The sequence below is a fragment of the Mesorhizobium sp. WSM4815 genome, assembly GCF_055811575.1.
This window is the reverse complement of record NZ_JBVVQS010000067.1, coordinates 1-48,343: the sequence shown is the minus strand read 5'-3', so window position 1 is coordinate 48,343 and position 48,343 is coordinate 1. Positions and strand designations below refer to the sequence as shown.

At 62.9% G+C, this 48,343-nt stretch carries 49 protein-coding genes and 1 tRNA gene; 16 read left to right on the top strand and 34 right to left on the bottom strand.

The features are described 5' to 3' along the window. Positions 1-55: 55 nt before the first annotated feature. Positions 56-1,387 carry a PQQ-dependent sugar dehydrogenase gene (locus AC0L2B_RS01695; RefSeq protein WP_473743914.1) on the bottom strand — a complete coding sequence of 444 codons (1,332 nt, stop codon included), beginning with the start codon at positions 1,385-1,387 and terminating at the stop codon, positions 56-58. Between the two features lie 205 nt (positions 1,388-1,592). Between AC0L2B_RS01695 and AC0L2B_RS01690 the strand changes: the two genes are divergently transcribed. Next, positions 1,593-2,594 carry a transporter gene (locus AC0L2B_RS01690; protein WP_473509983.1) on the top strand — a complete coding sequence of 334 codons (1,002 nt, stop codon included), beginning with the start codon at positions 1,593-1,595 and terminating at the stop codon, positions 2,592-2,594. A 9-nt stretch (positions 2,595-2,603) separates the two neighbouring features. Here the strand turns inward: AC0L2B_RS01690 and AC0L2B_RS01685 are convergent, their stop codons facing one another. From AC0L2B_RS01685 to cysS, 9 genes are all read right to left on the bottom strand, one after another. Continuing rightward, a complete protein-coding gene (locus tag AC0L2B_RS01685) occupies positions 2,604-3,290 on the bottom strand; it encodes a glutathione S-transferase family protein (protein WP_473743912.1) in 687 nt (228 codons plus the stop codon). A gap of 14 nt (positions 3,291-3,304) precedes the next feature. Further along, entirely contained in the window at positions 3,305-4,225 is a 921-nt protein-coding gene (gene rarD / locus AC0L2B_RS01680; RefSeq protein WP_473743911.1) for an EamA family transporter RarD, read from the bottom strand. An 82-nt stretch (positions 4,226-4,307) separates the two neighbouring features. Next, positions 4,308-5,924 (bottom strand): citramalate synthase, encoded by a 1,617-nt coding sequence (cimA, locus tag AC0L2B_RS01675; RefSeq protein ID WP_473743910.1) that lies wholly within the window; start codon positions 5,922-5,924, stop codon positions 4,308-4,310. Between the two features lie 2 nt (positions 5,925-5,926). Further along, positions 5,927-6,883 (bottom strand): prolyl aminopeptidase, encoded by a 957-nt coding sequence (pip, locus tag AC0L2B_RS01670; RefSeq protein WP_287341816.1) that lies wholly within the window; start codon positions 6,881-6,883, stop codon positions 5,927-5,929. Continuing rightward, on the bottom strand, positions 6,880-7,356 hold the full coding sequence (locus AC0L2B_RS01665; protein WP_023800738.1) for a GFA family protein: 477 nt from the start codon (positions 7,354-7,356) through the stop codon (positions 6,880-6,882). Before AC0L2B_RS01665 ends, pip begins: the two co-directional genes overlap by 4 nt. Next, the gene (locus AC0L2B_RS01660) at positions 7,353-7,844 is read right to left on the bottom strand and encodes a GFA family protein (RefSeq protein ID WP_473743908.1); all 492 of its coding nucleotides are present in this window, start codon (positions 7,842-7,844) and stop codon (positions 7,353-7,355) included. Before AC0L2B_RS01660 ends, AC0L2B_RS01665 begins: the two co-directional genes overlap by 4 nt. Before the next feature lie 4 nt (positions 7,845-7,848). Further along, positions 7,849-8,235 (bottom strand): VOC family protein, encoded by a 387-nt coding sequence (locus AC0L2B_RS01655; protein WP_023800740.1) that lies wholly within the window; start codon positions 8,233-8,235, stop codon positions 7,849-7,851. Beyond that, the gene (locus AC0L2B_RS01650; RefSeq protein ID WP_473743907.1) at positions 8,232-8,639 is read right to left on the bottom strand and encodes an endonuclease domain-containing protein; all 408 of its coding nucleotides are present in this window, start codon (positions 8,637-8,639) and stop codon (positions 8,232-8,234) included. Before AC0L2B_RS01650 ends, AC0L2B_RS01655 begins: the two co-directional genes overlap by 4 nt. Positions 8,640-8,910: 271 nt before the next feature. Then, positions 8,911-10,380: a cysteine--tRNA ligase gene (gene cysS / locus AC0L2B_RS01645; protein WP_473743905.1), complete on the bottom strand. Its 1,470-nt coding sequence runs from the start codon at positions 10,378-10,380 to the stop codon at positions 8,911-8,913. A 389-nt stretch (positions 10,381-10,769) separates the two neighbouring features. Here cysS and AC0L2B_RS01640 point away from each other — a divergent pair, with 389 nt between their 5' ends. After that, positions 10,770-10,925 (top strand): hypothetical protein, encoded by a 156-nt coding sequence (locus AC0L2B_RS01640; protein ID WP_023800743.1) that lies wholly within the window; start codon positions 10,770-10,772, stop codon positions 10,923-10,925. A gap of 80 nt (positions 10,926-11,005) precedes the next feature. On the opposite strand, the gene AC0L2B_RS01635 is transcribed toward AC0L2B_RS01640, so the two are convergent. Beyond that, a complete protein-coding gene (locus tag AC0L2B_RS01635) occupies positions 11,006-11,764 on the bottom strand; it encodes an SOS response-associated peptidase (protein ID WP_473743903.1) in 759 nt (252 codons plus the stop codon). A 125-nt stretch (positions 11,765-11,889) separates the two neighbouring features. Between AC0L2B_RS01635 and AC0L2B_RS01630 the strand changes: the two genes are divergently transcribed. From AC0L2B_RS01630 to AC0L2B_RS01615, 4 genes are all read left to right on the top strand, one after another. Beyond that, positions 11,890-12,309 (top strand): NUDIX hydrolase, encoded by a 420-nt coding sequence (locus AC0L2B_RS01630; RefSeq protein ID WP_473743902.1) that lies wholly within the window; start codon positions 11,890-11,892, stop codon positions 12,307-12,309. Positions 12,310-12,357: 48 nt separating this feature from the next. Continuing rightward, a complete protein-coding gene (locus tag AC0L2B_RS01625; protein ID WP_473743901.1) occupies positions 12,358-12,735 on the top strand; it encodes a TIGR02301 family protein in 378 nt (125 codons plus the stop codon). Positions 12,736-13,065: 330 nt separating this feature from the next. Then, positions 13,066-13,323 carry a hypothetical protein gene (locus AC0L2B_RS01620; protein WP_023800747.1) on the top strand — a complete coding sequence of 86 codons (258 nt, stop codon included), beginning with the start codon at positions 13,066-13,068 and terminating at the stop codon, positions 13,321-13,323. Between the two features lie 100 nt (positions 13,324-13,423). Further along, positions 13,424-14,227 (top strand): hypothetical protein, encoded by an 804-nt coding sequence (locus AC0L2B_RS01615; RefSeq protein ID WP_287229971.1) that lies wholly within the window; start codon positions 13,424-13,426, stop codon positions 14,225-14,227. 123 nt (positions 14,228-14,350) lie between these two features. Here the strand turns inward: AC0L2B_RS01615 and AC0L2B_RS01610 are convergent, their stop codons facing one another. After that, entirely contained in the window at positions 14,351-15,682 is a 1,332-nt protein-coding gene (locus AC0L2B_RS01610; protein WP_473743900.1) for a dihydroorotase, read from the bottom strand. Between the two features lie 82 nt (positions 15,683-15,764). Between AC0L2B_RS01610 and ygfZ the strand changes: the two genes are divergently transcribed. Continuing rightward, positions 15,765-16,643 (top strand): CAF17-like 4Fe-4S cluster assembly/insertion protein YgfZ, encoded by an 879-nt coding sequence (ygfZ, locus tag AC0L2B_RS01605; protein WP_473743899.1) that lies wholly within the window; start codon positions 15,765-15,767, stop codon positions 16,641-16,643. Then, a complete protein-coding gene (locus AC0L2B_RS01600; protein ID WP_128170814.1) occupies positions 16,643-17,275 on the top strand; it encodes an HD domain-containing protein in 633 nt (210 codons plus the stop codon). The genes ygfZ and AC0L2B_RS01600 overlap by 1 nt, the downstream gene beginning before the upstream one ends. A gap of 103 nt (positions 17,276-17,378) precedes the next feature. Here AC0L2B_RS01600 and AC0L2B_RS01595 read toward each other — a convergent pair whose 3' ends face one another. From AC0L2B_RS01595 to AC0L2B_RS01525, 15 genes are all read right to left on the bottom strand, one after another. Further along, positions 17,379-18,842 carry a RimK family protein gene (locus AC0L2B_RS01595; protein WP_473743898.1) on the bottom strand — a complete coding sequence of 488 codons (1,464 nt, stop codon included), beginning with the start codon at positions 18,840-18,842 and terminating at the stop codon, positions 17,379-17,381. A gap of 5 nt (positions 18,843-18,847) precedes the next feature. Further along, entirely contained in the window at positions 18,848-19,945 is a 1,098-nt protein-coding gene (locus tag AC0L2B_RS01590) for a peptidase C39 family protein (RefSeq protein WP_473743896.1), read from the bottom strand. A 258-nt stretch (positions 19,946-20,203) separates the two neighbouring features. Next, a complete protein-coding gene (locus AC0L2B_RS01585) occupies positions 20,204-20,995 on the bottom strand; it encodes an anti-sigma factor family protein (protein WP_473743895.1) in 792 nt (263 codons plus the stop codon). Then, positions 20,992-21,510, bottom strand: coding sequence for a sigma-70 family RNA polymerase sigma factor (locus AC0L2B_RS01580; protein ID WP_473743893.1), 519 nt, complete (start codon positions 21,508-21,510; stop codon positions 20,992-20,994). Before AC0L2B_RS01580 ends, AC0L2B_RS01585 begins: the two co-directional genes overlap by 4 nt. A 296-nt stretch (positions 21,511-21,806) precedes the next feature. Next, the gene (locus AC0L2B_RS01575) at positions 21,807-22,049 is read right to left on the bottom strand and encodes a type II toxin-antitoxin system VapB family antitoxin (RefSeq protein WP_473743892.1); all 243 of its coding nucleotides are present in this window, start codon (positions 22,047-22,049) and stop codon (positions 21,807-21,809) included. A 65-nt stretch (positions 22,050-22,114) separates the two neighbouring features. Beyond that, positions 22,115-24,853 (bottom strand): DUF2339 domain-containing protein, encoded by a 2,739-nt coding sequence (locus AC0L2B_RS01570; protein ID WP_473743891.1) that lies wholly within the window; start codon positions 24,851-24,853, stop codon positions 22,115-22,117. 63 nt (positions 24,854-24,916) lie between these two features. Further along, the gene (locus AC0L2B_RS01565) at positions 24,917-25,435 is read right to left on the bottom strand and encodes a PaaI family thioesterase (protein ID WP_473743889.1); all 519 of its coding nucleotides are present in this window, start codon (positions 25,433-25,435) and stop codon (positions 24,917-24,919) included. Next, the gene (gene recO, locus AC0L2B_RS01560; protein ID WP_473743887.1) at positions 25,432-26,193 is read right to left on the bottom strand and encodes a DNA repair protein RecO; all 762 of its coding nucleotides are present in this window, start codon (positions 26,191-26,193) and stop codon (positions 25,432-25,434) included. The genes AC0L2B_RS01565 and recO overlap by 4 nt, the downstream gene beginning before the upstream one ends. Positions 26,194-26,234: 41 nt before the next feature. Beyond that, positions 26,235-27,158 carry an aminoglycoside phosphotransferase family protein gene (locus tag AC0L2B_RS01555; protein WP_473743886.1) on the bottom strand — a complete coding sequence of 308 codons (924 nt, stop codon included), beginning with the start codon at positions 27,156-27,158 and terminating at the stop codon, positions 26,235-26,237. Positions 27,159-27,200: 42 nt separating this feature from the next. Then, a complete protein-coding gene (era, locus tag AC0L2B_RS01550; RefSeq protein ID WP_473743884.1) occupies positions 27,201-28,136 on the bottom strand; it encodes a GTPase Era in 936 nt (311 codons plus the stop codon). Continuing rightward, positions 28,133-28,858, bottom strand: coding sequence for a ribonuclease III (gene rnc / locus AC0L2B_RS01545; RefSeq protein WP_128170822.1), 726 nt, complete (start codon positions 28,856-28,858; stop codon positions 28,133-28,135). The genes era and rnc overlap by 4 nt, the downstream gene beginning before the upstream one ends. A 3-nt stretch (positions 28,859-28,861) precedes the next feature. After that, positions 28,862-29,611, bottom strand: a complete 750-nt coding sequence (lepB, locus tag AC0L2B_RS01540; protein ID WP_287064369.1) for a signal peptidase I — start codon at positions 29,609-29,611, stop codon at positions 28,862-28,864. A gap of 89 nt (positions 29,612-29,700) precedes the next feature. Beyond that, positions 29,701-30,102: a holo-ACP synthase gene (gene acpS, locus AC0L2B_RS01535; protein ID WP_023800765.1), complete on the bottom strand. Its 402-nt coding sequence runs from the start codon at positions 30,100-30,102 to the stop codon at positions 29,701-29,703. Between the two features lie 364 nt (positions 30,103-30,466). Then, entirely contained in the window at positions 30,467-31,036 is a 570-nt protein-coding gene (locus AC0L2B_RS01530) for a putative glycolipid-binding domain-containing protein (protein ID WP_473743881.1), read from the bottom strand. 3 nt (positions 31,037-31,039) lie between these two features. Further along, positions 31,040-31,585, bottom strand: a complete 546-nt coding sequence (locus AC0L2B_RS01525) for a DUF417 family protein (RefSeq protein WP_473743879.1) — start codon at positions 31,583-31,585, stop codon at positions 31,040-31,042. Between the two features lie 83 nt (positions 31,586-31,668). Between AC0L2B_RS01525 and AC0L2B_RS01520 the strand changes: the two genes are divergently transcribed. After that, complete coding sequence (locus AC0L2B_RS01520) at positions 31,669-32,172, top strand: MarR family winged helix-turn-helix transcriptional regulator (protein ID WP_023800768.1); 504 nt, start codon at positions 31,669-31,671, stop codon at positions 32,170-32,172. A 23-nt stretch (positions 32,173-32,195) separates the two neighbouring features. On the opposite strand, the gene pyrE is transcribed toward AC0L2B_RS01520, so the two are convergent. The 3 genes from pyrE to rpoZ all read right to left on the bottom strand — a co-directional run bounded on the left by pyrE (position 32,196) and on the right by rpoZ (position 35,660). Then, positions 32,196-32,774 carry an orotate phosphoribosyltransferase gene (gene pyrE, locus AC0L2B_RS01515; RefSeq protein WP_473743877.1) on the bottom strand — a complete coding sequence of 193 codons (579 nt, stop codon included), beginning with the start codon at positions 32,772-32,774 and terminating at the stop codon, positions 32,196-32,198. 144 nt (positions 32,775-32,918) lie between these two features. Beyond that, on the bottom strand, positions 32,919-35,147 hold the full coding sequence (locus AC0L2B_RS01510; RefSeq protein WP_473743876.1) for a RelA/SpoT family protein: 2,229 nt from the start codon (positions 35,145-35,147) through the stop codon (positions 32,919-32,921). A gap of 111 nt (positions 35,148-35,258) precedes the next feature. Then, on the bottom strand, positions 35,259-35,660 hold the full coding sequence (gene rpoZ, locus AC0L2B_RS01505; protein ID WP_023800772.1) for a DNA-directed RNA polymerase subunit omega: 402 nt from the start codon (positions 35,658-35,660) through the stop codon (positions 35,259-35,261). Positions 35,661-35,980: 320 nt separating this feature from the next. Between rpoZ and AC0L2B_RS01500 the strand changes: the two genes are divergently transcribed. After that, positions 35,981-36,562, top strand: a complete 582-nt coding sequence (locus AC0L2B_RS01500) for a LabA-like NYN domain-containing protein (protein WP_023800773.1) — start codon at positions 35,981-35,983, stop codon at positions 36,560-36,562. Beyond that, positions 36,559-37,236, top strand: a complete 678-nt coding sequence (locus AC0L2B_RS01495; RefSeq protein ID WP_473743873.1) for a uracil-DNA glycosylase — start codon at positions 36,559-36,561, stop codon at positions 37,234-37,236. Before AC0L2B_RS01500 ends, AC0L2B_RS01495 begins: the two co-directional genes overlap by 4 nt. On the opposite strand, the gene AC0L2B_RS01490 is transcribed toward AC0L2B_RS01495, so the two are convergent. The 3 genes from AC0L2B_RS01490 to dapA all read right to left on the bottom strand — a co-directional run bounded on the left by AC0L2B_RS01490 (position 37,205) and on the right by dapA (position 39,674). After that, a complete protein-coding gene (locus tag AC0L2B_RS01490; RefSeq protein WP_473743871.1) occupies positions 37,205-37,948 on the bottom strand; it encodes a glycoside hydrolase family 25 protein in 744 nt (247 codons plus the stop codon). The genes AC0L2B_RS01495 and AC0L2B_RS01490 overlap by 32 nt on opposite strands. A 118-nt stretch (positions 37,949-38,066) precedes the next feature. Beyond that, a complete protein-coding gene (smpB, locus tag AC0L2B_RS01485; RefSeq protein ID WP_128172698.1) occupies positions 38,067-38,546 on the bottom strand; it encodes an SsrA-binding protein SmpB in 480 nt (159 codons plus the stop codon). Positions 38,547-38,792: 246 nt separating this feature from the next. After that, a complete protein-coding gene (dapA, locus tag AC0L2B_RS01480; RefSeq protein ID WP_473743869.1) occupies positions 38,793-39,674 on the bottom strand; it encodes a 4-hydroxy-tetrahydrodipicolinate synthase in 882 nt (293 codons plus the stop codon). A gap of 333 nt (positions 39,675-40,007) precedes the next feature. Here dapA and AC0L2B_RS01475 point away from each other — a divergent pair, with 333 nt between their 5' ends. The 4 genes from AC0L2B_RS01475 to AC0L2B_RS01460 all read left to right on the top strand — a co-directional run bounded on the left by AC0L2B_RS01475 (position 40,008) and on the right by AC0L2B_RS01460 (position 44,975). Further along, entirely contained in the window at positions 40,008-42,062 is a 2,055-nt protein-coding gene (locus AC0L2B_RS01475) for a lytic transglycosylase domain-containing protein (RefSeq protein ID WP_473743867.1), read from the top strand. Between the two features lie 231 nt (positions 42,063-42,293). Beyond that, on the top strand, positions 42,294-43,202 hold the full coding sequence (locus AC0L2B_RS01470) for an alpha/beta fold hydrolase (RefSeq protein WP_473743865.1): 909 nt from the start codon (positions 42,294-42,296) through the stop codon (positions 43,200-43,202). A gap of 52 nt (positions 43,203-43,254) precedes the next feature. Continuing rightward, positions 43,255-43,345 (top strand) — tRNA-Ser (locus AC0L2B_RS01465). A 415-nt stretch (positions 43,346-43,760) separates the two neighbouring features. Then, positions 43,761-44,975, top strand: a complete 1,215-nt coding sequence (locus AC0L2B_RS01460) for a porin (protein WP_473611447.1) — start codon at positions 43,761-43,763, stop codon at positions 44,973-44,975. A 331-nt stretch (positions 44,976-45,306) separates the two neighbouring features. Here AC0L2B_RS01460 and AC0L2B_RS01455 read toward each other — a convergent pair whose 3' ends face one another. Next, a complete protein-coding gene (locus tag AC0L2B_RS01455; RefSeq protein ID WP_473743863.1) occupies positions 45,307-46,986 on the bottom strand; it encodes a tetratricopeptide repeat-containing sulfotransferase family protein in 1,680 nt (559 codons plus the stop codon). A gap of 156 nt (positions 46,987-47,142) precedes the next feature. Between AC0L2B_RS01455 and AC0L2B_RS01450 the strand changes: the two genes are divergently transcribed. Then, positions 47,143-48,255 (top strand): pyridoxal phosphate-dependent aminotransferase, encoded by a 1,113-nt coding sequence (locus tag AC0L2B_RS01450; protein WP_473743861.1) that lies wholly within the window; start codon positions 47,143-47,145, stop codon positions 48,253-48,255. The last annotated feature ends 88 nt before the right edge of the window (positions 48,256-48,343 follow it).

The following is a 48,343-nucleotide window of genomic DNA, read 5'->3' as shown; positions in this document are numbered from 1 at the left end:
TACTGCCCTACTGCCCTACTGCCCTACTGCCCTACTGCCCTACTGCCCTACTGCCCTACTGCCCTACTGCCCTACTGACCCGCCAAATGACATTGCCGACATCGTCGGCGACGAGCAGTGCGCCGCTCTGATCGATAGCAACGCCGACCGGACGGCCCATCGCCCTGCCGTCACGCCCGACGAAGCCAGCGAGCACATCTTTCGGGGGACCGCTCGGTTTACCACCGCGGAACGGCACGAAGATCACCTTGTAACCGCTGAGCACACTTCTGTTCCACGAGCCGTGCTGACCAACGAACGCGCCGTTGCCGTAGGCTGGGCCGAGCGACGCCCCTTTGGAGAAGGTCAGTCCCAGCGAGGCGGTATGGGAACCCAGCGCGTAGTCGGGCTTGACCGCCCTAGCCACGAGACCGGGGCGCTGCGGCTTGACGCGTTCGTCGACGTTCTGTCCGAAATAGCTGTAGGGCCAGCCGTAAAAAGCGCCGTCACGAACCGAGGTCATATAGTCCGGCACAAGATCGTCGCCGATCTCGTCACGCTCGTTCACGGCGACCCAAAGCTTGCCGGTTTCAGGGTTCCAGGAGAGCCCGTTCGGGTTGCGCAGCCCTGACGCGAAGACCCGGGTACGGCGGGTCGACCGGTCCACTTCAAGGACGGCGGCGCGGTTCTTCTCCGCGGCCATGCCGTTTTCTCCAACGTTACTGTTGGAGCCGACGGTGACATAGAGCTTGCGTCCATCCGGACTTGCGATCACATCCTTGGTCCAATGATGGTTGAGATCTCCGGCCGGTAAGTCGACGATCTTTTCCGGCGGCGATGTGGCTCGGGTCTGGCCATTGGAGTAGGGGAAAGCGACAAGCGCGTCGGTGTTTGCTACATAGAGAATGCCTTTGGACAGCGTCATACCAAAGGGAGAATTGAGGCCTTCTGCGAACGTCCTGCGCACATCCGCAATGCCGTCGCCATTGGTGTCGCGCAGGAGCGTGATGCGGTTGGCGCTTTTGGTCGCGGCCCCGGCGCGCTTCATAGCCAGGTCCATAAAGACCTTTCTAAGGCTGAAGCCTTCGTCATGCTTGGCAGGGGCATTGGTTTCGGCAACCAGCACGTCCCCGTTCGGAAGCACGTGCAGCCAGCGCGGATGGTCGAGGCCGGTGGCGTAGGGGTTCACCGTCAGCCCGTTCGCCGGGGTCGGCATATCACCTTTCTGCCAGCCTTTCGCCTCGGCGATGTTGACGGTCGGGATCAGCGTCGGTCTTGGTTTCGGTAAGGTTGGGTTGGGGCCATAGCCGGTTATTGCCCCCGTTTTCTGCGCCGAAAAGCCAGCGCAGCCCGCAATGACGGCTCCCAATACCGCTATGAGTAGGCTTCGTGGGAAGCCGGCATGCATCGAACGTCCTCCGCATGGATTGCGTCGTGCCCTTTACGCAAACGCGAGACAACGACGTATTATTCCAAACTGGCTCCAAACAACGGCGTTGGTACGCCGCCTCGGATGACCGTCAAAACAGTCACACGAAAACGGTTCGCCCGTGCTAATAATCACAGTCTAGGTCGCCACTACGCGGCGTATTCGAGAGACTGGCGACGCGATCATGAACATCCCTCTCAATCCAGACGGCAGCGATCTGTCGCCTTACCTGCCGGACGAGCACGGGCTGTTCTTCGTCTATCACTTCACCGCCGAAGGCACGAGAACCAAAGACGCGACCACCACACACTGGACATGGCGCAGCTACCAGGTTTCCGACATGCGCGCCCGCCACGAGATCGCCACCGAGCCGGCTTTGCCGCCGCCGGTGCGCGATGCCTTCCTGTCGGCCGGCCATGGCTGCCATATCGACCTCGAGGGCGACTGGCTGTACGGCGATTTGCCGGACCTGCGCCACGACTATTCGGCGGAGGCGCGCGGGCTTGGCCATTTCCGCTTCGCCTTCAACGACACGATGCTGATCGGCGGCCGCAAACAACCGCTGCAATCGGTCGACAAGATCCGCAAGGCGATCGACAACGGATCGCGAAAGTTCCGCTCTCCGGCCGAACTGATCGAGGCTGTCATGGGCCAGTCGCTCGACGGCATGACGACGGAACTCGCTGGCCTTGGCGACACGCTCGATGGCATCGAGGACCGCATCGTCTGCGATGCATGGCACAATGAGCGGCAGGCGCTGGTCGATGCGCGCCGGCAACTGGTGGTGATCCATCGGCAGATGGCGACGCTGACCAGCCTGTTCCGCCATCTCGACCATTCGCATCGCAATGACCTGCCTGACGCGATCAACGACATGGCGGCACGGCTTTCGCACCGCGCCCATACGTTGCATCATGACGGCGAGCAATTGCAGGCCCGCGCCCGGCTCTTGCAGGACGAGCTGATGGCCAAGCTGACGACGCAGTCGAACCAGTTGCTTTACATGCTGTCGGTGATGACCGCGGTGCTGTTGCCAATGACGATCATCTCAGGCCTGTTCGGCATGAATGTCGGCGGGCTGCCGCTGGTCGATACGCCGGTGGGCTTTTGGGTGGCGTCGGCGATATCGCTCGCCGTCGCGGTGGTCGTCTATCTGTTCGTCAGGCGGCTGGGGCGCGGGATGTAGCGGCAACCGTTACAAAGTCGCGCGAAAATCCTCGATGACTGTGCCGGCAGCGCGCGCCTCCGCTTCGTGGTTCGGCTCGCGCCACTCCTCAGCAAGGGCTGCCGCGTACCATTCGCGCATCGCCGGCAGAGCCAGCAATCGCGCCGGATAGGCGGCAGCTGCGCCCTCGAAGGACAGTCCGTAGGACTGAGCCCTAAACGCCACCGGGGCAAAGAAGGCGTCAACGGCAGTGAAGCGATCGCCAGCCAGGAACGGTCCGCCGAAGCGGCGAAGCCCGTCGTCCCAGAGATCGCCGAGGCGAAAAAGGTCGTGCTTCAGCGCATCCGACATCGGCACCGGCGCGACGCGGACACCGCAGTTCATCGGACAGGAGCCGCGCAAGGCGGTGAAGCTCGAATGCATTTCGGCCGCTGCCGACCGCGCCCAGGCTCGCGCCTTCGCGTCGGCAGGCCAGACGCCAGCGTGGCGCTCGGCCAGAAATTCGGTGATGGCGAGCGAATCCCAAACTGCCCAGCCGTCGTCGATCAGGCACGGTACAAGGCCGCTGGGCGAGAACGGCCGGTAGAGGCTCCAACTCGATCCGGTCGGAAACGGTGTCAGCCGCTCCTCGAAGGCGACGTCCAATGTCCGCATCAGCACCCATGGCCGCAGCGACCACGAGGAATAGTTCTTGTTTGCTATGTGCAGAACGTACATCGAAAATCCCCGCTCTAACGCATTGCCGGCCGGATCTCGCGACCGCGGAACATCGACCAGGAATAGATCGCCAGCGCCGCCCAGATCAGGCCGAAGGCAATGGCCTGGGTGCTGCCGAAAGGTTCGCCGAAAATCAGCACGGCGATCAGGAACACAATGGTCGGCGCGATATACTGCATGATGCCGATGGTGGAGAGACGCAGCAGCTTGGCCCCGAAGCCAAACAGCAGCAGCGGTATGGCGGTGACCGGGCCGCAGCCGATCAGCAGTGCGGTATCGTTCAGGGAACTGGAGACGAAATGGTCCTGCCCGGTGACGATGAGGAAGATGATGTAGCCGAGGGCCGGCACCGACAGCAAAAGCACTTCAAGCAAGAAACCCTGGCTGGGACCGATCGGCAGCGTCTTGCGGAAGAAGGCGTAGGCGGCGAAGGAAAACGCCAGCACCAGCGACACCCAGGGCAGCTTGCCGGCGTCGATCGTCAGCACCGCGACCGCGATGGCCGCCAGCACCACCGCCGCGATTTGCAGCCGGTCGAGCCGTTCGCTGAGCAGCAGCGCGCCGACGACGACGCTGACAAGCGGGTTGATGTAGTAGCCAAGCGCGGTCTCGATGGTACGGTCGACCGCGATGGCCCAGACATAGATGCCCCAATTGACCGAAATCAGCGCCGCCGTCAGCGCCGCCATGGAAATGATGCGCGGCGAACGCAACGCCGCTTTGAAATCCGCCGTGCGGCCGGCCCAGATCAATACGGCCGCCGCAATCGGCACCGACCAGACGATGCGGTGCGCGATGACTTCGGCCAGTGGCAGATGTGCGACCGCCTTCATATAGAAGGGCAGCAACCCCCACAGGAGATAGGCGCCCAACGCCAGCAGGAATCCACGCCGGGCCTTTGAGTCTGCTTCGAGCTGAATTGCTTGCGTGGCCATGGCCCAACGCTATGCGCCAGCCGCCGGGCCAAGACCATCGCAAAGTTCTGATGGATCAATGGACTTTCGCTGATGGTTCAATCTACTCCGCCGCGACCAGCCCGGCCATCTCGCGGTTCTTCATCAGCTTGTAGACGATCGAATCCATCAGCGCCTGGAATGAAGCGTCGATGATGTTTTCTGAGACGCCGACCGTCCACCAGCGGGCGCCGGTCGCATCGTGCGATTCGATCAGCACGCGCGTGATCGCCTCGGTGCCGCCATTGAGGATACGCACCTTGAAGTCGGCAAGCTCGAGGTCGGCGATCTCGTTCTGGAATTTTCCGAGATCCTTGCGCAGCGCGATGTCGAGTGCGTTGACCGGACCGTGCCCTTCCGCCACCGACATCTTCTCCTCGCCATCGACCAGCACCTTGACGATCGCCTCTGAGACCGTCTTCAGCTGGCCATTGGCGTCGAAGCGGCGCTCGACCATGCAGCGGAACGAGGTGACGCTGAAGAATTCCGGCAGGCCGTGCAGCATCTTGCGCGCCAGCAGCTCGAAGCTGGCATCGGCGCCTTCATAGGCATAGCCCTCGGCCTCGCGCTCCTTGACCACTGATATCAGCGCGTCGAGCTGGTGGTCGTCCTTCGGCATTTCTATGCCGCGCCGTTTCAACTCGGCTAGGAAATTGGCCTTGCCGCCCTGGTCCGAGACCATGACCCGGCGGCGGTTGCCGACCGCTTCCGGCGGCACATGCTCGTAGGTGGCCGGCTCCTTGGCCAGCGCCGAGGCATGGATGCCGGCCTTGGTGGCGAAGGCGGAAGCGCCGACATAGGGCGCCTGCGCTTCCGGCGCGCGGTTCAGCAATTCGTCGAAGGCGCGGGACAGGCGCGATATGCCGGCCAACGCTTCGGCCGAGATGCCTGTCTCGAAGCGGCTGGAAAAGGCCGGCTTCAGCGCCAGCGTCGGCACGATCGAGACCAGATTGGCGTTGCCGCAGCGCTCGCCGATGCCGTTCAGCGTGCCCTGGACCTGGCGCACGCCGGCCTCGACGGCGGCCAGCGAATTTGCCACCGCCTGGCCGGTGTCGTCATGGGCGTGGATGCCGAGATGGTCGCCCGGTATGCCTGCCTCGATGATCTTCTCGACGATGACGCGCACTTCCGACGGCTGCGTGCCGCCATTGGTGTCGCACAGCACCACCCAGCGCGCGCCGGCGTCGTAAGCGGTCCTGGCGCAAGCCAGCGCATAATCGGGATTGGCCTTGAAGCCGTCGAAGAAATGCTCGCAGTCGACCAGTGCTTCCTTCCCGGCAGCAACCGCCGCCTCGACCGACGCCTTGATCGCCTCGAGGTTTTCCTCGTTGGTGCAGCCCAGCGCGACGCGGACATGGTAGTCCCAGCTCTTGGCGACAAAGCAGATGGCGTCCGACTTCGACTGGACCAGTGCCGCAAGGCCTGGATCGTTCGAAGCCGACACCCCTGCCCGCTTGGTCATGCCGAAGGCGACGAATTTGGCGGTTGCCGTGCGGTGCTTGGCAAAGAAGGCGGTGTCGGTCGGGTTGGCACCGGGATAGCCGCCTTCGATATAGTCGACGCCGAACGCGTCAAGCAGCCCGGCGATGGCGATCTTGTCCTCGACCGAAAAGTCGATGCCCGGCGTCTGCTGGCCATCGCGCAGTGTGGTGTCGAAGAGATAGAGGCGCTCGCGGCCCATGATCATTTCCCCGCAAACTTATCCGTCGCCCGGATCAGCCGGTCGAGGATGCCCGGCTCCGAATAGGCATGGCCGGCGCCCTCGACCAGATGGAAGTCCGCCTTCGGCCACGCCTTGTGCAGCGCCCAGGCATAGCGCGCCGGGCACGGCATGTCGTAGCGGCCATGGACGATGGTGCCGGGGATGTCCTTCAACTTGAAGGCATCACGCAGCAGCTGCCCTTCCTCAAGCCAGCCAGCATGGACGAAATAATGGTTCTCGATGCGGGCGAAGGCGACGGCGTAATCGTCTTCGCCAAACCGGCTGCTGGTTTCCGGATCGGGCAACAGCGTGATCGTCTCGCCTTCCCACAGGCTCCAGGCGCGGGCGGCCTCGACCTGTGCCTTGCGGTCGCTGCCGACCAGCCGCTTGCGATAGGCGGCCATCATGTCGCCGCGCTCGGCCTCAGGGATCGGCGCCAGGAAGCGCTCCCATTTGTCGGGAAACATTTCCGAGACGCCGAACTGGTAATACCATTCGAGCTCCGCGCGCGTCAGTGTGTAGATGCCGCGCACGACCAGTTCGCTGACCCGCTCGGGGTGCGTCTCGGCATAGGCCAGCGCCAGGGTCGAGCCCCACGAGCCGCCGAACACCAGCCATTTGTCGAAGCTGCACATGTCGCGCAGGCGCTCGATGTCGGCGACCAGATGCCAGGTGGTGTTGGCTTCGAGCGAGGCGTTGGGCGTCGACTTCCCGCAGCCGCGCTGGTCGAACAGGATGACATCGTAAAGCTTCGGATCGAACAGCCGTCGGTGCTTTGGCGAAATGGTGCCGCCCGGTCCGCCATGCAGGAACACGGCCGGCTTGGCGCCCCTGGTGCCGGAACGCTCCCAATAGACCTGATGGCCATCGCCGACATCGAGCATGCCTGAGTCGAAGGCCTCGATCTCCGGATAGAGGCTGCGCAGGTCATTGCTCATAATTTCAGGCCCTGCTGCGGCCAATTGGCCGTCTCGTGATCCGGATGCTGGAAGGAGATGATCGATTCCTGCCGGGTGTAGTAGTCAGGATCGTCATGGACCGGCGCGTCGAAGATCTTCTCCACCCAAGGCAGCCGGGCGGCATAGTTGATCTGGATCTGCGGTGCGAGGTCGGAGCGATCGTCAAATGCGCCGATGGCGATCTCGAGCCCGCCAGGCTGCCTGTAGGTCAACGGCGTGCCGCAGCGGCTGCAAAAGCCGCGATCGATGTTGACCGACGACTGGAAATAACTCGGCTCCTCGCGCACCCATTCGACACCGTCCTTCGGCACCGTCACCAGCGCGCCGAAGAAAGAACCGAACTGTTTCTGGCACATGCGGCAATGGCAGATGGAAGGGCGTCCAAGCGCCCCACGAATGCGGAAACGCACGGCGCCGCACTGGCAGCCGCCGGTTCGAACGGTTTCGGTCATGATCTTTCCTCCGGCGGCCATTGATCGGTGTCGTGGTCGGGGTGCTGGTAAGAAACGAGATCGGCGAGATAGGAGGACGACGAAACATCGGCCATCGTCTCCTCGCCAGGCAGTTCGTGGATGTGATCGATATAGGGGAGTTTTGCTTCGGTGCCCCACTGGACGGTCGGCGCGATCTCCTCCGCATGGTCGAAGGCCGCGATGGCGAGTGCGATGCCGTCGGGCGCCTCGAAGGTCAGCGGCGTGCCGCAATCGGCGCAAAAACCGCGCCAGGCGGCGTTGGAGGAACGAAAGCGTTTGGGCGCGCCGCGCGTCCAGTCGAGTTTTGCGCCACGCACCGACACCAGCGGCAGGTAGAAATTGCCGCTTGCTTTCTGGCACATGCGACAATGACAGACGGAGGCGTCGCCCAGCGCGCCTTCGACACGGAAACGCACGGCGCCGCACTGGCAGCCGCCTGTGTAGACCGGTCTGTTATCCAGGCTCATCACTTCACTCCGGGGCATGGCAGACGGCTTCGACATTGTTGCCGTCGGGGTCGAAGACAAAGGCGCCATAGTAGTTCGCGTGATAGTGCGGACGAAGGCCCGGCCCACCATTATCCTTGCCGCCGGCGGCGATGGCGGCGGCGTGGAAGGCATCGACTTCAGCGCGGCTGCGCGCGGTGAAGGCGACATGCTGGCGGTCCTTCGGCTTGTCCTTGCCTTGATGCAGCCAGAACACCGGCCGGTCGCGGCCATAGCCGCCGACCATGGCGCCACCGGTGTATTCCTGCGGCACCATGTAGAGCAGCGAGGCACCGAGCGGCGCCATCGCCCTGTCGTAGAAAGCTTTCGACACGTCGAAATCGGAAACGGTGATGCCAAGATGGTCGATCATGGAACTACCTCCCTCGCTGCTTCGCCGGCCGGCATTTCGGCAGCGGCCAGGCCGGCTTCGATGACGATGTGCTGGCAGACGTTGTCGATGTCGCGAATGACGTTGTCGTTCCAGAAACGCAGGATGGTCCAGCCGCTGGCCTTCAAGTAGGCGCTTCGTGCCACGTCACGCTCGACGTTTTCGGGATCCGCGTGCTGGCTGCCGTCAACCTCGACGATCAAGTTGTGTGTCGGACAGGCAAAATCAACAATGTACGGTCCGATCGGCACCTGCCGGCGAAAGCCAAGCCCCATCAATCGATGTGCGCGAAGCTCGTTCCAAAGTTTCAACTCGGCGTCGGTCATCACATGACGCATGGATTTTGCATTCTTGCGCTGGCGCGATGGAACGAGGTCGTGACCCATTAGGCACCCTCGTCTTCGTGATTGGCGAAAGCATCGATGAGGGCCGATCTCCCCCCTTGCGGGGGAGATGCCCGGCAGGGCAGAGGGGGGTGCTGTCCCTCCAGCCTATCAACCGATCGCAGCCACGCCCTCGGGCTGGTTTCCGGTTGCGAATGGGAGACATCGAATGTTGGCGATCCTTCCCACCCCCCTCTGTCCTGCCGGACATCTCCCCCGCAAGGGGGGAGATCGGCCGTCACCGGCGCTTTCGCCAACCGTCCGCCAACCCCTCTCATCGCTTTACCTCCCACGTCGTCACGCGCTCGCCGGTGACCGGATCCTTGCCGTCCTTCAGTTGCACGCCCTGCGCCAAAAGCTCGTCGCGAATGCGGTCGGCCTGGGCCCAGTTCTTGGCGGCGATCAGTTCCAGGCGCCTGGCGATGGCCCTGGCGATGGCATCTTCATCAACCTTGGCCGGCGCAACGTCGAAGCCGAGGAACGACAGTGCCGCCTTCAGCGAAGCGGCAGCATGGTTGCCCGCGGCGGCGTTGCCGCCACCGGCAGCATTGGAATCCACAGCCTCGCCGGCCAGTTGCGTCAGCACCTGGAACGCGGAATAGGTTGCGAGATCGTCCGACAAGGCTTCCACCACTTCGACCGGCAATTGATTGGCCGCCGCCGGTGCCAGATCCGCCGCCCGCTTCCATTTGCGCAGTGTATTTTCCGCCTCTTCCAGCTTGCGCACGGAAAAATCGATCGGCTCGCGATAATGCGTCATCAGCATCGCCAGCCTGAGCACCTCGCCCGGCCATTTGCGGCCGCCAAAGGTCTCCGTCTCCAGCAACTCGTTGATCGAGTAGAAGTTGCCCAGGCTCTTGGACATCTTCTGCCCCTCGACCTGCAGGAAGCCGTTGTGCATCCACACCTTGGCCATTACCTCGGTGCCATGGGCACAGCGCGACTGTGCAATTTCGTTCTCGTGGTGCGGGAAGATCAGGTCGAGCCCGCCGCCATGAATGTCGAAGACCTCGCCGAGATAGGCGGCCGACATCGCCGAGCACTCGATGTGCCAGCCCGGGCGGCCCCTGCCCCACGGGCTGTCCCAGCCCGGCTCTTCCGGCGAGGACAGCTTCCACAGCACGAAATCGCCAGGGTTCTTCTTATGCGGATCGACGGCGACGCGAGCGCCGGCCTGCTGCTCGTCGAGATTGCGTTTCGACAATTGGCCGTAGTCCGGCATCGAAGCCGTGTCGAACAGAACTTCGCCTGCCGCAACATAGGCATGGCCGCGTTCGATCAAGCGTTGAATCAAGGAGATCATGTCGACTTTGCCATCTGCGCGCGGCTCGACGAATTCAGTGGCGCGCGGCTCGACCGTAGGTTGCAGGCAGCCGAGCGTCGCCACATCCTTGTGGAACTGGTCGGCGGTCTTTTCGGTGACCCGCCGGATCGCCTCGTTCAGCGACAGCTTTCCCGAGGCAATCTCGGTGCCGAAATCGCGCAGTGCGCGGTCGTTGATCTTGTCGTCGACATCCGTGATGTTGCGCACATAGGTGACGTGCGCTTGCCCGTAGAGATGGCGCAGCAGACGAAACAGCACGTCGAAGACGATCACCGGCCGCGCGTTGCCGATATGGGCAAAGTCGTAGACCGTCGGGCCGCAGACATACATGCGCACATTGCGCGGATCGATCGGGAAGAAATCCTCCTTGGTCCGCGTCAGCGTGTTGTAGAGGCGCAGGCCCTTCGATGCGTCAGACATTCGTGCCTTCCCGGTGCGTTACTTTTTGGTTGGGGCCACTTGCGCCGAGACGCAAATCAGCCACCAGCCTGCTGGCCGGGGCGTTTGTCCACTCTAGAAGGAAGATAGGCGAAAACGTCCGGACCAGCGCGAAGCTAGCCAATAATGCAGATGCCACAAATGGCGAAAGACGTTCTCATGAGCGGCTTTATCGCCTCAGCCAGTGTTGCCGTCAAGTCGCAACTTTCGGCAAAAGAGCCGCTGGATCACAGGTAATGACGCGGCGAAACATTTTATTAAACATCTCGGCACAGTCATGAAACATTCACCGGCTAGATCAGCAGATGTCACGATTTGGTCGGATTCGACCAGCAAACGCGGACACGAAGACGTTACCAGGGAAGAGAAAGATGCCTCGAGCCAAGCAGGACTCCAGCAGCGCCAAGCAACCGGCGCTCGCCAGCCAATACCGGGCGATCGGCCCGGCGGCGATCGTCGCCGCCCTTCTCCACACAGCGAAGAAGAAGAAGCCGGTGCAGAAGATCACCTCGCCGCGCGCTGCCTGATGTGACGTGCGGCCGGCGGGGTTCGCCAGGAAATGGCAGCGCCGGCAATGAAGGCGCTGAAGCGCCCCAGAAAATAGCAGCTACTGCTGAAACAAGTTCATCTGACTGTCGTCGGCGCCCGGCTTCCGGCGCCTGGCCTTCTCGAACTCCGGCCACCTTTCCTGAATCTCCGGCCCGGTGTTGGCGACCTTGTTGACGAGGTCGGAAACCGGGACGGCCTCGAAGAAATCGAGTTGTGCCGGTTTGAGCAGGTCGGCCACGTCGCGCGGCTCGAGCGTGCGGCAATCCAGCCAGCGGGCGAAATCCTGCGGATCTATCACCACCGGCATCCGGTCGTGGATATGGGCAATGTCGGCATTGGCGTTGACGGTCAGGATGGCGCCGGTGTCCATCTCCGAGCCGCCCGGCTCGGCATAGGTCTCGATCAGTCCGGCGAAGGCGACAAGCCCGCCATGCTTCGGCCGCACCCAATAGGGCTGTCCCCGCTTGCCGCCTGATTGACGCCATTCGTAGAAGCCGGAAGCCGGCACCAAAGCGCGGCGATGGCGCATGGCGGCGCGAAACGAGGCCTTTTGCGCTGCTCCCTCCGCGCGCGCGTTGAACAGCAACGGAAACTCACGCGTGTCCTTCACCCACGCCGGGATCAGCCCCCAGCGCACCAGCATCGGCTGCCGGTCTGGAAGTTTCGAGCCTGACGCCCGCGGCACGCCTGCAATCGCCATCAGCACCGGCTGCGTCGGTGCGATGTTGTAGCGGGGCGGGAAATCCTCCAGTTCTGGCAGACCGAGAAAAGCGGCGGCCCGGTCCGGCGTGGCGGTCAAGGCGAAGCGTCCGCACATAAGCTAAAAACTCGTTGGATTGGTCGGATGTGAAGGTGGCGATGGAACCGGCGTTGCGCAACCGCTAATGCTTGCTCTCGCCGACCGGTCCACAACCGGCTGCGGCAAATGGCGATCGGAGATCCATGGACGAGATGCGCAAAATACTCCCGGCTGTATCGGTCGCCATTGTCCGCGGCGACACGGTGCTGCTGGTCAAGCGGGCGCGGCAGCCTTCGCAAGGATTCTACGCGTTTCCAGGCGGCAAGGTCGAGGCCGGCGAAACGCTGGAACAAGCCGCGCAGCGCGAATTGCTGGAGGAAACCGGGTTGCATGCGCACAACTACCGCCGCCTTCGGGAAATCCACATCGACGGCGGCAGCGACGGGCACCCGGTCGACTATCTGCTGACGGTATTCGGCGCCACCTATGCCGGCGGCGAGCCCGTGGCCAGCGACGACGCCGAGACCGCCGCCTTCTATACACTCAGCGAAATGACGGCGCTGCCGATTGCCGCTTCGGTGTTTGCCGTTGCCGACGAATTGCTCAGGAAAACAGGCGCGTAACCTTCAAAATCGCCTTGCAGGCGACAAATTGTTTGGCCACATAGACTTATGATCCGCGCATCGGTTTTCCTTGCAGCTTGCCTCGCCGCCAGTACGGCAATCGGGGCGCGGCCGGCCATGGCCGCCGAGTCATCGTTCGAGCCGGGGCTGATGCGGCTGGCCGAGGTGCTTGGGTCGCTGCATTTCCTGCGTAATCTGTGCGGGGAGAAGGGCGACCAATGGCGGGTCGAGATGGAGAAGCTGATTGCTTCGGAAAACCCGAACCCGGAGCGGCGCGCCCGCTTCATCGCCAGCTTCAACCGCGGCTACCGCTCCTTTGGCGGCACCTATACACAGTGTACCGCCTCGGCGACCGAAGCCATCAGCCGCTACATGAAGGAAGGCGAGACGCTGTCGCGCGACATCGCCTCGCGCTACGGCAACTGAGCCTGGCTCCCCCTGCTTGTGTCCCGGCCCGCTTGTGTCTGGTGGCGTCTTGGTGCAATTGTTGTGTTGCACTTCTGCAACGGTGTTAACGAAACGTTACGGCACGGATGTGGAATTAACTCAAACTGAAGGTTTTCATCCCGCTCGCCGGCCTAATCGGCTAAGTTTTGAATCGGATCGAACGCAGGTTTGCAAAACGTGACGAACCCTTGTCGAAACGACCCCAGAAATGTCGTATTTACAAGTACTTACTTAACCTGCGAGTAAAAGGGACAGCCCAAGCCTGATCCGCATCCGCCGGATCGCCGCTTGAAAAGGGTGGACATCGCAATGGAACATGGCGTCAACGACATCGACGCGCTGGTCAGGGAAGAAAAGCGCCTGACTGCAGTGGAAAGCCACAGCGAGGCCTGGGCGGAAGGGCTTTCGGCCGGAATCGAGACGGAAATCATCGCCGAGGCGGCCCTCGAAACCGCGTTCGGCGAGATGCTGCGCGCCAATGGCGAGACCTCAGCCCTTGCCTTGCTCGACCGCATGCGTGAAAAGGTGATAGCTGGGGCCTTCGAGCCGGGACGGCTGCGGCACTGATTGGCATCAGGCTTTTCGATGACGGCGTGCCGCTTGGGCGTCATGCCCCGGGCACCTGGGCGGGCCTGGGCAGCTGGACGGAATCATGGAGAGGCAGGCGGTGAATTTTTCGACGTCAGGCCAGCCGCGTGGCTTGGCCCTCAGCATCCGGCTTGCCGCTTTTTGCGCCGCGTTTCCGCTGGCGCTTTGCCTCGCAATCAGCCCCGCCTATGCTTTGAGTGAAATCAAGCGCGAGGACCTGCCCTCGCCAGTCACGCCGCCCGCCGACGACGACATGTCGCCGCCCGGAACCGCGGTGCCGACGCCCGGCCCGCTCGGCGCGACGCCGCCTGCGGCGAGCCAACCGACGCCACCCGACGAACGGGAACAGGTCGAACCGGGCGGGCCAACAGACGATGGTGGCATAGCCAATCCGCAAGTCGACCCGGATGAACCCTTGCCCGAGGTCGTCTACGATCTCGGCAAGCTGCCGGAGCCGGTCAGGCGCATGCACGATTTGATTATCGGGGCCTGCAAGAGCGGCGACATCGAAAAACTCCGGCCGCTGATCGGCCAGGGCGATGCGATGACCCAATTGTCGCTGGCCGAGATCGAAGGCGATCCGATCACCTTCCTGAAAGGGCTTTCGGGCGACGCGGAAGGCCAGGAAATCCTCGCCATCCTGGAAGAGGTGCTCAGTGCCGGCTATGTCCATGTCGATGTCGGCACGCCGCAGGAGCTCTATGTCTGGCCATATTTCTTCGCGCTGCCGCTGGACAAGCTCGACGCCAGGCAGCGGGTCGAGCTGTTCAAGATCGTCACCGCCGGCGACTATGACAGCATGAAGCAGTTCGGTGCCTACATCTTCTACCGCGTCGGCATCACCCCGGATGGACAGTGGACGTTTTTCGTCGCCGGAGACTGAGCGGCATAGCCTCTCCTACCCTCAAGCCCGCCCGGAGCATCGGAGTGGATACCGGTTTTGGGAAAATCCGATGCTCAAACAGAAGATAAGCGGCGGGACGATGCGATTTGAAAGTCCGCCGCTCTATACCGCCAGCGCCTCGGAAAACTCCACCGCACTGCCCTGTCCGGGTGTGACGATCTCGCCTTCCCACATTACGCGCCGGCCGCGCACGATCGTGCCGACCGGCCAGCCAGTCACCCGCCTTCCGTCATAGGGTGTCCAGCCGGCCTTCGAGCCTGCCTGCGCATTGGTGATGGTCTCGCGGCGCTTCAGATCGACGATCGTGAAATCGGCGTCGTAGCCGGCGGCGATGCGGCCTTTCCTGGCCATGCCGAAGATACGCTGCGGGCCGTGGCTGGACAGGTCGACGAAACGCTGCAACGTCAGCCGGCCAGCATTGACGTGATCGAGCATGATCGGCACCAGCGTCTGCACGCCGGTCATGCCCGACGGCGAGGCCGGGTAGGGTTTCGCCTTCTCGGCCAGCGTGTGCGGGGCATGGTCGGAACCCAGCACATCGACAATGCCTTGCGCAATGCCGCGCCAGATGCCGTCGCGGTGGCGCGATGCGCGCACCGGCGGGTTCATCTGGATCAGCGTGCCAAGCTGCGCATAATCATCCGCGCTCAGCGTCAGATGATGCGGCGTCGCCTCGCAGGTCGCGACGTCCTTGTGCTGTTCGAGGAAAACAATCTCCTCGGCGGTCGAGATGTGCAGCACGTGGATGCGGGCTCGAACCTGGCGCGCAATGCGCACCAGGCGCTCGGTGCAGCGTAAGGCGGCGATCTCGTCGCGCCACACAGGATGCGAGGCCGGGTCGCCCTCGATGCGTTCGCCGAGCCGCTCGCGCAGCCGGAATTCGTCCTCGGAGTGGAAGGCCGCACGGCGGCGCGTATTCCTCAGGATCGAGGCAACGCTTTCATCGTCCTCGACCAAAAGGTCACCGGTCGACGAGCCCATGAACACTTTTATGCCGGCAGCACCGGGTAGCCGCTCAAGGTCGCCGGCGTCCTTTGCGTTCTCGCGGGTGCCACCGACCCAGAAGGCAAAGTCGCAATGCATGCGGCCGGTGGCACGCCGAACCTTGTCGGCAAGCGCTGCTTCGCTGGTGGTCAGCGGGTTGGTGTTGGGCATCTCGAAGACGGCGGTGACACCGCCCAGCGCCGCTGCCCGCGAACCTGTCTCCAGATCTTCCTTGTGCTCCAGCCCCGGCTCGCGGAAATGCACCTGGCTGTCGACGACGCCCGGCAGGATGTGCAGGCCGCGACAGTCGACCGTTTCGCCAGCGGAAGCCTGGCCGAGATCGCCGATAGCGGCGATGCGCCCGCCGTTGATGCCGATGTCGCGCCGGCCTTCGCCGTCGTGGTTGACCACCGTGCCGCCTGTCAGGATGAGGTCGTAGGTCGTGGCCATGCTGATCCGGTCTCTTGCGGGGGGAGTGCCAGCGGCTTACGTAATGGCCGACCGTTTTGCAAGATCAGGTTCTTTTCCGCCCATGCCCTTTGCCCAGTTGAAAGACCGCGCGCTCATTTCCGTGTCAGACCCGGATGCCGAGAGTTTTTTGCAGAACATTCTGACCACCGACCTCGACGCGCTGGCTGCCGGCGAGGCAAAGCCGGGCGCTTTGCTGACGCCGCAAGGCAAGATTCTGTTCGACTTCCTGATCTCCCGCGCTGGCGAGAATTTGTTCCGCCTCGAATGCCGATCCGATATATCAGACGATTTCATACGCCGGCTGATGCTCTACAAATTGCGCGCCAAGGTCGAGATCGCCAAGGCAGATCAGGGACTTGTCGCTGTTGTTTGGGGCGATGATTCAACTGCTTCGCAGTTTGATTCAACGCCGGTTGCCGATGCACGGTTCCGCGACGCAGTCGTCAATCGCTTTTATGGCGCCGCTGCCGCCGGCGGCGACCCGGCCGCATGGCAAGCTCTGCGCATCGCCCATGGGATTGCCGAAAGTGGCAGCGACTATCAGCTCGGCGACGCCTTCCCGCATGATGTGCTGCTCGACGAGACCGGCGGCGTCGGCTTCAGGAAGGGTTGCTATGTCGGCCAGGAGGTGGTTTCGCGGATGCAGCATCGCGGCACCGCCAGACGGCGGGTGCTGATCGTTTCGGCCGAACGGCCCCTGCCCGCTCCTGGCACAGAGTTGACAGTTGCAGGGCGACCGGTCGGCACGCTTGGCACGGCCGCCGGCACGGCGAGCCTCGCCATAGCCCGCATCGACCGCGTCAAGGCAGCGCTCGACTCCGGCCAGCCGATCATGGCGGATGACGTCCCGGTGTCGCTCACCATCCCGGCCTGGGCGAAATTCACTTTTCCGATGGAAACCGTTGGCCCGCAGGAATCCGTCGGCGCGGAGGAGGCCTGATGGCGGCCGACCGTCCCGGCGCGCCGCCGCGCGCCTGGCAGCGCATGCTGTCGGGCCGGCGGCTCGATCTGCTCGACCCCTCGCCGCTCGACATCGAGATTTCGGACATCGCCCATGGGCTTGCCCGCGTCGCCCGCTGGAATGGCCAGACCATCGGCGATCACGCCTTTTCCGTCGCCCAGCATTCGCTGCTGGTCGAGGCGCTTTTCGGCGAGCTGGTGCCGGACGCCCCAGCCGATGCGCGGCTGGCGGCTTTGTTGCACGACGCGCCGGAATATGTCATCGGCGACATGATCTCACCGTTCAAATCGGTGATGGGCGGCAGCTACAAGGAGTGCGAGCTGAGGCTGCAGCGTGCCATCCATCTGCGCTTTTTGCTGCCGGTCGAACCGGTTGCGGGCCTGCGCAAGGAGATCAAGCGCGCCGACCAGATCGCCGCCTATTTCGAGGCGACGCTGCTTGCCGGTTTTTCGACCGCCGAGGCGACCGAATTCTTCGGCCGGCCGCGCGGCTTCAATGCCGACCGCTTCGATTTCACCCCGCGTTCGGTGACCTGGGCGCAAAACGCGTTTCTCAAACGGTATGCGGCAATCGAGAAATCGCGGCGCCAAACAGTGCAGCCGGCCGACTGAAAAACGCTGAGGGGATACAGCGCCGTGTTTGGGCGGGGAGCCGAAGGTGTGAGCCTGCCGCGACGGATAGAAGGCTGGGGGCGTCGATCGGATAGAACCCCTGCTACCGTCCCTGTCGGTCGAGCCGCTCCAGGAACCACTGCGTCAGCCGCACCCAGACCTCGTCTTTTTCGCCGGAATCTTCCCAGCCATGGTCTAGGTTGGGATTGTCGTTGACCTCTATGACGAAGACACCGTCCTTGGTCTCCTTGAGGTCGACGCCGTAGAGGCCATCGCCGATGCAGCGCGCCGCCTTCACCGCCGTCTCGACGACATGGGCCGGCGCCTCCTTCAAGGTGAAGGTCTTGATGCCGCCCTGGTCGGGCTTGCCGTTGGCCTTGTGGTTGACGATCTGCCAGTGCTTCTTGGCCATCAGGTAGTGCACGGCAAACAGCGGCTGGCCGCCGAGCACGCCGACGCGCCAGTCATATTGGGTCGGAATGAATTTCTGTGCGATCAGGAGATCGGAATCCTCCAGCCATTCGGTGGCAAGCGTCTTCAGCTCCTCAAAGGTGGCGCATTTCTTGACGCCGCGTGAAAACGACGAGTCCGGGATTTTCAGCACCAGCGGAAAGCCCAGCGTCTGCGCCGCCACTTCAAGGTCCGAGATGCCGGCGATCATCACCGTCGGCGGCACCGGCACCTTGTTGTAGGTCATCAGCTCGTTGAGATAGACCTTGTTGGTGCAGCGGATCATCGACAGCGGATCATCGATGACCGGCATGCCTTCCTGCTGGGCGCGGCGCGCGAAGCGGTAGGTGTGATTGGAGATCGAAGTCGTCTCGCGGATGAACAGCGCGTCGTAGTTGGCGAGCTTGGCCAGATCTTTTTTGGTGATCGGCTCGATTTCGACGCCCATCTTCTCGGCGATCTTGGCCCAATAGCGCAGCGACGAGATCTCCGATGGCGGCAACTCCTCATGCGGATCGACCAGCGTGGCGAAGGTGTAGCGCGCCGGCGTGCGGCCCTTGGTGTCACGCCACTCGCGGCTGGTGTAGGTCTCAAGGCACTGAAGAAAGCGCTTTTCTTCCTCCTCGGTCATCCTGGCCAGCGGATGGAAGCCGATCTTGCGGATCGACGCCCATTCGGCGTTGTCCGTGATATGGACTTCCAGCGCCGGCGCCCGGAACCAGTCGAACAAAAGCTTGGCGAAGCGATCCCAAATCCTCGACGAGCCGATGCCGAAAAAGATGCAGACTTTTTGCGGAAAGGCTCCGCCCAGATCCTTGCGGCATTTGTTGAGCGCGAGTTCCAGTTCCGGCAGCGCATGCTCGTAGAGCTTGCGCTCGGACAGGTCGATCATCGTCTCGACCGTCGGAATGACCTTGTGACCGCGCGAACCGGCGAGCAGCGAGGCATAGTAGCCGCGGCTTTGGTAGCCGTAATTGTTCGACAGGTTGATGACTTTCGGCCGTTGGCCGCGAAACAGCGCCGGATGCGCGAGATAGTCGCGATTGGTGATGATCTTGTGCGGAGTCGCCACCTGATCGAGATCGTTCTGCCGGCCGGTAAGGATGACCCAGGTCATTGTCTTCAGCGCTTTCCGAGGATTATGGCGGCACGCAATCCATCGCGACCGAATTGCGCCATGTTCATGAAGATGCCGTAAGGCACCGGAATGTTGGCGGCATCAAGGATGGTCTCCTGTCTCTCGTCTTCGACCCAGGGATCGTGGATCAGGATATGGTCGCCATCGTCGCCGATGGCCAGCACCCAGTGCGGAACCTTCTTGCCGAACATAAGGAAGCCGCTGATCAGGACCAACACCAGTTTTCCTTCTGCGATTGCGGCGCGGATATCGTCGATGGCGAATGGACGGTAATTCACCGGGATACCGTAACGTTCCGCGCGCCGGCGAAAGTCGACCTGCGCCAGTTCCATCACCCGGCGCTTGTCTTGGCTGCGCACCGACTGCAGGAACAGCGCACCATGGAAGGAGACATATATCTCGGCAGAGAGCCCGCTTTCGTGGCCGGCAACGGCGAGGCCGAACGGCTCGCAGCCGCCCGGCCCCGACATCATGAAAACGGTGGTCGACTCGCGCCACAAACGGATTTCCATCACCGGGTCGGGCACGAAGCCGGCATCGAAATTGGCCATCGCCATCATCAGGCAGCACGGGCCGCAAGTGAAATCGCAGGTCTGCTGGTAGAACGGCACCCTGGTGGCAACCGGAATGTCGCCGCGCAAGGTCTTTTCGTAGCGCAGCGCCGTGGCGCCGTCCTCGTAATAGCCCGGTTCGCGGCCGATCTTGCGGTAGCCGCTCTGCTCGTAAATGCGGATGGCTCGGCTGTTGTCCTCGCGCACCTCGAGACGCAGCATCATGCGGTTGTGCTCGAAGGCGGCGTCCTCGGCGCGTTCCAGCAGCATGCGGCCAATGCCGAGCCCGCCGAAAAGCGGACCGGTAGCGATGGAATAGAGCCGCGCGACTCCGCTGCCCTTGCGAAACAGCACGACCGCATAGCCGGCGACGCGGCCGTCGTTTTCGGCAACCAGCATCTCGGCGGTCTCGCGTTCGATCAACTGACGAAAGGAGCGGCGGGAAATGCGGTCGCCAGAGAAAACAGCTTTTTCGATCGCCGCGAGGTCATCGACGTCGGACGCGCGGGCCGTGCGAATCTCGGCAGGCATGCGGGCTTGGAAAACCTCGATTGGATTCTTGGAAAGGCCTGGTCAGAAGTGTCGACAACACAGCCGAAGCGCCAGCATCCGTCAAGCGCTATCGCACCTCGATTCGGGCTGAATTGTGACAGTTTCGGCGGCGCATGACCCCCAAAAAAATCGAAATCGATTTTCGGAAAGGATGATGCGCAAATTAAAGTGCTACAGCGTCCTTTGCGTGTCCAAAGACGCGGCGCTGTAGACGCAAGCTTTGAAAAACAGCGCAGCTCAGCCGGCAAGCCCGGCGACAAGCTGGCTGTAGGCGCTCTTCGCCACTGCAGTCAGCTGCGCGCGCGGCAGCGAGCCGACGACGGCGCAGCCATAGCCCTTGTCCAACCAGTAGATCGCCTCGGGGCCGTCTTCTTCCGCTCCATAAGTGCCCTTGGTCTTCTCGGCCGATTCCGCTGTGACGAACAGCGAGATGCGCTCGCCCTTGGCGTCCTCATAAAGCAACATCGCGGCCTTGCTCTCGCCAGCGGGCAGCAGCCGACCGCCGACGAGCTGGAATCCTTGCGCCGCCAGATCCGGTGCGACCAGCTTCAGGCCGACCCTATTGGACAGCCAGTTCTGCAGATGATCCTTGTCGCTGGCCGGCACTTCCACCGCATGCCGTTGCTCGGCGGCATAGAGGACATGGGCTGCGATCGCCTGTTCGGCGAGTTGGTCCTCGACCGGGTCTTCCAGACCGAGATGGTCGATGCCGGCGACATAACCGCCAACGCCGCCAATGGCCAGCATCGCCGCTGCGGCAGCCGCCCGCCACCAGCGCGAGCGCGATGCCGCCGTCTTGACCGGCGCCTCACCGAACACGATATTTTGCAACCGCGCCGGCACCGGCTCGTCGAGCACGCCGACGAAGGCGGCGCGCAGCGCTGCGCGGTCGGCGACATAGCGGACGCTCCTCGCCTTCATTTCAGGATTGGCCTCGAGCCAGGCATCATAAGCCACGCGCTCGTCAACCGGCAGCTCGTCATCGAGGGCCATATGGATGTCGCGTTCGGAAAAGTCGCGCCGGGTCATTTCTCCACGATCCTTATCGCCCGGCGACGCGCGGCATCATCCAGCAACCCGCGCAATTCGTCACGCCCGCGCGCGATGCGCGACATCAGCGTGCCGGCCGGAACGCCGAGGATGTTGGCGGCCTCGGCATAGGAAAAGCCTTCGATGGCGACCATGACCAGTGCTGCGCGCCGATCGGGGCTGATCGCCTGCAACGCGTCGATGATCTCGCGCGAGGCGATGCTCTCCACCTGCTCAGCGGGCGCTGCCTGCGCCTCGCGCGCTTCCAGCGGCAGGATCGCTGCTTCGCCGCGCCGGTTCACCTTGCGCATCTGGTCGATGAACAAATGATGCATGATCGTAAACAGCCACCTCCTGGGGCTTTCTCCAGTCTGCCAATTGTCGAGCCGCACAAGCGCCCGTTCGAGACAGTCCTGAACGAGATCGTCGGCGGAATCGCGATCGCGCAGCAGCGAGCGCGCATAACGGCGCAGGCGTGGTATCTCGCTCAGGATTGCTGCCTTTTTTTCGTCCATGACCGCTGGTTCTGAGGTCGCCCTTGTTCATCCGATTGAACGCGCCTTCACGGCGCGGCGCAAGCGGCCAGCGCGAAGCGGTCCGCCGCCCCGGTCACCCAAGCAACAAGATAACGCTGGCGCGGACTGGTTTATTCCCGGTGGGATTGAGAGGGAGGGCAGAGTCGTGGCATGTGCGGGAAAGCGCAGCGATCTACAATCGAGCCGTCGAGTTCCTTCGCATCCCCCAGCGCTGCGGAATATCCCACGCCGTATTGGCACTCACAGTTGAACCGCCCGGATCGGGCTCGCCAACGTCAGTCTCCCCATGCCTCGTCGGTGAATGCCTTCATGTCGAAGTTGGGGTCGGATGGCCCCAACGCGGCACACTTCTCCTGCCACACCGCAATCCTGTCACGCAAAGGCTTGCGGGCGTGGTTACGCTCAAGTTCATGCAAAAGTGCAATCCGCACTGCTTCCGTTTTACTGGCAGCGTTGATCTCGCACTGCAATTTTGCGGCCAGCGCATCCACTTCTTTGTCGCGAATATAGAGAGGCACTTTTGAATATCTCCTGCTGAACCTTCAACTATTCCATTTTATTGGACATTCAAACAGACGATCCCTTAGGTTCCTCTCGCCGCTCTTGTCAGCAGTCGCTGATAAAACAGGCCGATGCCGATCAGCACCGCGCCGAGGCCGATGAAGGACAGCGCCCTCAGTACGCCTTCCAGTTCCGACATGTCGAAGAGGAACACCTTCAAGACAGCGACCGAGATCAGGGCGGCCGACGCAACGCGCAGCACCTGCGACTTCAGCCAGACGCCGGCGGTTAGCAGCGCCACGCCGATGATCAGCCACAGCGCGGAATAGGTGTAGGTCTCGAGCTGGCCGAGGCCGCTCCACAGGCCGATGAACTCGCCCTTGAATAGCCGCCGCACCGATAGCGTCGCATAGACGAAGGCGAGCAGCGCCGCCACCAGCGCCAGCATCGCGGCATACCATTTCGGCCGCTTGTCACGTGCGTAAAGCGCGAGCCCCCCGGCAGCGAGGGCCGGCAAGAGATAGGCGAGGAACAGCAGGTTGAACACCGGGATCCGGCCAGTCGATTCGTCGGTAAACAGCGGGTTCAGCGCCACAAAATGCTGGATGACGATGAAGGCGACCGAGACGACGCCCGCGGCAAGCGAACCATAGCGCTGCACCAAGCTTGGCGAGCGCATGTCGACGGCGACCAGGATGGCGCCGGCGCCGATGGCGATCAGCGTGTAGATCGCCTGCTCGGCGAGCGTCGCAGCACCCATGTCGATGACGCCGCCATGCATGGCATGGCGCACCAATATGGCAACCGTGAGCACAGCAAACAGTGCTGCGCCCGCTTCCATGGCGAGGCGTGGCCGGCCGTTTGTGGTGCGGGCGAGTTGCCAGGCGGCGAAGCCGAAGGCAAGCGCCGGCACGCCGTAGCCCGGCAGCAGCCAGTTGAACACCGGCGTCCTCGACAGGAATTCAGCACCGACGATTGTCGGATCGAAGGCGATGCGGCCGAGCACCGCGATGACCGCAGCGACCGAAATCCAGCCGAGCGCCGGGTAGGCGCGCCAGCGGGTGGCCAGCGCCGGCACGATGGCCGCGGCACCCAGAAGCATGGTCGTCCAGCCGGACCCAAAGGCCATGTAGAGCATCAGCAAGGCAGCGACTGCTGCCCCGCCAAGCGCGAACGAGACGGCCGCACCGCCCTGCAGCGGCGGCTGTTCACCGCGCGCAATCCACTCGCCGCCGGTGGCGAAGACCCCCACCAGAATGGCTGCAACCGCCGCGTAGGCAAGATCGCGGTCGAGATTGCCGAAGGTGAACCAGAGCGCCAACAGAATGACCAGCGGTGCGACAACGCCCCATGCCGCCCATGAGGCGGCGCGGACGTGAGCCGATGCAGCAAATTTGCGCGCTGCCCAGAAGCCGGCTGCGATGAACACAAGTCCGAGAACGATGCCGATCCTGAGCATCAGCGTATCGGCAACTGCCGCCGGCAGGCCATCGCTGCCGAGAGCGCCACCTGAAAAGTCTGAAACGACAGAGGTTGGCGGAATGATGCCGAGATAGACCAGAACCGTCGCCAGCCCTGCGGCGTGCAGAAGCGCCAGCGCCAGCGGCCGGTAGAGCGCCACCGCGACCAGGGCTGCGATAAGGGCTGCTCCCGGCAGAGCATCGCCGGCAGCGTATGCGGGGTCGACGAACAGCGCCATCGCCGAAAGGCCGACGAAGAAGCCAGGCGCGACCGATGGCCAGTCGAAGCCACTGGCGGGTCCTGCTTCGCCACCGCGACGGCCGAGCCAGACGAGGGCGAGCACGGCCAGGGTCACCGCGTTGATAAAGAGGATGACAGGCAGGTTGGTGCCCGGCGCATCGGTCATGTAAAGAATGGTCCACAGGCCGGTGCCAACGAACGCTGCCGCCATCAGCAATTTCCAGTCGCGCAGGCGGGCGATCACGCCAGTAGCGGCGAGCACAATCGCCAAATAGCCGAACAGCGCCCAAAGATTCGGCGCCTGCGAGGCGACCAACATGGGCGTCACCACCGCGCCGAGCAGGCCGACGCCGGCCAGCGCCTGGCCATGGACGAGGGCTGCTGCGATCGTCGCCACACCGATGGCGCCGAGCAGCGTGAAGGCGAGCGCCGGCCCGATGAAGCCGTAGACGCCATGCGCGGCATAAACCGTGCCGAACAGGATGAAAGCACCGGCCGCCGTCAGGATCGCCGGAATATAGGCGCCGGCGACTCCCTGCACCGGCACCTTGAAGCCGGTACGGCGGATGAACTCGCCGACGGCGACCAGCACCAGCCCGAGCATTGCTGCCATGCTCAGCCGCACGCCGGGACCGAAAATGCCGGCCTCGATGGTGTAGCGGATCAGAAACAGCCCGCCCAGCGCTAGCGCGATGCCGCCGACCCAGACCGCCCAGCGGGTGCCGAGCGCCGTTTCAATGTCGGGTTTTTGGGCCGCTTTCGCCGTCGCTGCGGCCGGTGGCGCAGGTGCAGGCCCAGCCGGCGCCGCTTCACCCGCAGCCCACGGTCCGGATGCAGCCTCTCCGGCTTCAACCTGCGTGGGCGGCTTTTCCTCAGCCTCGCCCGCCGCCGATGGCGGGGCAATGTCGGTGACGGCCGCAACTGCCGCGTCTGCCGGCATGCTGTCGTTTGCGGGCTGTTCTACCGGCTTGGCCTGCGGCGGGCCAACATGGACGCCCGAAAGCACGAGGCTGCGCAGCGCACCAAGTTCGCGCTCGATCAGGCCGATGCGGCTCTGCTGGCGCCAGATAATGACGAACAGCGCGATGATCGCGACGAGGCCGATCAGGCTTTCGAACATGCCGGTTCCCCCAAACCAAGCCAGTAGTGACCGACAAATACGGCGGCCAGACGGCCAGCCGAGTCAGCCCGCCGCCAGATTGGCGGCCGGAAAGATCGAGCATGTTTCAGTGCCGAACGCCAGCAGCTTGCCATTGGCATCCTTCAGCGTTGCTTCCGAAACCGCCAGTGTGCGGCCCCTGTGCACCACTTTGCCCTCGCACACCACTTCGCCGGTCTTCGGCGTGATCGGCCGCGTCAGGTTCACCTTGAACTCCGCCGTGGTATAGGCCTCGCCCTTTTCGAGCAGCGTCTGCACCGCGCAGGCAAGAGCCGAATCCAGCAGCGTCGCAGCCCAGCCGCCATGCACACCGCCCAGCGGATTGAGATAGCGCTCGTTTGGCATGCCGCGGAACACCGCGCGTCCTTCCGACACTTCGGTCAGGTCGAAACTGAGCTGGAAGGAAATCGGTGGCGCCGGGTATTTGTTGTCGATGATGCGCTGGAGCAATTCCAGGCCGGTATACTCGAGAATGTCGCCGTGCGGAATGGTGCCGAGGCCGAGCGGCGACACCCGGCCGGGATAGAGTTCCACTTCGCTCATGTAATGGTTTCTCCGGCGACCACCTTGCCCGCCGCGTGGTGCTTGCGCAAGGCGGCGAGGAAGCCGGTGCGGGCACCGGGCGCCTCGATACCGCGCGGCTCGTAGACATGGCGGGCAAAAAAGAAGCCGGTCAGCCGGAAGGCGTCCTCGATCGCCGCCGGATCGGCGCGCAGCCCGGAGCCGCGCTGCAGGAATGCGGGGAGCACCAGCATCTTGTCGCGCCATGGCGCGCCGGCCTGGCGCGACACGGCGCGCCCGGACTTCGGCGAGACATAGGCAAGGTCCTGCCTGGCGCCGGTCGCGGCACACTGGCTGAGATCGAGGCCGAAGCCGAGTTCGTCGAGAATCAGCAATTCGAAACGCGCCACTAGTTCGCCGGCGGCGTCCGCATCGTCGAGATGGGCGATCATCACGGCCAGCGTCTCGTAGAGGCCGTCATGCGCGTCGCGCTCGGGCAGCAGGCGCAGATGCGCCGCCATGGTCTGCAGCCCATAGATGGCGACGGCGCTGTCCATCAGCCGGGCGGCGTTCATCTCGATCGCCTCGGCCTGGAAGGTGCCAAGATGTTCGTCGAGCCGCGCCCGCCACAACAGGTCGACGCGGTTGCCGGGCTGCAGAACCGGCTGCTGCTTGCGCGAGCGGCCGCCGCGCACAAGACCGAGGTGGCGGCCGTGCGCACGCGTCATGACCTCAAGAATGGCGCTGGTTTCGCCATGCTTGCGGGTGCCGAGAATAATTCCCTCGTCGCGCCATTCCATGAACGCAGCTTGTCACCGCTTCGGTGGCGAAATCAAGTTTTTCAGGCGCTGTGTCGGTGCCCTCCGCGGCGATCCGCGCGGAGGTGATCGGCAAGCACTTCATCGATCACGCGTCGCGACTTTTCAACCTCGATTGGATTGATGTCTATATGGCCGGCGACCGTAATCAGCGCTTTCCATAACGTCCAGCCACGGCCCCGCGCCCAGGTAGCCTCATCGGCCTGAAGACCGGCGCGAAACACCTCTCGGCTTTTTCCTTCGAAGAGCGTCCACGCAATCGCCAAATCGCACGAGGGATCGCCGACGCCCGAAGTCCCGAAGTCGATCACGGCGCTCAAGCCGCCTTGCCTGACCAACAGGTTTCCCCAACTGACGTCACCGTGGAACCAGACGGGCGCGCCGTGCCATGTCGCGGCAAGCGCTGCTTCCCACACCGCACTCGCGGCGACCGTGTCGATCCTGCCGTCGAGGGCTGCAATTGCTTGCCGGGTCTCACCGTCGTAGACGCTCAGTGGTCCGCCGCGAAAAAAGTTGTGCTGCCCTGGCGCCGGTCCACCGGCGGGATCGACCCGTTGCAGGGCGACCAGGAATTGCGCCAGGCCGGCCGCGAATTGCGGCAGGCTGGCAATACGCTCCAGCGTCGCCGTCTCGCCCTCGATCCAGCGGTAGACGGACCAATGCCAGGGATACTCGTCGGCCGGGGCTCCCATCGCCAGCGGGACAGGGACAGGCAGCGGCAGCAGAGGCGCAAGCCTTGGCAGCCAGCGATGTTCCTTTTCGACCTGCAAGGCATAGGCGGCCGCACTCGGCAGCCTCACCAGCATATGGTCTCCGAGATGAAAAGTCCTGTTGTCCCATCCGCCTGATGCAACCGGCCGGACAGCAAGATCCTTCCATCGAGGAAATTGCGTGGCGACCAACCGGCTCACGAGGGCTGTGTCGATAGTGACTTCTTGTTCAAGCATGATCTTTTGCGAAAACCGGGTCCCACTTTTCGGGACCATGCTCTAATGCGGAAACTCCAGCCCCATCTCGCGATAGCGCTCGGGGTCGTCGCCCCAGTTCTCGCGCACCTTGACGAACAGGAAAAGATGCACCTTCTGTTCGAGGATACCGGATATCTCCATGCGTGCCGCCTGGCCGATGGCACGGATCGTCTCGCCCTTGTGCCCGAGCACGATCTTCTTCTGGCTGTCACGTTCGACATAGATGGTCTGGTCGATGCGCACCGAGCCGTCCTTCTTCTCTTCCCATTTCTCGGTCTCGATATGGGAGGAATAGGGCAGTTCCTGATGCAGCCTGAGATAGAGCTTTTCGCGGGTGATCTCGGCCGCCAGCTGACGCATCGGCAGGTCGGAGATCTGGTCTTCCGGGTAATACCAGGGGCCGGCAGGCAGGGTTTCCGAGAGATAGTCGAGCACGTCCTTGCAGCCCGACCCGGTTAGCGCCGAGACCATGAAGGTGCGCTTGAACGGCACTCTTTCATTCGCTGCCGCGGACAGGGCCAGCAGCGCCTCGGGCTTGACCCGGTCGACCTTGTTGAGGATCAGCACCATCGGCTGGCGGACATCCTTCAGCCGTTCGAGGATCGCGTCGGCGTCGCCCCTGATGCCGCGCTCGGCGTCGATCAGCAGCAGCACGATGTCGGCGTCCTTGGCGCCGCCCCAGGCGGTCGTCACCATCGCCGTGTCCAACCGCCGCTTCGGCTTGAAGATGCCCGGCGTGTCGACGAAGACGATCTGTGCGTTATTGTGGATGGCGATGCCGCGCACGATGGCGCGCGTCGTCTGCACCTTGTGGGTGACGATCGACACCTTGGCGCCGACCAGTTGGTTGACCAGCGTCGATTTCCCCGCATTGGGCGCGCCGATCAACGCGACGAAGCCAGAATGCGTGGTGGCGGCTTCTGTTGCCGGCGGCGGGACGTCTTCGGTGGCGGTCATGCCGCGCTCCCCTTGTTTAGCCAGACGCCTTCGCGCAACAGCAGTGCGGTCGCGGCGGCTTGCTCGGCCTCGCGCTTGGAGCGCCCGCTGCCGCTCGCCGGCGGATAGGCGCCGACCTTGACGCTGACGGTGAACAGCGGATCGTGGTCCGGTCCCTCGCGGCTGTCAATTATGTAGACCGGCACGGCGCCTGCCGCCTGATGCGCCCATTCCTGCAGTTCGGTCTTGGCATCGCGGCGGGCGGCACCGATGGCCTGCGAGCGCGGCCGCCAGTATTTATGGATGAAGGCGCGGGCCGCCTCCAGCCCGCCGTCGAGATAGAGCACGGCGATCAGCGATTCCAGCGCATCAGCCCGCAGATTGACGCGTTTGCGCCCGTCCAGGCCGCGTACGTCCGAGCCGGCACGGATCAGCTCCGGCAGGCCGATCTCCTCGGCGATGTCCGCCAGCACCTCGGCATTGACCAGCGCGTTGAGCCGGAGCGACAGCTCACCTTCGGCAGCGTCAGGATACGCCGCCAGCAGCATGTCGGCGACGACCAGGCCGAGGACGCGGTCGCCCAGGAATTCGAAACGCTCATAGTCAATGCCGGCATGGCTGCTGCGGGCGCTGGCATGGGTCAGCGCGCGCTGCAAGCGCAGTCGATCGGCAAAGGCGTGGCCGGTGCGCTCCATGAGCGCTTCGGCGAGCGCGTCGACGGTCAGCCGTTTTGTCGCCACCATGACCTATTTGACGAAATGGAGCAGGCGCGACGCGCGCATCTGCGACGGCCATTTCCAGATTTCGAGCGGGCTGGCGCTGCCACCGATCGAGAAGAAGATGAGGTTGGCGCGACCGACCAGGTTCTCGTCGGGCACGAAACCGACGGTGAAGCGGCTGTCCGAGGAATTGTCTCTGTTGTCGCCCATCATGAAATAGTGGCCGGGCGGCACGTCGAACTCCTGGGTGTTGTCACCGATCGAGTTGGGTATCAGGTCGAGCGTGTCATAGCTGACGCCATTCGGCAATGTCTCGCGATAGACGTCGACCGGCCCGCTCTCCTCGGTGATGTCGCGATTGTCGATCTGCCCGACCTTCTGGCGCTGCACGCCGACGCCGTTGATGAAGAGCTGGCCATCCTTGACCTGGATCTTGTCGCCCGGCAGGCCGACGACGCGCTTGATGTAGTCGACGGAGGGGTCCGGCGGGAACTTGAACACCGCCACGTCGCCGCGCTTCGGCTCGGCGCCCCAGATGCGGCCCGAAAACAGGTCCGGCCCGAACGGCAGCGAATAGCGCGAGAAGCCATAGGACCATTTGGTGACGAAGAGATAGTCGCCTTCGAGCAAGGTCGGCCGCATCGACCCGGACGGTATAGAAAATGGCTGGAAAAGAAGCGTGCGGATGACCAGAGCGAGCAACAGCGCCTGGACGATGACGCTGACGGTTTCGCCAAGCCCGCCGGATTTCTTCTGGGATTTTTCAGCCACGCTCATGTCGTCCTCGATTATGCGTTGGTTGGTATAGAGTCTCGGCGCGCGCTGGGCAACGTCATGCCGGTGGTCAGATGCGATCAATATGGCGCTTATTCGACGGGCATCGCCTCGATTATCACAAAGGCTTGAGCAAGCGGAAAATCATCGGTGATGGTGAGGTGGATCGCCGCTCTGTGCCCTTCAGGCAGGATCTTGTCCAACTGCGCCGCCGCCCCGCCGGTCAACGCCATGGTCGGCTTGCCGCTAGCCAGATTGACGACGCCCATGTCGCGCCAGAACACCCCTTGCGCCATACCGGTGCCCAGCGCCTTGGCGCACGCCTCCTTGGCAGCAAAACGCTTGGCATAAGAGGCGGCGCGGGCGCCGCGGTTTTCGGAGCGGGCCTGTTCGACCTCGGTGTAGATACGCTGGATGAAGCGCTGGCCATGGCGCTCCAACGATTTTTCGATGCGTCTGATATCGATCAGGTCGCTGCCGATGCCAATGATCATTGAGCGGGAACTTCCCGTCCGGCCGTTCCAGCTCTGTTCGTCAGGCGCATGGAGCGCGAGAAAGAGCGGCATGGCCATACGTAGGTGCGCACCCGCTCGAGAAGACCATCAGGCTTGCGGCGTCGAAAAAGCACTCTGTCCCTGTCCTGATCCAATACGCCGGCCCCGGCCACCCGGTAGCGGGTCTTCAAGCACGCCGGAAGGCAATCAAGGCTTCGATATAGCGACACCCAAGTCCCAAGACAACGAATCGCTGCCGCGATGGTCTGCCACAGGAGGTAACCAAATGCGACGGGTTCGCCTTGCCCCGAAGCAGCAAGTTGCATGGATGTCAGCTTGCGAGCGCCAAGCTTCAGCCGCAATCCTATAGTGCGCGGCCGGCGTTGCCGGTCTCGAAAACCCAGCCGTCGGGGTAATCCTCGGCAAAGCCAGCCTCGGGAATGAGCAGCGTAGCACGGTATGGCACTGTGGGAGCCTCGTAGATGTACTCGGTCTCACTCACACGATGGTAGGTTTGCGGCAGAACAACCAAACTCGACACGCCAGCCACCAGCCAGGCCACCGGAAAATCCGCCTTGTCGCCGACCTTCAGGTTCATTCTGCGAATTTGTTGCAGGTTCGTCGCCGGCGTAAAGCTGTAGTCCAGGTCCACCATCGACTGAACCGCCGGCTGCCGCTGCCCATTGACAGTCCAGCCGGTCTCGTTGCGGATGATTGTGAGATCAACTGACTGGGAACCGATGAACCCGCGAACGCTGCCGGATTTGGTCGTCCAATCTTCGGCCAGTTGCACAGTGTATTCCAAGCGTGCCGGGCCCGCATCCGACAGGTATACAGCGGCTCCATTGAGGAGCCAGCCGAGATCTGTCTGCTTTAGCTGCACGACATCGTGCCCTGGTTCGTCCGTCCTGCGCCAGATAGCGAGTAGAGACATCTTTCACCTCTCGATGCGTTGTTCATCACCACGATCAATTTTTCGGCCGAGGTCGGATACGAGTTGCTGAAGGCTGCTCCCCAATATGACCAGGCTCACTCCGAGCAAGGCGACATCCTTGATCAGAAAGGCACCTAACCCGTTGAGGAAAGGAAACCCTCCGGATCCCGTTTCCCAGATCGGCAGGGTGAGCATTGTCGAGGATGTCAGCGCAAAGATGACTGAACCGATGGCACCCCCCACGAGGCCAGCCCAGACGCTGCGGACAGATGCTATCAGCAGAAGCGCTGTGACCAGTTCGACCACGCCCAGGAAATAGGAGGCTCCCGCAAATCCGAATGCGGGATAGAGCCATGCCAGCCAAGGCGTATTCTCGACGAATGGCCTAAGCGCCTCGATCTCGATTGCAGTAAATTTCAAAATGCCGATCAACAGCAGAGGGAGCACCACCCCCAAAAGGGTTACCGCGCGACCGACGGCAGCAAGGTGGTAGCCAGCTTGATTGATGCGCGCCACGAACGGAGCGTTGGCGGCTGCAGAGGTAAACATGGCCTTCTCCTTTCGATTTGTATGCTCCAAGCATATAATAGTTCGACCTTGATGTATATGCTCCGAGCATATATTTTTTGGCGATGACCGATTCCAGGATTGAAAATGTGATTGGCGCTCTAGCGCTCGCCTTTGCGGACATTTTGCAGCGGGACGCTCAGGCCAAAGCACCGGAGCCCGGCCCAGCGGCTTCCGCGATCACCCTCATTGGTCACGTACCGGGCCTGTCGATCGAGAGGCTGCGCCGCGCATTGTCACTGTCCCATTCGGGCACCGTCAGACTGGTCGATCGACTGGTCGCGGAGGGATTGGCGGCTCGGTTCTCGGCGCCTGACGACCATCGCGCGGTAGCGCTAAGGCTCACTCCTTTGGGCGAGACGACCTGCAGTGCTATTCTTTCTGCTCGCCAGAAAGGGCTCGCGTCAGCGCTCGCTGTTCTAAGTCAGGAGGAGCTGCAGGAATTCGGTAACCTTGCCGCCAAGCTGTTGCGTGGGCTCGTCAGCACCGAGGACCATGCATACCGTATTTGCCGGCTCTGCAACTATACCGCTTGCCTCGACTGCCCTGTGGAAGCGGAGCTGGCCTGAGCTGTGGCTTTGGGCGACATGCCTTATATGTTGCGGCTGCCCGGCTTGACAGGCGGTATGGCGGCAAGCTCGGGCGGCAGCCTGTCGGCCGGGTAGGCCGGAACCTCATATTCGGCTAGCGCGATCAGCGGCACGCCGACATCGGTCTTGCCGGCCGAGCGGTCGATGATGCAGGCAGCGGCAACCACCTCGGCGCCAAGCGCGCGCAGGCAGTCGATGGTCTCGCGGATCGACAGGCCGGTGGTGACGATGTCCTCGACGATGACGACGCGCGACCCGCTGGCGATCTCGAAGCGGCGGAGCCTGAACTCGCCCCCTTCCCGCTCGACCCAGATCGCCGGTGCGCCAAGATGGCGCGAGGTCTCGTAAGCCGGGATCAGCCCGCCGATCGCCGGGCCGACGACGTAATCGATCCTGCCGGACACAGCAGCGCGGATTTTTTCGGCCAGCGCCTTGCACAGGCGCTCGGTCTTGTCGGCATGCATGAAGACCCGCGCCTTCTGCAGGAAGATCGGACTACGCAAGCCCGAAGTCAGGATGAAATGCCCCTCGAGAACGGCACCGGCCTCACGGAAAACGCCCAGCACTTCGTCGGTGTTCATTGTTCGCTCCGTGTGGATGGTGGTGAATGGTGAATGGTGAATGGTCAGTAGTCAGTAGTTGGCGGTCGGCAGTGAGAGCACCTTTCTTTCACTATTCACTATTCACTATTCACTATTCACTATTCACTATTCACTATTCACTATTCACCCATTCACGCGCCGTGCGTCGCTGACGCTCGAATTGTCCTTGAGCTGCGACAGCAGCCGGTTCAGGTGCTTCAGGTCCCAGACTTCGAGATCGATCAGCATTTCGGTGAAATCAGGCGCGGTGCGCACCATCGACAATGTATGGATGTTGGCATCGTTGGATGCAACGACCTGCGCAATGTCGGCCAGTGAGCCCGGCGCGTTGATGGCGGTGACCGAGACGCGCGCCGGAAACCGCTCCTTGGTGCGCTCGTCTATGTCCCAGCGCACGTCGACCCAGCGTTCTGGCTGGTCGTCGAAGGCCTGCAGCGCCGGCGACTGGATCGGATAGATGGTGATGCCGGTCCCCGGCTGCACGATGCCGACGATGCGGTCGCCGGGCACAGCACCTTCCGGCGCGAAGCGCACCGGCAGGTCGCCGCGCACGCCGCGGATCGGTACGGCGCCGTCCCTTGGCTGGTCCTTGTCCTTGCGTGCGGCGCGGCCCGGAATCTGGAACAGCATGCCGGCGGCGTTGCGGATCTTCGACCAGCCCTCCTCGCGCTGCTTGGGCGCCGCCAGCGTGATGCGCTCGTCCTTGTAGTCGGGAAACACCGCCTTGATGACATCGGTGGAGGCAAGTTCGCCGCGGCCGACAGAGGCCAGCACATCCTCGATGTCCTTTCGTGCCAGCCGATGCAGCACCGATTTCAAGCTTTCCTTGGTAAAAATCTTGCCTGACCGTTCGAAGGCGCGTTCCAGTATGCGGATGCCGAGACCCGAATACTGCTTGCGGATGGCATTCTTGGTGGCGCGGCGGATCGCCGAGCGCGCCTTGCCGGTGACGACGACCGATTCCCACGCCGCCGGCGGCACCTGCGCCTTGGAGCGGATGATCTCGACCTCGTCGCCATTCTTCAGCTCGGTCATCAGCGGCATGATGCGGCCGTTGACCTTGGCCCCGACGCAGGTATCACCGACATCGGTGTGCACCGCATAGGCGAAGTCGATCGGCGTGGCTCCGCGCGGCAGCGCGATCAGCATTCCCTTGGGCGTGAAGCAGAACACCTGGTCCTGGAACAGCTCGAGCTTGGTGTTTTCGAGGAAGTCCTCGGGATTGTCGCCTTCGGCTAGCTGCTCGATGGTGCGCCGCAGCCAGGCATAGGCGTTGGTCTCCTTCGAGATCGCGTGGGCGGTGCCGTTCACCTTGCCGCCGCTGTCCTTGTAGATCGAATGTGCGGCAACGCCATATTCGGCGATCTTGTTCATCTGATAGGTGCGGATCTGCAGCTCGACGCGCTGCCGCGACGGTCCGACGATGGTGGTGTGGATCGAACGGTAGTCGTTCTGCTTCGGCGTCGAGATGTAGTCCTTGAAGCGGCCGGGCACCATCGACCACGTCGTGTGGATGGCGCCGAGCGCCCGGTAGCAGTCCTCGACGGTATCGACGACGACGCGAAAGCCGAAAATGTCGGACAGCTGCTCGAAGGACAGCGCCTTGGCCTCCATCTTGCGGAACACCGACCACGGCTTCTTCTGGCGGCTCTTGACCTCGGCCTTGATCGCATATTTGTCGAACAGCGTGGATAGCGCCTTCTCGATCTCGGACAGCACATCCTTGTTGCGCTCGAAGATTTCGGCGAGCCGCGCGGTGACGGCGCGGTAGGCTTCGGGATTGATGAAGCGAAAGGCGATCTCCTCGAGCTCCTCGCGCATGCCTTGCATGCCCATGCGCCCGGCCAGCGGCGCATAGATATCCATCGTTTCCTCGGCGATGCGCAGACGCTTGGCTTCGGGGACATGGTCGAGCGTGCGCATGTTGTGCAAGCGGTCGGCAAGCTTGACCAGTAGCACGCGAACGTCTTCCGATATCGCCAGCAAGAGCTTGCGCAGGTTTTCCGCCTGCTCGGCCTTCTTGGAAACGAGGTCGAGTTTCTTCAGCTTGGTCAGGCCTTCGACCAGCTTGCCCATTTCCGGACCGAACAGCTCGTCGATCTCGGCCCTGGTCGCCGTGGTGTCCTCGATCGTATCGTGCAGCAAGGCAACCGCGATGGTCGCCTCATCCATGTGCATTTCGGTGAGGATGGCGGCGACTTCGAGCGGATGCGAGAAATAGGGATCGCCGGAGGCGCGCTTCTGGTGACCATGCTTCTGCATGGCGTAGACATAGGCCTTGTTGAGCAGCGCCTCGTTGACGTCAGGCTTGTAGCGCTGGACGCGCTCGACAAGCTCATACTGACGCATCATGGGCGGGATCTCGCAGTGCTGAAATGAATCATGCGCCGCACTGGCGTACGGCGCATGTCATAGATAACCACGAAACCGCCGGCGCGAAAGTGTCGGCGGCCGGTGGGAAGATTAATAATCGTCGCTTTTTTCCGGCGGCACCAGACCTTCGATGCCGGCCAGGAGGTCTTCCTCGGTCATGCGGTCGAAGGTGATGTTGTCCTCGGTGTCGTCGGCGTCGGTTGCCGCAGCGGCGGTACCGGTCTGGTCGGCGATCGCCTCGCCGTCGGCTTCCGGCTCGTCGACCTCGACATGCTTCTGCAGCGAGTGGATCAGGTCTTCCTTGAGGTCGTCGGGCGACAATGTCTCCTCGGCGATCTCGCGCAGCGCGATGACCGGATTCTTGTCGTTGTCACGAGGAACGGTGATCTGCGCGCCCTGGCTGATCTGACGGGCGCGGTGGCCGGCCAGAAGCACGAGCTCGAAGCGGTTGTTGACCTTGTCGATGCAATCTTCAACGGTTACGCGGGCCATGAGCTGCCCCTTTCATGCCTGGATTTGATGGAAAACAGGCGCGGTCCATAACCCGAACGCCGCCAAAATACAAGCTTTTTGGCAGTGCCGGACAATGCCGGGCCTGGGGGCCTGGGCCCGGGGTCTGGCCAAGGCCAGTCTGGGCGCGCGCCGCCTGCGACATGCGGCACCGATCACAATTGCTTGCTATGCAGCATCATACCCTTGGATTGCCGTAAAACCGGCGTTATCTCGAATGACGAAGGTCAGCCGGTTATTTCAAGCCGACCGATAGTCACGCGCATTTAGACGACCGCTTATTTTCGAAAAGGAATATTTCCATGTTCGACCCTCGTGAAAAAATCGCTCTTTTCATCGACGGTGCCAATCTTTACGCCACCTCGCGTGCGCTCGGCTTCGACATCGACTACCGCAGGCTTTTGTCAAACTTCCAGAAGCGCGGCTACCTGCTGCGTGCCTACTACTACACCGCGCTGGTCGAGGATCAGGAATATTCCTCGATCCGGCCGCTGATCGATTGGCTCGACTATAACGGCTTCAAGGTGGTGACCAAGCCGGCCAAGGAGTTCACCGACTCGACCGGCCGCCGCAAGATCAAGGGCAATATGGACATCGAGCTGACCGTCGATGCGCTGGAACTCGCCGATGTCGTCGACCACTATGTCATCTTTTCCGGCGACGGCGATTTCCGCACGCTGGTCGAGGCGCTGCAGCGGCGCGGGCGCAAGGTCTCGATCGTCTCGACCATGGCTTCGCAGCCGCCGATGATTTCCGACGATCTGCGCCGCCAGGCCGATCATTTCATCGACCTGATTACCTTGAAGAGCGATGTCGGCCGCGATCCGTCCGAGCGGCCGGTGCGCCGGCCCGAACCGGCCGAAGTCGACGAGGACGAGTATTGACGGCGGCGGTCTTGACCGCTCCCCTGGTCGCGTCCTCCGAGCCCGACCGCGATTGCCCGCTCTGCCCGCGGCTGCATGATTTTATCGCGCAATGGCGGCAGCGCGAGCCGTCCTGGTTCAATGCACCAGTGCCGAGCTTTCTGCCACCCGAGGGCGAGGATGCGGTGCGGCTGCTGATCGTCGGACTGGCGCCGGGCCTGCGCGGCGCAAACCGCACCGGACGCCCCTTCACCGGCGATTTTGCCGGCGACCTGCTCTACAACACGCTGATCGCACACGGCTTTGCCCGTGGCCAATTCAAGGCGCGGGCCGATGACGGGCTGGAGCTTGTCGGCACGGCGATTACCAATGCAGTTCGCTGCGTGCCGCCGGACAACAAGCCGGCCGGCGCCGAGATTGCCACCTGCCGGACGTTCCTGGTGCCGACGATCGCGCGGTTCAAGAACCTGCGCGCCGTGCTGGCGCTGGGCTCGATCGCGCACCAGTCGACCGTGCGGGCGCTCGGCCAGCGTGTCGCCGCTTATCCGTTCAAGCATGGCGGGCAGCAGCAAACCAATGGCGTGACGCTGTTTTCCAGCTATCATTGCTCGCGCTACAACACCAACACCGGCGTGCTGACGGAAGCAATGTTCGTCAACGTCTTCAGGGAAATAGCGGCGTTTCTGGAGAGATAGATTCGGGCGGTGACGCAAACAGCTCGGCCAATTTCTCCGGCCCGCCCTGAAGCACATTCAGATCGACATCGCCGGTGATGCCGTCGACGCGACCGCTGTCGTGATACTGCCAATAGATCCAGTCGTCATGACCTGGCTGCAGCGCCAGCGAACGAACCCAGCGCCGGCGGCCGACGATCTGGCCGGCATAGGCCCGTGCCGCGTCGTCGGTCACGTAGAGGATCGCCGTCTTGCCGGAAGCTGCCTCGACAGGGCCGAGGAAAGCCGAGAGTTCAACGCTCAATTCTTCGGGCGATGGCCGCCGCGGGCAATTGCCGACGAATTCGATATCCACCACCGGCGGCAGCAGCGTTTGATCGCGCGGCACGACGGAGATGAAATTCTTCGCCTGATCGGCGCCAGGCCTGCAGAAGGTGAAGAAATGATAGGCGCCGACCGCCAGACCAGCCGCACGCGCCTCACGCAGATTGGCGGCGAAGGCATCGTCGACATGGTCGCCGCCTTCAGTTGCCTTGATGATGGCGAAGGCGACATCGTCGGCGGCAACACGCCGCCAGTCGATCTGTCGCTGGTGATGGGAAACGTCGATGCCCCTGACCGGATATTTGCCGCGGTCCGGAGAGAACGGCTGGAAGTAGAAATAGCCGGCGGCCGTGACAAGGCACGCCAGGATCAGGCTGGCCGCACCCCAAAAGACAATCCGGTACCTCATCCGGTTCTTCAAAAGAGGCCTATCCCTGTTGAACCGCCCTGCCCTCCGCTATGGCTCCGGGCGTTCGTCGCTCGAAAAGCCAAATCGTTGGCTTTTCGTCCGCTTCGCGGACCGCTCCTCACCCACGCTCCTTCAGCAGCCGGCCCTTTTCGCGCGACCAGTCGCGCTGCTTTTCGGTTTCGCGCTTGTCGTGCAGTTTCTTGCCGCGGCCGACGGCGAGCAAAAGCTTCGCCCTGCCTTTTTCATTGAAATAGATTTTTAGCGGCACCAGCGTCATGCCTTCGCGATCGACGCTCTGCGACAGCTTGGCCATCTCGCGCTTGTTGAGCAGGAGTTTGCGGCGCCGGCGTGGCTCGTGGTTGAAGCGGTTGGCCTGCAGATATTCCGGCAAATAGGAGTTGATCAGCCAGATCTCGCCGCCCTCGACCGAGGCGTAGCTGTCCTGGATGTTGGCCTGGCCCTGGCGCAGCGACTTCACCTCGGTGCCGGTCAGCACCAGGCCGGCCTCGATCGTGTCGAGCACCTCATAGGAAAACCGCGCCTTGCGGTTTTCCGCAACGGTCTTGTTGTTGGGATCGGCTTTTCTGACCTGGTTCATGACGTCTAGAGTCCGTTTCGAAACTCGCTCCTGCGAGTCAGATGATGGTGGCACTAGAGCGCCGCGCGTTTTTCAAACGCGCAAAGGACGCTCTAGAAGCCTGAGCTTGCGCATGGTCCTTTCCGAAAGCGAACGCTTTCGGGGCCATGCGCGAACCGGAGCGGAGCGTACATATAGTACGTGAGCACCGGAAGCGCAGGTGACGCCTTCAGTTGGCCGCAGGAGTAGAGTTTCCAAACGGGCTCGCTAGTTAATCAAGCCGGCGTGCTTCATGGCCGCATCGATCTTTTCGGCGGTCGACTGCTCGATGGTGACCAGCGGCGAACGCAGCACGTTCTCGACCTTGCCGAGCTTCGACAGCGCATATTTCGCGCCGGACACGCCGGGTTCCAGGAAAATCGCCTTGTGCAGCGGCAGCAGGCGGTCCTGCAAGTCCAGCGCCTTGGCGCTGTCGCCGGAAAGCGTCGCCTCCTGGAATTCGGCGCACAGCCGCGGCGCGACATTCGCCGTCACCGAGATGCAGCCGACGCCGCCATGGGCGTTGAAACCGAGTGCCGAGGCGTCCTCGCCGGAAAGCTGGATGAAATCCTTGCCACAGGTGGCACGCTGCTCGGAAACCCGCTCGACCTTGCCGGTGGCGTCCTTGACGCCGACGATGTTCTTGAAGTCATGCACCAGCTGGCCCATCGTCTCGGGCATCATGTCGATCACCGAGCGCGGCGGAATGTTGTAGATGATGATCGGCAGGCTGGTCGCTTTGGCGACGGCAGCGAAATGCGCATAGAGGCCGCGCTGCGTCGGCCGGTTGTAGTAGGGCGTGACGACGAGTGCCGCGTCGGCGCCCGCCTTCTCGGCATATTGCACCAGGCCAACCGCCTCCTCGGTATTGTTGGAGCCGGCGCCGGCGACGACCGGAACGCGGCCCTTTGCCACCTCGACGCACACTTTGACGACGTGGCGGTGCTCGTCATGCGACAGCGTCGGCGACTCGCCGGTGGTGCCGACCGGAACCACGCCGGTCGTGCCTTCAGCGATCTGCCAGGCGATGAAGGCGCGAAACGCTTTCTCGTCGAAACGGCCGCTCTTTTCGAACGGTGTCACGAGCGCGGTAAGCGAGCCTCTCAGCATGTCGTCCAACTCCTTGGGGCTGGCGCACGAGCCCGAAAATCGGAGCCGATTCACGGAAAGATCATGCGCCAAATTTAAAGTGCCACAGCGTGCTTTGCGCATCCGAGATGACGCGCGGCGCTGCAGGTGTTTTGTCGTGCGCGCCTTCTAGCCGAAAGCGAAGCGGCGCACCATAGTCTCGACATTGTTGCGCGGCAAGCATGACAAGAATGCCAGCAAGCGCAATTTGAACGACTTCGATAGCCCCGTTTACAGGCTCTTCACCACAGCCAACTAGGCTTCAGTTGATCTGTGCCTGTTGGTGATTGTGCAAGACAGGAAATGATGAAGACGATGCCGACCCGGCAGCCTCATTTTTTCGCGCTGCTTGGCGCAATTCTCCTGTTGACGCCGACCCTTGTGGCCGCCGGCAAGGTCGATGCACAGGTCACGTCGACCATTCCGAAGCCAAACCTGCTGGATACCGGCCTGCAGGGTCCGGAATCCCCTCCCGCCAGCGTCGCCAGGTTGAAGAGCGGCCTCGATGCGCTGGCGGCAAACGACATTGCCGGTGCGCGCCAGGTGCGCGACGCCCTGCCGGTCAATTCGCTCGACCAGCACATCCTTGCGTGGGCGATCGCGCTCTATGGCGGCGACAAGGTGCCAAGCGGCGACATCGCCGATGCTGCGAAAATGCTGCCGAACTGGCCGGGCATGATCGCCTTGCGCAAGAACAGCGAGCGCGCGCTCTACCGCGAGAACCCCGCGCCTGAGATCGTGGTGCAGGCTTTCGGCGGCAGCCAGCCGCAAACAGCCGAGGGCGTGGTGATTCTCGCCCGCTCCTATGTCTCGCAGGGCAACGTCGAGGCGGCGCGCTCGGTGCTGTCGCCTTTCTGGCGCACCGAAAAACTGCAAGCCAGGGACGAGGCGGCGATCATCCAGGAATTCGGCAAGCTGATCCCCGCAGCCGACCACCGATTCCGCATGGAGCGCATGTTTTATGCCGACCGGGTCAGTTCGGCGCTGCGCATCGCCGGCCTTGCCGGCGCCCGGCAACTGGCCGACGCCTGGGCCGCGGCGGACAAGGGCGACAAGAATGCGGGCGACAAGAACGCGGCCAGACTGCTGAAGGCGGTGCCCGCCGCGCAGCGTTCGGCCGGCTATCTCTTCGCCCAAGCCCAATATCTGCGCAAGCAGCGGAAGTTTTCCGACGCCGCCGCAATGGTGATGAAGGCGCCGAGCGACCGCAACGCTCTGATCGACCCGGATGCCTGGTGGGCCGAGCGCCGGGTGCTTTCGCGCGAACTGGTCGACCAGGGCGACATGAAGACCGCCTACAGGATAGTCGCCGCACACGCCGGCGAAACTGCTGCCAACGCGGCGGATGCGGAGTTTCATGCCGGCTGGTACGCGCTGCGCGGCCTCAACGATCCCGCCACCGCTGCCAAGCATTTTGAGCGGATCGCCGGTCTCGCGCAGGGGCCGATATCGCTGTCGCGCGCCTACTATTGGCTCGGCCGTGCCGCCGAAGCCGGCGGCCCCGGCAGCGCCAGGGATTATTTTAGCCGTGCCGCCGCCTACGGCACGACGTTCTACGGCCAGCTCGCCGGTGAGCGCGTCGGCCGGCAGGTCCTCAACATCGCCCATCCGCAGCCGAGCGCCAGCGATCACCGGAATTTTTCCAGCCGCGAGGCGGTCAGCGCCATCAGGCGACTGCAGCAGGCGGGCTATCAGCGCTACGCCGACACGCTTTACCGCGACCTCGCCGGACAGTTGAGCAGTCCCGGAGAGCTGGCGCTGCTGGCCGCGATGGCGGAAAAGCAGGGCAATCACTTCCTGGCGCTGAAGGTCGGCAAGATCGCCGGCGCGCGCGGCATCGATGTCGGGGCGCTTTCGCATCCGCTCGGCGTCATTCCCGAGACCGCCAATATTTCCGGCTCCGGCAAGGCGCTGGCCTATGCGATCGCCCGCCAGGAAAGCGAATTCAACATCGGCGCCGTCTCCAGCGCCGGCGCACGTGGCCTGCTGCAGCTGATGCCGGCGACCGCCAGGCAATTGGCTGACAAGGCCGGAATGACCTTCTCGCAGGCGCGGCTGACCACCGACGCCGGCTACAACGCGACCCTGGGCGCCGCCTTCCTCGGCGAGCAGCTCGGCCGCTTCGACGGCTCCTATGTGCTGACCTTCGCCGGCTACAATGCCGGCCCCGGCCGCGCCGCCCAGTGGGTGGCCAGATATGGCGACCCGCGCGGCAAGGACATCGACGCCGTCGTCGACTGGATCGAGCGGATTCCCTATACCGAAACAAGAAGTTACGTCCAGCGCGTGATGGAGAATTACGAAGTCTACAAGATGCGTATTTCCGGCAAGTACGACATTGTCGGGGACCTGGTGAACGGGCGGAGTTGATCTTTCCTTCTCCCCTTGTGGGAGAAGGTGGCCGAGCGAAGCTCGGTCGGATGAGGGGTGTTCCAGCTTGGCTCTACGCCACTCCGTCCAGCACCCTCAACCGTCTCGGCGCTTCGCGCCGATCCACCTTCTCCCACAAGGGGAGAAGGGGGAGCCTTCCGATTTGACCACCCCCGCCCTCGCCTGTAGCAGTCGAGACGATCCAACAACGGCGAGGAATCGAGTCCCAAAATGTCGAGCGGTTTTTCCGACTTCTTCTACGCCTCGCCGGACGGGCTTGAACTCCACGCCCGCATCTATGGCGAAGCGAATTCCGGCCACTGGCCGGTCGTCTGCCTGCCTGGCCTGACCCGCAATAGCCGCGATTTTCATGAGCTGGCGCTGCATCTGTCGCGGCGGGCGCAAACGCCGCGAAAAATCGTCGCTTTCGACTATCGCGGGCGCGGGCAATCCGCCTACGACCCCGATATCGGCCACTACAATATCGGCGTCGAAGCCGGTGACATCCTCGCCGGGTTGGCGGCGCTGGGCATCGACGAGGCTGGTTTCATCGGCACGTCACGCGGCGGGCTGATCATCCATGTGCTTGGCGTGATGCGGCCGGCAGTCCTGCGGGCTATCGTGCTCAACGATATCGGCCCGGTGCTCGAGGCCGGCGGTCTCGCCCATATCCGCTCCTATCTCGAGCGCGCGCCGAAGCCGAAAACCTACGCCGAGGCCGTCGGCGCCCAGCGCGGCGCGCATGGCAGCGACTTTCCTGCCCTGACCGAGGCTGATTGGGAGCGGATGGTAACGGCGCTCTACCGAGATACAGGTGGAGGATTATTGCCGGATTTCGACCCGAAGCTGGTCGAGACGCTGGCGGGACTCGACCTGACCCAGAAGCTGCCAGACATGTGGCCGCAGTTCGAGGCACTGGCGGCAATACCCTTGCTCGCCATCCGCGGCGCCAATTCGAAGCTGCTGTCCGCCGAGACCTTCGAACAGATGCGAAACCGTCATCCTTGTGTCGAGACGATCACCGTCGAAGGCCAGGGCCATGCGCCTTTCCTCGAGACCGGCGGCCTGCCCGGCGCCATCGCCGCTTTTCTGGACAGGACCGAGCAACGCTTCGCCGGGAGCCGGTTTTTTCAACGATAATGGGTCAGGCTTGTTGATTGTGCCGGCGCTTTTCTTTATCCACCAGCGCAACGGAGAGGTGGCCGAGTGGTCGAAGGCGCTCCCCTGCTAAGGGAGTAGAGGTCAAAAGCTTCTCGTGGGTTCGAATCCCATCCTCTCCGCCATCCCGCTTCGCGCTTCGCGCTCGCCGCTTTTCGCCATGCGGCGATTCTGCGGCAATGCCTTGGCCGGCGACTCACAGACATCGCCGCAATTGCGGCAGGCAATTGCCGGAATCGGCCGGATTGCAAGGGCTGGCCCAATGGGTCTCCAACCTGTCTCCGGCGGCGCAATGGTTAACGGGAGCTTTCCGAGTGAGGCCAAATCGTGTCATTTGTGCAACAAGGCAGGGTGATAGCGCCTGCACAGACCTTTCGCCGATGCGATGGTTGTTGAACGCCGCCGCCTCATGGGTAATGTCGGGTTCGAAGGAGCGGCGCGGTGCGCATCTTTTTCGGTAGTGGGGATGGGGCAGGGAACGCTGTCCTTCAGCAAAGAATACCCAGACCCGTTTTTTAACTTTTGACTGGAGGTCAGAAAATGAACATCAAGAGCCTTCTTCTTGGCTCCGCTGCGGCTCTGGTCGCAGTTTCCGGTGCGCGCGCCGCCGACGCCGTCGTCGTCGCCGAGCCGGAACCCGCTGAATACGTCCGCATCTGCGACGTCTACGGCGCTGGCTACTTCTACATCCCCGGCACCGAGACCTGCCTGCGCATCGGCGGCTATGTCCGCTACGACATCGGCGTCGGCGACGTCGGCTCGTTCGACGGTGCTGAGAACTTCGACGTCGAGGACGGCGACATCCAGGACACGTACTACAAGCAGGCCCGCTTTAACCTGAAGACCTGGACCGGCCAGGAAACTGAGCTCGGCACCTTGAAGACCTACACCGAGACCCGCTTCAACTTCGGCAACCGGAACCGGCACGTCAGCAGCACATACGTCCCCGGTCCCGATCCGGACGGCGCCGGTCCGCTGCCCGCGCTGCCAGGTGAGACTATCATTGTCGCTAACCCTGCCGAGAACAAAGGCATTTCGCTGAACTTCGCCTGGATCCAGCTCGGCGGCCTGCGCGTCGGTAAAGACGAATCGGCCTACGATACGTTCATCGGCTACGCCGGCAACGTCATCCAGGATACGCTGGTTCCCTACGGCGGTTTCGACACCAACGTCGTCCAGTACTACTTCGACGCCGGCAATGGCTTCTCGGCCGTGGTCTCGCTCGAACAAGGTTATGGCGACTTCACGATCGACAGCTATGTTCCGCATGTTGTCGGCGGCGTGAAGTGGACGCAGGGCTGGGGCGCCATCACCGGCGTCATTGCTTACGACGCCAACTACGAAGAAGTGGCCGGCAAGGTTCGCCTCGACGTCACCCCAATGGAGAACCTGTCGCTGTTCATCATGGCCGGCTACGGCACTGACGACAACTACGAGGATCCCGGCTTCGCAACACCCGTCGCCGGCGGCCGCGGCATGTACAAGCTGTGGAGCGGCAACTGGGCGGTCTGGGGCGGTGGCACCTACACCATCAACGAGAAGACCTCGTTCAACACCCAGATCTCGTATGACGAAGGCGAAAACCTCGGCATCGCTGCCAACATCGCCTATGACATCGTTCCGGGCCTGACGATCACGGCCGAAGTCGATTACCTGCACGCCGGCGACTTCGACGAGCCCGACTTCTCCAACTGGACCGGTGCGGACGACGAAGACAGCCTCGGCGGCATGCTCCGCTTCCAGCGCTCGTTCTAATTAGCAGCGTTTGACTGAACTCGAACCCGGCGGGCAACCGCCGGGTTTTTTTCGTGTCGGCGTGGCTGTCAAGGCCGGAATGCTTGGGGGCGCCGATACTCAGCCGACAACTGCGCAGAACGAAGTCAGCAGCGATCCTTCGCGCCCCCCTCTGTCCTGCCGGACAGGGCTCTTCCTTCTCCCCTGTGGGAGAAGGTGGATTGGCGCGCAGCGCCAAGACGGTTGAGGGGTGTTGGACGGAGTGCTGGCGATGCCAAGCTGGAGCACCCCTCATCCGACCGAGCGTCGCTCGGCCACCTTCTCCCACAAGGGGAGAAGGAGAGAGCCCCGGTCAAATCTCAGCAAGATCGCCCAGCGACTGTATCAGTGGCTGAATTTCGTTTTCATAATTCTTCCAGCGCTTGACCGACGATTTGTAGATCGGTTGGCGAACCTGCCAGCGGCTGGGCGTGTTGACCGAACCATCCCTGTCGAAAAAGCGCAGGCAGGCGTCATCCCAAGGCAGCCCGAGATAATCTATCAGGCGGCGCGACTGGGCTTCCTGGTCCTCAACCAACGTTTCATAGCGATTTTCGAAGATAAGGCCTGGAAAGACCTCGTTCCAGTGCCGCATCAGGCGGTCATACTCGCGATAGTACAGGCCTAGTGTATTCAGGTCGGTGTTGTAGCTGTGTGCCTCGCTGAAGTTGAGGACGAAGCAGGAGACGCAATTGTCGATGGCATCACGTCGGCAATGAATGATGCGTGCGTTGGGGAAGAGAAGGCCGATAAGGCCGATCAGTTCAAAATTGTGCGGCGTCTTGTCCACGACGCGAAGTGCGGCAGGCGCCCGCTCCCGCAAATAGGACAGATGCTCTTCGGCCAAGGTTCTGGACAGGTCTTCCGTGATCGAGGTGATCGGCTGGTTCAAATCACCAGCCGATGATGTCTTGAGCCCGATCGCATTAGCAACCCGACTCAGCTTGCTAAGCTCCCCTGCGCCATGAACGTCGGGATGGCTGGCGCAGATCTGCTCGGTGAGCGTCGTCCCCGAGCGGGGCATGCCAACCACGAACACAGGCGCTTCGGAAGGATTTCCATAGCCGACCCTGGCAGCCAAAAAGTCCGGCGTGACGGTTTCAATCATCGAATCGACCCACCCACGATACAGATCGATATCGAAGCTTTGGCCGGAGGCCTGTTTCGCCTTGTTGAAATGGTCGAATGCCTCGTCATAGCGCTTGAGGTCGTTCAGCACCTTGCCGGCGGCGTGATGGAGTTGCTGCGCGCCTTCCGAACCAAGTTTCGGATTACCGAGCTCACGAAGGATGGATTGGAGCTCCTCGGGCTCCTCGGTGAAGTTTCGCGTCTGTACAAGGTCGTTGTAGGCAGCCGGCACGCCAATACGACGTGCGATTGCTTGCTTCAGATAGGCGGCGGCTTCATCCATACGCCCCAGGCCGCTGAGCGCGCTGGCCAGCCCGGCTCGCACCTTGGGATGATCGCGGTTGATTTTCAGCGCCTTCTCGTAAAGCGGCAGAGCCATGTCGGGCTTGTCAAACGCCGTGTAAGTGCGCCCCAATGCACAAAGTGCTTCGATAAGGCCGGGCTGCAGTTCCAGGGCGTACTGCATATGCTTGATTGCTGGCGCATACTCGCTGACCTTCACATAGGCCTCGCCCAGGCTGAGGTGGTAGTAGGGGTTTTTAGGTTCCTCGCCGACCGCCCGTGCGAAATATCGCAAGGCCCGCTCATCGTCGTAACCCAGGTATATGGTCCCCAGGATGTACAAGGCGAGCGGATGGTTTGGCGTGCGCTCCAGAACCCGAAGGCATAGGTCCTGAGCCTCGTCGAGCCGCTTGGCCTGCTGAAAGGCATATGCCTGTTTCAGCAATGCGTCGTCGGCCTGCGCACGCGATTGGGCGCTTGCTTTCTGCGGGCTCACCAAAGGCTTCACTATCGGCCCCTTCACTTTTGGCGCGGGTCCGGGCTTGATGTGCTTTGACCAGGCAGGCGGGAGTCGATTGTTCATGATATCTCGCTAGCAAAAAGAAATATCTCGCTAGCAAAAAGAGCGGCGGGAATCCAGCATGCTGGTTGCAGCCAAGGCGGAGCTTGCGCGGCCACCTGTGCCGCGCTAGCAAGAAGGCACTTTTCGAGCGAGCCCCCTTTTTTAGCGAGACTTGCCATGCGCCAGCGCCCTCCCCTCACGCCGATCGTCAGCGCGCTTCCTTCGACGGTGCCGTTTGTCGGCCCGGAGGCGCAGGAGCGGGATCGCGGCCGCGCGTTTCGCGCCCGCATCGGCGCCAATGAGAGCAGTTTTGGCCCCTCGCCGCGCGTCATCGCCCGCATGGCCGGCATCGCCGGCGACATGTGGATGTATTGCGATCCAGACAATCACGATTTGAAGGTGACTGTTGCCGGGCATCTTGGCGTTGGCGTCGAAAACGTGGTGGTCGGCGAAGGCATAGACGGGTTGCTCAGCCTGGTGGCGCGCATGTATGTGGCATCGGGCGACGCGGTGGTCACCTCGCTCGGCGCCTATCCGACCTTCAATTTCCATATTGCCGGCGTCGGCGGCCGGCTGGTCGCGGTCCCCTACGAGAACGACCGGGAAAGCCTGGACGGCCTGTTGGCTGCGGTCACCAAGGACAAAGCGCCGCTGGTCTACCTGTCCAACCCGGACAATCCGATGGGCAGCTGGTGGGAGGCGGCGGAGCTCATCCGCTTCATCGAAGCCCTGCCGGAGACCACCATGCTGGTGCTCGACGAGGCCTATGGCGAATTGGGCCCCGCCTCGGCGCTGCCGCCGATCGATGTGTCGCGGCCGAACGTCATCCGCATGCGCACCTTCTCGAAAGCCTACGGGCTGGCCGGCATACGCTGCGGCTATGCGGTGGCCGACGCCCAGGTGATCCGTGATTTCGAGAAGATCCGCAACCACTACGGCGTCAGCCGCATGGCGCAGATCGCCGGCGTCGAGGCGCTGGCCGATCAGGACTATCTGCAAAGCGTGGTGGCGCGCGTCGCTTCCGGACGCCGGCGCATCGCCGGGATCGCCGAGGCCAATGGGCTGAAGCCGCTGCCCTCGGCGACCAATTTCGTCACCATGGACTGCGGCGGCGACGGCGCCTTCGCACTGAAGGTGCTGCAGGCGCTTTTGTCGCGCGATGTGTTCATCCGCAAGCCGATGGTGCCGGTGCTCGACCGTTGTATCAGGGTCAGCGTCGGCCTCGACCACGAGCTCGACATTTTTGCCGAGGAATTGCCGGGTGCACTGGCGGCAGCACGGGGAAACTGAATAGCGCACTTCCTTCTCCCCTTTGTTTGGACCGGAGACATCGCGAACAGGTGTGCGAGGACATCGCGAACAGTTTTGCGCATTGTGC

Bases quoted from the DNA above. Each gene is read 5' to 3' on its own strand.
- AC0L2B_RS01695 (WP_473743914.1), bottom strand. From the start codon at position 1,387: ATGCATGCCGGCTTCCCACGAAGCCTACTCATAGCGGTATTGGGAGCC.
- AC0L2B_RS01690 (WP_473509983.1), top strand. From the start codon at position 1,593: ATGAACATCCCTCTCAATCCAGACGGCAGCGATCTGTCGCCTTACCTG.
- AC0L2B_RS01685 (WP_473743912.1), bottom strand. From the start codon at position 3,290: ATGTACGTTCTGCACATAGCAAACAAGAACTATTCCTCGTGGTCGCTG.
- rarD (WP_473743911.1), bottom strand. From the start codon at position 4,225: ATGGCCACGCAAGCAATTCAGCTCGAAGCAGACTCAAAGGCCCGGCGT.
- cimA (WP_473743910.1), bottom strand. From the start codon at position 5,924: ATGGGCCGCGAGCGCCTCTATCTCTTCGACACCACACTGCGCGATGGC.
- pip (WP_287341816.1), bottom strand. From the start codon at position 6,883: ATGAGCAATGACCTGCGCAGCCTCTATCCGGAGATCGAGGCCTTCGAC.
- AC0L2B_RS01665 (WP_023800738.1), bottom strand. From the start codon at position 7,356: ATGACCGAAACCGTTCGAACCGGCGGCTGCCAGTGCGGCGCCGTGCGT.
- AC0L2B_RS01660 (WP_473743908.1), bottom strand. From the start codon at position 7,844: ATGAGCCTGGATAACAGACCGGTCTACACAGGCGGCTGCCAGTGCGGC.
- AC0L2B_RS01655 (WP_023800740.1), bottom strand. From the start codon at position 8,235: ATGATCGACCATCTTGGCATCACCGTTTCCGATTTCGACGTGTCGAAA.
- AC0L2B_RS01650 (WP_473743907.1), bottom strand. From the start codon at position 8,639: ATGGGTCACGACCTCGTTCCATCGCGCCAGCGCAAGAATGCAAAATCC.
- cysS (WP_473743905.1), bottom strand. From the start codon at position 10,380: ATGTCTGACGCATCGAAGGGCCTGCGCCTCTACAACACGCTGACGCGG.
- AC0L2B_RS01640 (WP_023800743.1), top strand. From the start codon at position 10,770: ATGCCTCGAGCCAAGCAGGACTCCAGCAGCGCCAAGCAACCGGCGCTC.
- AC0L2B_RS01635 (WP_473743903.1), bottom strand. From the start codon at position 11,764: ATGTGCGGACGCTTCGCCTTGACCGCCACGCCGGACCGGGCCGCCGCT.
- AC0L2B_RS01630 (WP_473743902.1), top strand. From the start codon at position 11,890: ATGGACGAGATGCGCAAAATACTCCCGGCTGTATCGGTCGCCATTGTC.
- AC0L2B_RS01625 (WP_473743901.1), top strand. From the start codon at position 12,358: ATGATCCGCGCATCGGTTTTCCTTGCAGCTTGCCTCGCCGCCAGTACG.
- AC0L2B_RS01620 (WP_023800747.1), top strand. From the start codon at position 13,066: ATGGAACATGGCGTCAACGACATCGACGCGCTGGTCAGGGAAGAAAAG.
- AC0L2B_RS01610 (WP_473743900.1), bottom strand. From the start codon at position 15,682: ATGGCCACGACCTACGACCTCATCCTGACAGGCGGCACGGTGGTCAAC.
- ygfZ (WP_473743899.1), top strand. From the start codon at position 15,765: ATGCCCTTTGCCCAGTTGAAAGACCGCGCGCTCATTTCCGTGTCAGAC.
- AC0L2B_RS01600 (WP_128170814.1), top strand. From the start codon at position 16,643: ATGGCGGCCGACCGTCCCGGCGCGCCGCCGCGCGCCTGGCAGCGCATG.
- AC0L2B_RS01595 (WP_473743898.1), bottom strand. From the start codon at position 18,842: ATGACCTGGGTCATCCTTACCGGCCGGCAGAACGATCTCGATCAGGTG.
- AC0L2B_RS01590 (WP_473743896.1), bottom strand. From the start codon at position 19,945: ATGCCTGCCGAGATTCGCACGGCCCGCGCGTCCGACGTCGATGACCTC.
- AC0L2B_RS01585 (WP_473743895.1), bottom strand. From the start codon at position 20,995: ATGACCCGGCGCGACTTTTCCGAACGCGACATCCATATGGCCCTCGAT.
- AC0L2B_RS01580 (WP_473743893.1), bottom strand. From the start codon at position 21,510: ATGGACGAAAAAAAGGCAGCAATCCTGAGCGAGATACCACGCCTGCGC.
- AC0L2B_RS01570 (WP_473743891.1), bottom strand. From the start codon at position 24,853: ATGTTCGAAAGCCTGATCGGCCTCGTCGCGATCATCGCGCTGTTCGTC.
- AC0L2B_RS01565 (WP_473743889.1), bottom strand. From the start codon at position 25,435: ATGAGCGAAGTGGAACTCTATCCCGGCCGGGTGTCGCCGCTCGGCCTC.
- recO (WP_473743887.1), bottom strand. From the start codon at position 26,193: ATGGAATGGCGCGACGAGGGAATTATTCTCGGCACCCGCAAGCATGGC.
- AC0L2B_RS01555 (WP_473743886.1), bottom strand. From the start codon at position 27,158: ATGCTTGAACAAGAAGTCACTATCGACACAGCCCTCGTGAGCCGGTTG.
- era (WP_473743884.1), bottom strand. From the start codon at position 28,136: ATGACCGCCACCGAAGACGTCCCGCCGCCGGCAACAGAAGCCGCCACC.
- rnc (WP_128170822.1), bottom strand. From the start codon at position 28,858: ATGGTGGCGACAAAACGGCTGACCGTCGACGCGCTCGCCGAAGCGCTC.
- lepB (WP_287064369.1), bottom strand. From the start codon at position 29,611: ATGAGCGTGGCTGAAAAATCCCAGAAGAAATCCGGCGGGCTTGGCGAA.
- acpS (WP_023800765.1), bottom strand. From the start codon at position 30,102: ATGATCATTGGCATCGGCAGCGACCTGATCGATATCAGACGCATCGAA.
- AC0L2B_RS01530 (WP_473743881.1), bottom strand. From the start codon at position 31,036: ATGTCTCTACTCGCTATCTGGCGCAGGACGGACGAACCAGGGCACGAT.
- AC0L2B_RS01525 (WP_473743879.1), bottom strand. From the start codon at position 31,585: ATGTTTACCTCTGCAGCCGCCAACGCTCCGTTCGTGGCGCGCATCAAT.
- AC0L2B_RS01520 (WP_023800768.1), top strand. From the start codon at position 31,669: ATGACCGATTCCAGGATTGAAAATGTGATTGGCGCTCTAGCGCTCGCC.
- pyrE (WP_473743877.1), bottom strand. From the start codon at position 32,774: ATGAACACCGACGAAGTGCTGGGCGTTTTCCGTGAGGCCGGTGCCGTT.
- AC0L2B_RS01510 (WP_473743876.1), bottom strand. From the start codon at position 35,147: ATGATGCGTCAGTATGAGCTTGTCGAGCGCGTCCAGCGCTACAAGCCT.
- rpoZ (WP_023800772.1), bottom strand. From the start codon at position 35,660: ATGGCCCGCGTAACCGTTGAAGATTGCATCGACAAGGTCAACAACCGC.
- AC0L2B_RS01500 (WP_023800773.1), top strand. From the start codon at position 35,981: ATGTTCGACCCTCGTGAAAAAATCGCTCTTTTCATCGACGGTGCCAAT.
- AC0L2B_RS01490 (WP_473743871.1), bottom strand. From the start codon at position 37,948: ATGAGGTACCGGATTGTCTTTTGGGGTGCGGCCAGCCTGATCCTGGCG.
- smpB (WP_128172698.1), bottom strand. From the start codon at position 38,546: ATGAACCAGGTCAGAAAAGCCGATCCCAACAACAAGACCGTTGCGGAA.
- dapA (WP_473743869.1), bottom strand. From the start codon at position 39,674: ATGCTGAGAGGCTCGCTTACCGCGCTCGTGACACCGTTCGAAAAGAGC.
- AC0L2B_RS01475 (WP_473743867.1), top strand. From the start codon at position 40,008: ATGCCGACCCGGCAGCCTCATTTTTTCGCGCTGCTTGGCGCAATTCTC.
- AC0L2B_RS01470 (WP_473743865.1), top strand. From the start codon at position 42,294: ATGTCGAGCGGTTTTTCCGACTTCTTCTACGCCTCGCCGGACGGGCTT.
- AC0L2B_RS01460 (WP_473611447.1), top strand. From the start codon at position 43,761: ATGAACATCAAGAGCCTTCTTCTTGGCTCCGCTGCGGCTCTGGTCGCA.
- AC0L2B_RS01455 (WP_473743863.1), bottom strand. From the start codon at position 46,986: ATGAACAATCGACTCCCGCCTGCCTGGTCAAAGCACATCAAGCCCGGA.
- AC0L2B_RS01450 (WP_473743861.1), top strand. From the start codon at position 47,143: ATGCGCCAGCGCCCTCCCCTCACGCCGATCGTCAGCGCGCTTCCTTCG.